Here is a 57,671-nt window from a genome sequence, read left to right as displayed (position 1 = left end):
TTCCACGCCTCAGTCCACACCCCTCATCACAGGAGAAAACGATGACCACTGAATCTGTTGACCAACGACCCTCCGCCCTGTTCGTGTGTGTACACAACGCCGGCCGCTCACAGATGGCCGCGGGCTTCCTGCGGGCGCTCTCCGGGGGTGCCGTTGAAGTTCGCTCAGCCGGATCGATGCCCGCGGACCAGATCAACCCCACTGCGGTCGAGGCGATGCTCGAGCTCGGCATCGACATCCGTGAGGAACAGCCCAAGGTCCTGACCCCCGAGGCCGTCCAGGCGTCCGATGCGGTCATCACCATGGGCTGCGGCGACGTCTGCCCGTACTTCCCGGGCAAGACCTACGAGGACTGGAAGCTCGACGACCCGGCCGGTCAGGGCATCGAGTCGGTCCGCCCCATTCGCGATGAGATTCGCGGCCGCGTGTTGACCCTCATCAGTCAGCTCGGAGTGGAGCCAGTCGAGCTGTAAGAACGTGACCGACCTCGCGCACTGAGGACTGGCGCGTCCGAGTTGACGCGCGGGGTCCGGGGGGCCACAATTTCCCCAACGGTGCGTGTCGGCTGGATAAGTCGGCGCGCACTGTCTTTTCTTGCGCGGCCCCGCACTCCTCCTCGCGGTCCCGCAACGTACGTTCGGCGCAGGCAAATAATGCTGGCGGTCCGCGAGTGTGTCCAAGAGCACAGCACTGGGTGCGGCGTGGTGCCGCGCGGGAGTTCGTTGCGCTCGTTACCGTAGGGGAGTGGTGGACTACATCGGCCGCGCCTTGGTGTCCGAGGCGCTTCAGGAATGGCGAGAGCAACTCGCGACATCGGCGACCGTCTCGCCGCTACGAGACCTAGTCTCGGCAGGCGCGGACGTGGTCGATCTGCGCGGTGCGCACCCCGCCGGCATCGCGCCGCTGTTTGCCGGCCGTCCCACGCTTGTCTCCGCGCTGATTCGCGATGAGGCGCCGCAGGCGGCAGCCCTTCACCGCATCGGCCTCATCTACCGCCAGGCCACGCAGGTCAAGGCGGCATCGGGCGTCTGGACCGCGGCGATGTCCGTCGGCACCGCCACGTGGACCCAGGACGGAGCGCGCCGCGAGGTTCCCGTGTTGCTGCGCCCCATGCTGGTGGAGGCCTTCAACGACCGCGACTTCTACCTCACGCTGCTGGACGGAGTGAGCCTCAACCCCATCGTCGCCACGGAGCTGCGCACGCGTGGGGATACCGCGTCGCTCGCCGACCTCGTGCCACCGCCGGGCGCCGGCAAGGCGTTCGACCCACGCCCCATCTGGAATGCGTTGCGCGAGCGCGGCGCGCTCTTTGGCGAGGACTTTGCCGTGGTCGAGAACCTGCTGGTGGGTGCGTATGACGACCCGGAGCAACGCCTGCTCGACGACCTGGACGACTGCGACGCTGTCATCGGCGCATCGGACATCCTTGCCGCCGTCGCCGGCGACCAGGACGCGGCGCAACTGCTCGCCAGTCCACTACCGGCCTTTCCCAAGGGCGACCGTGACCCGTTCGCTGAGCGTGGCATCGGCGACCTAGACGACAACCAGTTCGCGGCGCTCGACGTGATCGCGACGGGCCGCAGCGTGTTCCTGCAGGCACCCCCCGGCGCCGACGCCTTATCGATGGCCGCTGCGGTGGCCGCCGATGCCGCAGCATCGGGCAAGGTCGTTGCCGTGGTCTCGGGAAGCGACGGCGCGGTCGCAGGTGTGGGACGGCGCCTCGACGATCTGGGCGCGGGCGACCTGTACATCGACGGGCACTCGCGCGCCTGGAATGCGGAGGCGCGAGCGCGACTGCTGTCGGCCATTACGCTGGGCGCGGTCGAGGTGAACGACGCCCAGTTGCGCGAGGGTGGCGAGGCCATGCTCCGAGCTCGTCACGGACTCCAGCAGCGCTTCGACTCCCTGCACCGTCCTCACCGTCCGTGGGGCGTGAGCGCCTTCGAGGCAGTACAAGCAGTCGTGAGGCTGACGTCCAGCGACCCCGCCCCGGCGACGACGGTTCGTTTGGGAGCCGATGCAGGCGCGATCGTTGCCGACCACGGATTTGCCTCCGTGGCAGCCGAGTTGGTGACACACCTCGATGAGACCGCTGCAGCCGAAGACCGTTCCGTTCAAGAGGCCGAGGCCGCCGATGCTGCGGAGGCTTCCGCGCCGGCAGAGGACCTGGTGCCATGGTGGTCCGCGGCGACGGATAACGCCGAGGTGGGCGCCAAGTACGACGAGGCGCTCGCGACGATCTTGGTGCGCCAGATTCCCAAAATGCGCACCGAAGCCGCGTTGGCTGCGCACGAGACCGGAGTCGACCAGGCGCCCTCACTCGCCGTGTGGGCGGACCAGGTCACGATGTTCGACGATATCCGGGCCACGCTGGACGTGTTCTCACCCGCGGTCTTCCATCGCTCGTTGCACGACCTAGTTGCTGCGACGGCACCGTCGTCATCGCCTCGCTACCAGGATGTTCCCCGCCGCGATCGCCGCGGAATGGTGCGCCGCGCCGTCGAGCTGCTCCGCCCAGGGCGCGGCAAGGAGAACCTCCACGAGAACCTCGTCAAGGCCCACGAGCAAGCGCTCAAGTGGCGCGCCCACAGCCCCTCCGGCGGGTGGCCCGTGGTCCCCGACGACTTCGACATCTTTAGCGAGCGTCTGCACAACTCGGCCGAACTCTGGGGCTTGATTGTGGACGTCGTCGAGCAGGCATCGGGCGAGGAAAAGCTGGCCGAGCAGCCCTGGGATCACATGGTCTCGGTACTCAGCACGCTGGCGGAGGGCATCCCGGGATCGCTCGATGCCGTCGAGGCCGTGCCCATCGAGGCGGACATCGAGGCAGTGGGCTTCGCCGAACTTCTTGCGGACCTCAACGCGCGCGGGGCCGGGCCGGAACAGGTGCGGCGTGACCTCGAGTTCTCGTGGTGGGCCGCTGCGTTCGACTCCATCGTCGCGGCGGATGTGCGCCTGACCGAGACAGGGGCGCTTGGCAGGGCCGTCGACGCCTTCCTTGACCGCGACACCGCCTTCGGGGCGTCGCGGGTGGGTCCGTTGATGCGCGCGGTCGCGGAACGCCGGCGTACAGCGATTGCGCGTCACCCCGACCACGCTCGCGACCTCTTTGCCGCGCTGGTCGAGGGCGGCGACGGATCGCTCAAGGAACTCTGGCGCGACTACGCGCCGCTCGTCACCGCGCTGCGCCCCGTCGTTGTTGCTGGCGCCGAGCAGGTGGCGCGTATGGCTCCCGCCAGCCGCTGCATTGACCTCGCGGTCATCGTGGCGGGGGAGTCGCTCGCACTTGCGGAGCTCGTGTCGACGCTGGCCCGGGCGCGCCAGGTGGTGGTGCTGGGAGATGCGCAGACGGCGACCCGGTCCGGCGTGGCCGCGCTCGCGCGACTCCTCCCGCACATTGTCATGCATGCCGTTCCTCAGCCTCGCGACCCGCGGGTGACCTCGGTGCTCGCTAGTGCCGCCTATGGGCGATCGCTGTCCGCGCTCCCTGCTGCCGAGGAGCGTGGCGGGCTCGACGTGACGGTACTGGAGGCGGTCGGTGCCCCGGTGGCGGGCGCGGTTGAGGTGGAATCGACCCGGGCCGAGGTGACGGCGGTCGTCGACCACGTCGCCCGGGTGCGTGACTCGCTGCCGCGCCGCGCGCTAGCAGTGGTGGCCGGCAACGACCTTCATGGCTCGCGCATCGTCGATGCGTTGCGTGAACGCGATGCCAGGCTCGCCGATGCGGTGCATGTCATGACCCTTGGCGATTCCGCAGGCGTAGTGGCGGACGAAGTCGTGGTCACCCTGGGCTACGCGGCCGATGCGCGGGGCGTGGCCCCTGCGAAACTTGGCGCCCTCTCGGAGACGTGGGGAAAGCAGGCGCTGGTTCAGGCCTTGGTCGTGTCGATTGAGCGGGTGAGTGTGTTCACGGCACTCAACCCGACTCAGCTTTCGGGCGCGGCGAGCAGGGCGCACGAGGGTCATGGGATCGACGACTTCCGCGACCTGTTGTCCTCGGTCGATCTTCCTGCAGTGACTCCCGAGCGCCCGGATCCTGGCCCCAGCGACTGGTTGCTCGCGGACATCGCGGGTCGCCTGCGCCGGCATGGACTCGCAGTGCGGCTGCGTTATGGCGTGGGTTCCGACACCATCGCGATGGTCGTGGGCGGCCGCCACGACCGCAATTACCAGGTAGCCGTCGTGACTGACGAGGCGGCGGCGGTGGGCGCGGCCAGCCTGCGCGACCGCATGCGCTGGCAGTACTCGACCCTCGAGGCACTGGGGTGGACAGTCGTATCCCTGTGGACGCTCGATGTGTTTATGGATCCGGACTCCGCAATTGAGCAGGTGCTCGACGCACTCGGCGAATCCCGCCCCGAGGACGGCCCGGGTGGCACTGCCGCGATCGGTACCGCTGCGATTCCCACGGTGGGCACCGGAACTGTGCGTGAGGTCACTCAGCCCGCTCTCGACATCGAGGTCGAGCGAATCGAGCTGCCGTCCGAGGACGACGCGCTGGAGGCCGCGCGCGAGGACGGCAACGACTTTGCCATCGCTGACTTGCGCGTGGAGGACTCGGGTTCTGGCGCAAATGATGAGGCCGATGCTGGGCCTGGTGAGGGCGACGAGCCTCACCCCCAGACGCTTGGAATCTCCGCGCTGATCGACGAGCAGATTGGTGGCGAGCCTGCTGAATCCGAGCGGCACAATGACGGTCCAGAACTCATCGACAAGGCTGACACCGCCGAGGTCACCAGGGTTGTCGACGAGGGTGCGGACGCAGAACACGTGAGCCCCGCGGCAGCTGACGGTTCGGACGGGGAGATCGTGGTGCCGAAACTTGCGCCCGACTCCGGCCCCACGCCCGTTCCCAGTTTCAGCATGGGCTTTGGTGTGCCCAAGGTTGCCCCGCCAGTGGCGGCAAGTCAGGGAACTGACGACGACGGGGCGACTGAAGGCGAAGACGCGAACTTCGCTAACGTCGATGCTGATGCTGATGCTGATGCCAACGAGGACGCCTCAGATGAGGTTGGTGACGCGAAGAACGTAGCGTCCAAGCCAAAGGCTCCCGAGCCGGACGTCAAGGCCCGACACCGCGGCGCGGACCGGCCGCTGATTCCCACTCGTGCGTGGGAGGACGTTGACGAGGCCTGGGGTGGCTCGCACGGCGGGTCCTCACGGGACGACGAGATCAAGCGGGATAAGCCGCCGCATTGGTGAGGCCGGTCCGTAGCGGACCAATGGGGCGCAGCGAGCGCTCAGAGCGTGCGAAATCGGACCAATACCGGGCGGAGGTGGTGGGAGAGCCTGCAGGTGCGTTCGGAGGCGCGGGGGAGAGTCCGCGCCCCACAGGCTAAGTGGAGCTGCTGCTGGGTGCCGACTTCTTGGTTTCGCGCGAGTCGGTGCGGTAGAAACCCGAGCCCTTGAAGGTCACGCCCACGGTGCCGAAAACCTTGCGCAGTGCTCCACCACACTCGGGGCATGCAACGAGGGTGTCATCGTGAATTGACTGCACCTCATCGAAGCGGTGCTGGCATGCGGAACATGCGTAAGTGTACGTAGGCATGCACGTATCTTACGCCGGGAGCCGAGTCACTCCTTGCGGGGTGATGACGGCGTGCACGGTGATGTCGTGTTCCTCGTGAGGAAGCGCATGCGCCTCGTCGCGCAATTCGCCGGCAAACGTGAGCGCCACGATCGGCGCATCGGGCGCTGCGTCGCACAACGCACGGTCGTACCAACCGCCGCCCTGGCCCAGGCGGTTGCCAGTGGTGTCGACGGCAAGCGCAGGAACCACCACCACCTCGGCCTCGTGCAGGGCTTCCTGGCCAAGGAACTCCCCGGACGGCTCCGGAGGGCGGCCAGGTGCTCGCTCGACGAGGTCGTCGGCGCCCTGATAAATACCCCATCCACGCTTGAGGCCATCGCCCAGCATGGGGATCAGCACCTTGACACCGCGCTGGTGCAGCGCTTCGATGAGCGGCAGTGTGCCGGGCTCAAACCTTCGTGAGGCGTAGACAGAAACGCACTTCGCCTTGCCGACGGAGGGGAGGGCGAGGACGTGGTCGCGGAGAGCTTCTGCGTGCTCTTGGAGCCGTCGCTCGCTGCGGTCGGCGCGTCCCTTGCGGATGCTGGAGCGCAAGAGCGCCTTTGAGTCGGCCGGTTCGACTGCACGCTGGGAGGTCATCGACTGCTGTGTCATGGTTCCATTGTGCCAAATTTTGGTAAACAGAATGTTTCGCCAGGCCGATGTGACTAACCTCACGCGTTAGTCTCGTGCCATGACTTCTCGCGTTCGCAAGGCCGTCGTCCCCGCTGCGGGACTAGGAACTCGCTTTCTACCAGCATCGAAGGCGATTCCCAAAGAGATGATCCCGGTGGTCGACAAGCCGGCGATCCAATACGTGGTCGATGAGGCGCTCGCCGCCGGGCTCGATCACGTGTGCCTGATTACTAACCCGGGCAAGGAGGCGATGGAGCGTCACTTCGCCCCGGCGCCGGACTTGGAGGCCGCTCTCGAGCGCAAGGGCGATCAGGCACGGCTCGACGCGGTCCGTGAGACCTCGTCCAAAGGTGAGATTGCGTTTGTGAACCAGGGAGATCCCAAGGGTCTCGGTCATGCCGTGGGCCGCGCCGAGGAATGGGTTGACGGGGAGCCGTTTGCGGTTCTGCTCGGCGACGACTTCCTGGACGCTGACGACTACATCCTGGACGCGATGTGCCGCATCCAGGAGCGCACGGGCGGCTCGGTTATCCTGCTGCTCGAGGTTCCACCCCACATGATCCAGATGTACGGCTCGGTGGACCCCACGTCCGTCGCCGCCGTGGACCTGCCGGGGGAGGGGGAGGTCCCGGACGGACTCGAGATCCACCGCATCTCCCGACTGAACGAGAAGCCAGCACCAGGCGAGGAGTACTCGAACTTGGCCGTGATTGGCCGCTACGTCTTCAACCCGGCCGTGCTTGACGTCCTGAAGACCACACCGCCGGGACGCGGCGGTGAGATTCAGCTCACCGACGCGATCTCTACGCTGGCGTCAATGCCGGCTGAGGATGGTGGCGGCGTGTACGGCGTCGTCTTTCGCGGCCACCGTTACGACACCGGCGACAAGTTGGAATACCTCAAGGCCGTGGTCCAGCTCGCCGCCAAGCGCACGGACCTCGGTCCGGACTTTACGACCTGGTTGCAGGGCTTCGTGTCCACGCGCGACAATGCCTAGATGATTCTCAGCAGCGACGCGGAGCCGCGCACCCTCGTTCAGCACCGCGCTGAGGTGATCGCGGGGCTGCGGCCGCTGCCTCCGCTCGACGTGCTCGTCGCGGACGCCATCGGTGCGACGCTGGTGGGCGATGTTGTCGCTCAGCATGCGCTCCCGGCGACCGACGTTGCGATGTGTGACGGCTATGCGGTGCAGGCCGCGGACATCGCCGACGCGAGCGACGAGAATCCCGTCTCGCTCACGGTGTCCCACGACGTATCCTTTGACGCGCGGGCCCCGCGTCGTCACATTCGCGGCGCCGCGGCACGGATCAGCTCCGGCGCTCCCGTACCCATCGGCGCCGATGCCGTGGTCCCCGTAGCGATGACCGACGGCGGCGTGGCGCGCGTGAAGATTATGGCGCCCACCCACCCACAGGCGCATATCCGCTCCGCGGGTGATGAGGCGGCTTCCGGCAGCATGGCGATCCCCCAGGGATCGAGGCTGGACGCGCGGCGCATCGCTCTCGCGGCTGCGCTCGGCAATGCCCGACTCACCGTCAGCCCAGTGCCCCGGGTGGTCGTGATCTCCGTCGGCTCCGAGTTAGAGGAGCCTGGCGCAGGTAGACCCGGATCGCGGGTGCCCGAGTCCAACGCCTACATGTTGAGCGCCTTGGTGCGTGAGGCAGGTGCACATGCGTACCGGGTGGGAGTGGTGCCCGACGACCGGGGTAGCGTGCGGGCAACAATCGAGGACCAACTGGTGCGCGCCGACGTGGTGCTCATCACCGGTGGCCTGTCCGAGGCGCGCAATGACACCGTGGCCGCTGTATTGAAGGACCTCGGAGATGTGCGCGTAGGCGAGGTTGGGCTGTGGCCGGGCAAGCGGCACGGCTATGGTCTGGTGAGCGCCGATGGCGAGCACCCCATCCCGGTGCTCGCACTGCCCGGTAGTCCCACGGCCGCCTTGATCGCCTTCGAGGCCTACGTGCGCCCCGCACTGCGGTTCATGAGCGGACGCACCGAAGTGGACCGTCCCACCATTCACGCCCGCTCCATCGCTTCTTGGCGGTCCCTTGACGGACAGGTGCAGCCGGTTCCCGTCACGATCGAGACCACAGGCTCAGGTCAGCACTTCGCCACCCCCGTGGGAATCCCAGGGGAGATTTCGCTGACCAACGTGGTGGCGTCCGATGCTCTGGCATGGGTCGATTCCGACGTTGCCAACGTCACTCGCGGCGATTCGCTCCGTTGCACCCTGTGGGACTAGCGGGAAACCATGTCTCGTGAGGTCGTCCTGAGGCGAGGATCCCTGACGCTTCGGCCCTTACGGCGTAGTGACGAGGCGGAGTGGATGGCGGTGCGCAGTAAGAACTACGCGTGGCTGCGTCCGTGGGAGGCGAACATGCCTCCCGGTCGCCCGCAGGTGTCCGCTAGTTTCCCGGCCTATGTGCGACGTGAGCGGGGGAGATGGAAAGCCCGGACCGCGTTCTCGATGGTCATTGAGTGGGAGGGTGCCTTGGTGGGGCGAGTGTCCGTCCATGCAATCGAGTGGGGCGCGCAGTGCGGTGGCTCCATCGGCTACTGGATTGCGGAGGACCACGCTGGCCGCGGCATCGTCCCTCGGTCAGTCGCAATGATGAGCGAATACGCCTTTGGCGAGGGCCTTCACCGCCTGGAAATCGCATTGCGACCCGACAACTCAGCGAGCCATCGGGTGGTGCAAAAACTCGGCTTCCGAGCAGAGGGCCTGCGCGCGAAGTACCTCTACATTGACGGCGCTTGGCGCGACCACGCCGTCTTCGCGCTGACCGCGGAGGAGCCCCGCGAGGGTCCCTTCTGGGACCCATCATTCTGACACGCCGATAACGCTCCGGTACCTTGAGCCCGGTCGCCCGTACCGTCGTCTCATGACCACCCCAGCCGGATTGCTCGTAATCATCGCCGTAGGCATGGTTCTCGCATATGTGCTTCCGCAGCGCATCAAGGAACGATCCGACTACGCCCTCGTTCGCACCGAGGATCGCTATTCGGCGGAGATGCGTGTGGTGAAGTCCACCGCCCAGCGTGCCGAGCGGGCCGCGGCTCGCCCCTCGACCGACTCCGGTGAGGTGCCGCTGCTCGTCACCGGAGCAGCCCGGGCTTCAATTTCGGCGCTCGGTGATGAGCAGATGTCCCGTCCGTCGGGACCGCTTGACCGCGCCGCCACCGCTGCGCAGCGCGAACGACTGTCGCTTCGCTCGGACCGTGCCGCAGTATTGGCCGAACGTGCCCAGCGCGCCCGCCGCCGCAGTGTGGTGGCTGGAGTTGCCGCGGTGCTGGCAACCATCGGCTGGGTGCTTGTCGCCACCACCGGATTCCCGACTCTCATCGCAGCGCTCGCGACGGCAAGCGTCGGTGGTGTAGTGGTTGCAGGAGCGCGTACCGCTGCTTCCCAGCGCAAGGCGGACCGGAACGTGCGCCTGATCGCTCGCGAGGTGGAGGCCGCCGCTACTGCTACGCAGGCGCTGCGCCGCGTCGCTCGGGAACGCTCCGAGGGACGAGACTCCCAGCCGTCCGATGTGGAGACGCAGGCTATCCGTGTGGTCACCACCGAGGATCTCGCCCCGCTGGCGGCCCCCGCTCCGGTACCGGCACCCGAACTACCGAGCCACGTCATCGGCGATGTCGAGGAGCCCATCCGGACCAACGAGAGCTGGTCGCCCAGTGGCGTCCCGGCTCCCGCCTACACGTTGAAGGCGTCAGTGCGTCGTGCCGTCGCCCGCCCGATCACCGACGAAGACCTCGCAGCATCGGCGCGCAACGCCGAACGGGCCATCGACGCCCGTGCAGCCAAGCGCACCGCAGGCGACCCCGCGACGCGGGCCACCGCCAATGTGGTGGTACCCGCGGCATCGACCGCGAACAGCTCTCCTCTCGCTCCGCAGCGTGACGACGAGGCGTCGACCGTCGGCGCGCTCGACGCGATTCTCGCGAAGCGCCGTCAGGCCAGCGCGTAATAGCTGTCCTGCGCCACCCGTGAACCAATGGCGCCCGCGCACCCCATCTCGCTAGGCTGTCTGCACTAGCCATGTCCCCTGGAGGCAACCCATGTACGAGGCCAAGACGTCAAAGGTAGCGATTGTTGGTGCGGGCGCGGTGGGATCCACCCTCGCCTACGCCGGACTGATGCGCGGGTTCGCGCGCACGGTGGCGCTGTACGACATCAACACCGCCAAGGTTGAGGCCGAGGCTCTCGATCTCGCGCAGGGGATTCAGTTCATGCCCGAGGCGACCGTGCTCGGTTCCTCGGAGGTGGACGTCTGTGCGGATGCCGACGTCGTGGTCATCACCGCCGGCGCCAAGCAGCAGCCCGGACAGAGCCGTATGGACCTGGCCGGTGCCACCATCTCGCTAATGGACAAGGTGTTGCCGCCGCTGCTCGAGGTCGCTCCGAACGCCGTCTACCTGCTGGTGACCAACCCCGTCGACGTCGTGACCTATGCGGCCATCAAGAAATCCGGAGTCAGCCCCGCCAAGATGTTTGGCTCGGGCACGGTGCTGGATAGTTCGCGCCTGCGCCACCAGGTTGCCAAAGAGTGCCAGGTTGCGGTGAGTAACGTCCACGCTTACATTGCCGGCGAGCACGGTGACTCCGAGGTACCGCTGTGGTCCTCCGCCACCATCGGCGGCGTGCCGCTGGGTGACTGGCACGACGATGCTGGGCGCCCCGTCATGACGCGCGAAATTCGCGACCGTATCCACCACGACGTGGTGCAGTCCGCCTACCAGATCATCGAGGGCAAGGGCGCGACCAACTACGCGATCGGCATTGCGGGCGCCCGCATCGTCGAGGCCATCCTGGGCGACCAAAACCGGGTCCTGCCCGTCTCCACTCTCATCGACTTTCCGGGGGTCGGCGAGGTCTGCATGTCGCTACCCACCGTGGTGGGCCGCTCCGGCATTAAGCACTCCGTGCCGGTGCCGTTGGACCCACAGGAGACCGAGGCTCTTGCCCAGTCGGCGCGCTCCATCCGGGCGACCGCGGAGAAGTTCGGCGTCAACTAGCCAGCAGTGGGGCGGTGCCGGCTCGCGGCCTCCGCCCCGGCCACAGTGAGTCGCCCTCACCGAGGTCGCGGGACACGCGTGAGCCGAACGTGACTCCGTGCACATGCGCGCGCGTTAAGGTGGAACCACCACCAAACATTGCGCCCGCTCTACCCCCGCGCGCGCCAGCGAGAAGGACTCACATGGACCTGTACGAGTACCAGGCACGTGACATGTTCGAGAAGCACGGTGTCCCCGTGCTTGGCGGCATCGTTGCCACAACCCCCGCCGAGGCACGCGCCGCGGCAGAGAAGCTGGGCGGCGGCGTTGTCGTCGTCAAGGCTCAAGTCAAGGTTGGAGGCCGCGGCAAGGCCGGCGGCGTCAAGCTGGCCAAGTCTCCCGAGGAGGCCGAGCAGCACGCCGAGGCGATCCTGGGCATGGACATCAAGGGCCACACCGTTCACCGTGTGATGATCGCGCAGGGTGCGCAGATCGAGCAGGAGTTCTACTTCTCCGTGCTGTTGGACCGGTCCGAGCGCCGCTACCTCGCGATGTGCTCCGTCGAGGGTGGTGTGGAGATCGAGCAGCTCGCCGTCGAGCGTCCCGAGGCACTCGCCCGCGTGGCCGTTGACCCCATCGTTGGCATCGACGCGGCAAAGGCCGCAGAGATTGTGGCCGAGGCAAACTTCCCCGCAGACCTCGCGGGTCCCGTCGCGGATGCGATCGAGAAGCTCTGGACGGTTTACAAGGAGGAGGACGCGACGCTGGTCGAGGTCAACCCCCTCGTGAAGACCGCGGATGGCACGATCATCGCCCTGGACGGCAAGGTCACCATCGACGAGAACGCCGCGTTCCGCCAGGAGGGTCACGCTGCCCTTGAGGACAAGGACGCTGCGGACCCGCTGGAGGCCAAGGCCAAGGCGCTGAACCTCAACTACGTGAAGCTCGATGGTTCGGTTGGCATCATCGGTAATGGCGCCGGTCTGGTCATGTCGACCCTCGACGTTGTCGCCTACGCAGGCGAGAACCACGGCAATGTGAAGCCCGCAAACTTCCTGGACATCGGTGGTGGCGCATCGGCCACCGTGATGGCCAATGGCTTGGACGTCATCCTGAATGACCCGCAGGTCAAGAGCGTGTTCGTCAACGTGTTCGGCGGCATCACCAGCTGCATCGAGGTGGCCAACGGAATTGTGGGCGCACTCGAGACGCTGGGCGACAGCGCGACGAAGCCGCTTGTGGTCCGCCTCGACGGCAACTCGGTGGAGGAGGGGCGCGAGATTCTCGCTGCAGCCAACCACCCGCTCGTGACCATCATCGAGACCATGGACGGCGCAGCGGCCAAGGCCGCCGAGCTGGCCAACGCGTAAAGGACGTCTAGCAATGTCAATCTTCATTAATTCCGACTCCAAGGTCATCGTCCAGGGCATGACGGGCGCTGAGGGCCAGAAGCACACGGCTCGCATGCTCGCCTCGGGCACCAACATTGTGGGCGGCGTGAACCCCCGCAAGGCCGGCACCTCCGTTGACTTCGACGTCAACGGCGAGACGGTCTCGGTTCAGGTCTACGGCACGGTCGCCGATGCTATGGCCGCCACCGGTGCCAACGTCTCGGTTCTGTTCGTCCCCCCGGCCTTCACCAAGGCCGCAGTCGTCGAGGCTGTCGACGCGGGCATGCCACTCGCCGTGATCATCACGGAGGGCGTGCCGGTCAAGGACTCCGCCGAGTTCTTCACCTACGCCACCGAGAAGGGCACGCAGCTCATCGGACCCAACTGCCCCGGACTCATCACCCCCGGCCAGTCGAACGTGGGCATCACTCCCGCGAACATCACCGGCGCGGGCAAGATCGGACTCGTGTCCAAGTCCGGCACGCTGACGTACCAGATGATGTTCGAGCTTCGCGACATCGGCTTCACCACCGCGGTCGGAATCGGTGGCGACCCCGTCATTGGCACCACGCACATTGACTGCCTCAAGGCCTTCCAGGAGGACCCCGAGACCGAAGCGATCGTCATGATCGGCGAGATCGGTGGCGACGCCGAGGAGCGCGCAGCGGCGTACATCAAGGAGCACGTCACCAAGCCCGTCGTGGGCTACGTGGCCGGCTTCGAGGCGCCCGAGGGCAAGACCATGGGCCACGCTGGCGCCATCGTGTCGGGCTCAGCGGGCACCGCTCAGGCCAAGAAGGAGGCCCTCGAGGCCGCCGGCGTCAAGGTGGGCAAGACTCCTACCGAGACGGCCGACCTGATGCGCGCGATTCTGAACGGATAACGCAGCAACGTCAACACGAAACGGCTCGTGCCGCCGAGGACATCCTCGGTTGGCACGAGCCGTTTCGCGTGTGTGAGCATCCGGTGATGCGCGATCTACCGCGCGTCTAGGAGGCCGACGAGAAGGAACCTGGAGTTTACTTTTGGTCGTTGTGGCTGCCCACGGGTTCACGCTCCAGCTCGAAAAGAAGCGACTGCTGGGGGTCGAGTGCCGGTAGCGGAAGCCCGACTACGGTGAGGATGGTGCCGCTAACCACAAGCCCGTCCTCTGCTGCCTTGGTTACCCAAGCGGGCAGCGCATGGCCCTGCCAGCGGGGAGTGCCGACGTCTTCCCTGACCCGGATTCGATAGTGGGCGTTGGGGTTTAGTCCCGGGATTGGGGTGCGTCCGTATTGACCGATTGCCTCGGTGCCGAGTTGAGCCCATTCGAACAGTGCACTTGAGCCGTCCTGGGCTACGACCCCGTGCAACATGACGCCCACGCCCGGCATGTCGGCGGTGACGGCTGTTCCGGTGTGGATGAGGGACCGCTTCTCTTTGTACAGCGCGCCCCATCGTTGGAAGCTCTCCAATTCCGTGTCGGAGCACAACGTCAGGTCGCTCTCGATGCCGGAGTGGGCGAAGAGCGCGGTTGTCATGCGAAACGGTTGGTCGGCTTCCCGGTTCGTGGTGTGTGAACGGCGATCTCCCACATGGGAGCCCATCAGCTCAGGCGGAATGAGTAGCGTCGTCCATCGTTGGATCGACTGACGTTCGACCGGGTCAATGCAGTCTGAACCCCAGACCCTGTCGGTGCGCTCGAGCACGCCTAGGTCTATTCGTCCGCCGCCGCCTGCACACGACTCGATCTCAAGTTGGGGATGTCTACGACGCAACTCGTCCATCAGTGCGTAGGTCGCGTGTGTTTGCGCGCGTGAGCCGACGCGGTCGGCCTGACTGCCACGGCGGGCGGCCTCGAGCAGGTCTCGGTTGTGATCCCACTTGATGTAGTCGATCGCATGCGCTGTGACCAGCGCATCGATGCGGTCAAGCACGGACGCCCAAGCCTCGGGATTCGCGATGTTGAGGACGTGTTGATTCCGCGAGGGTAAACCTACGCCGGTGCTGGGAGCGAGCAGCCATTCGGGGTGTGCCCGCGCAGTGTCGGAGTCGAGGTTGATCATTTCTGGTTCGAACCACAGCCCGAACTCCATCCCGAGCCCGTGTACCTGGTTGGCCAACTCGGTGAGGCCATGTGGCCACGTCTGCTCATCGACCCACCAATCGCCAAGGCCGGCAGTGTCATCGTGGCGGGCGTGAAACCACCCGTCGTCCAGGACGAATCGTTCAACACCGATGCTGGACGCCCGTTCTACGAGCTTTGCGAGCTTCTGGTGGTTGTGGTCGAAGTAGACCGCCTCCCAGGAGTTCAGCGTGAGGGGCCTTGGCGACGACGGGTGGCTAGATCGCGCGCGCATGTAGCTATGGAAGCGATTCCGGACACCGTCGAGGCCGTCGGGTGACCAGACAAAGAACACGCGAGGAGACGTATAGCTTTCGCCGTTCTCGAGGCGAACTTCGCCGATGCGAAGAAGCTCGCCTCCACCCATTGAGGTCGTCATGGAGCCGGCACCTTCGGGGAGCCGTTCGACGTGCCACGAGGAGTCTCCGCTCCAGGCCACATGCATGGACCACACCTCGCCGGTGCGATGGGTAAAGCTTTCTGTCCCAACCGACATGACGTAGGGACTGTCAAGCCCGGTCTTTCCGCGGCGACCCTCACGCGAATGAACGCCGTCCACCACTGGGAACCGCTGCGGCGATCGCTCACGCGCCCACTTGCCACTGAAGTCGAGAATCTCCGCCGCGCGGTGTGGAAGCGGGAGCCTAAGATCCAAGTGCTCAACCGCGAGGGAGCCCTCGCCGGTGGAGGAGACGGTGGCATCGGCGGTCACTACGCCGTGTGAGTCCAGGGCATAGGAGAGAACTACGCGGACCCCATTGGCCTTGTCGGCAAGCACGAACGCGACTCTGTCGTGAGTCTCAGCTAGGTGCTGCGATTCCACAACGAATCGGCAGGCAAGTTGATGGCCATCGCGCGAGACGACTAGTCCAGGACGACCCACCCACCCGGTGTCCTCCCCAGCAAGAATCGGGAAAGTCCGAGGAACGTCAGGGGCGCCGTTGAGTTGCGATGGAATTGCGGTGTGTGCCAGCTCCAGGAGGTCATCGGAGCCAAGGGGGCCAAGATCTGCGCCCCAATGAATCACGCAGGGCAAGCGGCTGCTGGAGTCGAACACAAGGGTTGTTCCGCCCCCACGCAGCACGACGACTGGAGGCGCGGGGTTCTCCGTCATGCGACGGCAATCCGCGCGTAGCGGCTGGTCTCACGCACCATTTCTGCATTCATGAACTTCGCGAGAAGTTCGGCCCTCAACTCGCGGTGTTCGGGCTCGTTGAAGAGGTTGTGAACCTCGCCCGGGTCGGTCTGGAGATCAAACATCTCGCCGTAGTTTTCGTCGCGGTAGAGAGTGATCTTGTACCGATCGTCCACGTAGGTCCGGATGTGCACGCGAGTAGGTTGGTGCCGGTTCTCAATCAGGACGTGGTCGCGCGCGCGGGTCTCGGATCCCTCCCAGACCGGAAGCTGGTTGACGCCCTGCATGGCAAGGGGGATGGGAATTCCAGCCGCAGCGAGGAACGTCGGCGCGAGATCGATCAGGCTCTGCAAGGATTCCGTCTGTGATCCCGCGGGGATACGCCCGGGGAAGCGCGCCAGCATCGGCACGCGCAAAAGGTCCTCGTAGTGAAACGCGCCCTTTGCAATGAGTCCGTGCTGACCAAGGAAGTGTCCGTGATCGGTGGTGAACACCACCAGGGTGTTCTCCGTCATGCCCAGTTCGTCGAGTCGGTCGAGCAAGGTTCCTACAGCATCGTCGATGAAGGACATCATCCCGTAGTAGATCGCTATGTTCTTGCGCAACTCTTCGTCGTCGATGAGGTGGCTGCCGAAGCCGTGGTTCTCGTGCGGCGTCTCCTGCCACGGCGAGTAATCAGGGTTCTCCTCCTGCGTGAGTCGGTGCCACACGGGCATCCGGTCGAGTTCGCCGGGCGTAAGGGTGCCGGGATCAACGTCGGCAGGGTCGTACATCGACGCCCACGGTTCGGGTACGACGTACGGCGGGTGCGGGTCCTGAAAACTCGCCCACAAAAAGAATGGCTTCTGGTCGCCTGCAGCAACGTCGAGCGCGTGCGCGCTGCGCTCACGAACAAAGTTGGTGTAGTGAAACTCCTGAGGGAGATCCCAGCTGTGTCGGCGCGGGTTGGTCCCGTCCTCATTCTGGAAATAGTCCCGCCAGTTGGTGAGGCCCTTTTCTTCCATCCAGAGCGCATAGTGTTGTCCCGCCCAGCGCTCGTCTGCGTGGTTGCGCGCCAACTCGATGTGATCGAAGCCGTAGTAGGGGCCGGTGAACTCGCGCCAGAAGTCCAAGTCTCGCAACGTCGGCATCGCCTCGAGTGATGTCTGGTCGGGCTGCGACGCCAACGGTTGAAAGTGAGCCTTGCCAATGAGAGTTGTGGAGTAGCCGGAATCGCCGAGGATCTCGCCGAGGGTCTCGTGCTCCTCGTCGAGCTTTGTGCCGATTGTCCAACAGCCATGAATCGAGGGGTACTGACCTGTGATGATCGAGGATCGCGACGGGGAGCACAGTGGGTTCGGGCAATACGCGCGATCGAGCACAATGCCCTCGGAACCGAGGCGATCAAGATTGGGTGTCTTCAGCAGAGGAGTCCGGCTGCCGAGGGCGTCGAAGTGCTGCTGATCGGTGGTGATGAGCAGGATGTTGGGCTTGTCGGTCACCAGGATTCCTTTCGGTAGGTCGAGATTGCTATGGAGAGCAACATCAGTTGACTGGGTTCACGCATCCGCACGATGCGCGGGTTACCAGCCGCGTGGCGAACATGCGTGACTCCGCGGGCTCGCCACGTCGCCGCTTCACAATCGCTTCGATGGCACAGCTGGCGATCTCTTGGACTGGCTGCTGTACGGATGTCAGTGGCGGCCAGGTGTATTCAGACTCGGGGGAGGCGTCAAAGGAGACGATCGCCATGTCTTCCGGCATCCGTACTGCGGCCTCGTGCATCGCGCGAATCACCCCGGTCGCCTGAATATCGGACGCGACGAACACGGCCGATACTTGCTGGTCGCTTCTGAGAAGCTCGCGCCCAGCCTCGAGGCCGCCGGCGCGGGAATACGGAGCGCGGACAATGGGTCCACGATGCAGACCCGCATCGGCAAGCGCATCCAGCCAGCCGACTTCTCGTGAGTGGGCGACCTCCGCGGGCTCATCGCCAATGACGAGACCGATCGACGTGTGGCCGTGGCCGATCAGGTGCTCGACTCCCGATCGAGCGCCCTCGCGGTGATCGACCGCGAACGCAAGGGCATCTGAAACCCCGAGATTTCGACCAATGGTGACGAAGGGAGTGTTGGTGGCGCCGAGTGCTGCCGCGCTTCTGTCGGTGACGCCAGTAAAAAGAATCATGCCGTCGACCTGTCGCGAGGTGAAGCTCTGCAGTAGTTGAACCTCACGAGAGCGACTCCCGTGCGAATGGGCGACCAGCAAGTCAAAGCCGTGGTCCTCGGCTGCTAGTTCGATTGCTGCTGCAAGTTCGGCAAAGTACAGGTTGGTCGCGTCGGGGATGACCATTCCAAGGAGATGAGTGGCGCCCATCTTGAGGCTACGCGCGGCAGCATTTGGACTGTAACCCAGGGCTGCCGCCGCGTCGAGAACGCGCTGCCGGGTCGCTGGAGCCACCGACTGAGGGCCATTGCTTGTGACATAGGTGACGACGGCGGTGCTCACATTTGCGAGTTTTGCAACGTCGGCTCGCGTGGCTCGCCGTCGGGGAGCAGAAGAATTTGAGCTCTTCATCGTTCGCTTGTCCACCTTCTTCATCGAGCAGATCGAGTCGACGTCGTCGTCGCACGTCAAAAAGTATGCCCTCTGGAAGTTACTGCAGTCAAATCGTAACGTTTACGCACGGATCGGTTGAATTTCTTGGTGTTGCCAATCAGATAGTTATTCGTGTAACGTCTCGTCCCGTCAGTTTCCGAACATGAATGGAAAGGCAAGACAATGAAGTCAGGCAAGACAATGAGGTCTGTCAAGACAGCATCTGTTGTCGCACTCGTGGGTGCCCTCGCGCTCGCTGGATGCTCATCAGATGACGGCGACGCCGGCAGCGGCAGTGGCGAGAGTTCTGGCAGCGTCGATGCCACGATCGAGTTCCAAACTGGACTCGCGGTCGATGACACCGAGGCCCAGGCACTTAAGGAACTCGCGGCCCAGTACGAAGCGGACCACGAGGGCGTCACCATCGATCTGGTGCCCGCAGGCGAGGACTACGAGGCGAACATGAAGGTACGTCTCGCCGCGGACGACGCCCCGGATATCTGGAACACCCACGGGTGGTCAGTGCTGCGGTACGGCGAGTTCCTGCTTCCCCTGCAGGACCAGCCGTGGGCCGACGATGTCATCCCTTCGCTCGAGACCACCATGGTCACCGCCGATGGCGAGATCTTCGCGATGCCAACCAACATTGACATCTCAGGCATCATCTACAACGCAGATGTCCTGAAGGACGCTGGCGTTGATCCCGCAGGGATCGACTCATGGGACGATTTCGCGGCGGCTGCCGACAAGGTCAACTCGGATACCGTCTCACCCGTCTACATTGGCGGCAAGCCGCTTTCAGCCGCAGTCGCCGACCGCGTGGTGAGTGGCACCTTTAATGACAACCAGCTCACCGAGATGACGGACGGCACGTTCGTCTCCTCGGCTTACCAGGAGATGCTCGACATCATCCACAGCTGGGGTGAGGCGGGATACATCAACCCTGACTACTCGTCCGCCTCGCGGGACGACATGGCGAAGGCCCTCGCTCAAGGCCAGGCCGCCTTCGAATTTGGTCCGTCACTGCTGTTTGACAACGCGTTGAGCTTTAACCCCGATGTGAACCTGGGGTTCATCCCGATGCCTTCAAACACGGGTGGACCCAAGTACCTTGTGGGTGGAGAGCGCACCGCCTTCGGTGTGTCCAAGAGTTCAGAGAACACGGAAGTGGCGACGGACTTCGTGAACTTCCTCGCGGAGAACGTAACCGACCTCGCCGCTGCCTCAAGTTCACCTCCTGGTCTCACGACCGGCACGATGGACCTCGGTCCCATTCAGCCCAGCTTCGATGAGTGGGTCACGGAAGCGAATACGCCCGTGGTGCCGTACTTCGACCGTGTGTACCTCCCCAATGGCTCGTGGGATGCGATGCAGGTCACCACGGACAGCGTCATTACCGAGCAGGCCAGCACTGCGGACGCGACCGAACAGATGAAGACGACGTTCGACAACCTGTACGGACAGACCAAGTAGGTTCATCGTCGTCGTGGGGCGGGTAGTCCGCTGAGGTTGCCCGCCCCACACCCTTCTCGACAAAGGAGTCGAATCCATGGCTACCACACGTCTCAAGACCACCCAGAGAACCCGGGGCTACCGCGCGAAGACTCACCGCGGTAGTGGTCTCATCAATCTGCTCTACATTCCTGCGCTCATCCTTTTCGCGATTTTCATGGTGTACCCGCTGGTCAGCGGCATCGGACTAGCGTTTACCGACTGGAATGGCTACAGCGCCGCGCGTAGCTTTGTGGGCTTCGACAACTTCAGCCGCCTCTTTACTGACCCAGTCTTCGGTCAGTCGCTTGTCAACACCTTCATTTATGGGGTGGGCAGCATGATCCTCCAGCAGATATTTGGGCTGGGGCTAGCGCTCGCACTCGACAGGAAGTTCCGAGGCCGCACGACCGCCCGTGCAATTGTCTATCTGCCGGTCCTGGTCTCGCCCGTGATCATGGGCACGATGTATTACCTGCTCCTTCAGTACAACGACGGTGCCTTCAACGAGATTGTGGTCGCGCTCGGTGGCGACAGGGTCGCCTGGTTCGCGGACTCCGGGAACGCCGTCGCCATCATTGTGGCCATCAACAGCCTTCAGTTCATGGGCATTTCGATGATCATCTACTTGGCGGGTCTGCAGTCGATTCCCGAGATGTACTACGAGGCGGCAAGCCTCGACGGTGCGTCCACCTGGCACAAGTTTCGCTACGTCACGGTGCCGCTCCTGCAGCCCGCATTCGCGACGAGCATCGTGCTCAACCTCATCGGTGGGCTCAAACTCTTCGACATCATCAAGATTTTGACAAATGGCGGGCCCGGCTATTCGACCAACTCCGTCTCGACGCTCATCAGCATCACCTACTTCGACAACCAGAACGCTGGGTACGCATCCGCCATGGGCGTCGCACTCTTCGTCATCATCCTCGCGGTCACTCTCGTCATGAACAAGATGCTCGGTCGCAAGCAGCTGGAGGCCTAGAACAATGACCAGAATCTCCAAACCTCTCGTTGCCGTCGGACTCATCGTCGTTTGCTTTGTGCAACTGCTGCCCTTCTACGTCGCGTTCACCACCTCGCTCAAGCCCAAGACGGATCTCTCGTCGCAGTTGCTTCCACCTACCGAGTTCTATTTCGGAAACTTCGCGAGCGCGCTTGGAGATGGGAACATTCTCCGCGCGATCTTCAACAGCATCGTTGTCACCGGGGTCTCCACGCTGCTGGTTTGTGTCCTGGGCGCGCTTGCCGCCTACCCGCTCGCTCGCCGCAAGACCTGGGTCAACAAGGTCGTCATGGTCCTCATCCTCAGTATGATCATGGTTCCGCCGCTGAGCATCTTGGTGCCGTTGTACTCCATGATGAGTGACTTCGGCGCGATCAATACCTACTGGGGAATCATCCTGGTGATGGTGACGACGCACCTATCGCTCAGTGTGTTTCTCTACGCGGCGTTCCTTCGCACTATTCCCACCTCGCTAGAGGAGGCCGCCAGGCTTGACGGAGCGAACCTCTTCCAAGTGCTGTTTCATGTGGTCTTTCCCCTCCTCAAGCCAGTGACCGCTACGGTCATCATCCTCACTGGAATTGCGACGTGGAATGAGTATGCGTTGTCGAGCTACATCCTCACCAAGCCGGATGTACAGACAATCGCCCCCGCAATCGCGTCGTTCTTCTCGACGCAGTCGAGCAACCTTGGGGCGGCGGCGGCGGCGGCATTGCTGGCCTTGGCACCGGTGCTGATTGCCTATCTCTTCCTGCAGAAGTGGTTCATGAAGGGCATGGTGGCCGGAGCCGAGAAGTAGAACCCCTCCTTGGCGCGAGCCGTTCCGTCGTTTTTGGTGGGCCACGGGCGACCATAGACCCATGGCACGATCCCTCACCAGCGACCTCAGCAGTGCGCGCAAACGCGTACGCGAGTCGCTGACCGGGGTACCGGAATGGTTCGGCGGGATCCTGGTGGGTTCGCAGGCGGCGCTGCTGTCGCTGCTCATGGTGATCGCACCCGCCTTGACCATCGCCGCATCGGCTCCCACGGCGGACAGTTCCACCAACGTCGACTGGGCGGGCGCCACCAGCCTCGGGACACACTTCTGGCTCCTCGCACACGGCGTCGCCCTGGTGACCCCGCAGGCGACGTTCTCCATCGCGCCGCTGGGACTGACTCTCATCTCCATGGCGATGCTGGTCGCCATCGCGCGCCGGTTCGCAACCCGCTCCTGGGGCAGTTGGGCCATCGCCGTTGGTTCGTACGCCGGCACCGTCGCGATCGTCGCCTCCATCATGTACGCCCGCTCGGCCGATGCTGTCACGGCCGTCACCACGGCCACCGTCGTTGCGGTCCTCATGGCGGCACCGTCGGTTGCTTGGGGTATTTGGCGCGCCCACGGCGCCGAGTTCGGCTGGCTTGACCGCATCCCGTTGTGGGTGCGCACCGGGGTGCGCCTGGGGGCCGGGACGTTGATGCTGATGCTGTTCGCCGCCGCACTCGTGGGCGCGGCTTTCGCTTTCACGGGCCGCGAGGCCATTGCTGATTCGTCGTCCTCCCTGGGGCTCGACGCGGTGGGCGGCACGTTGCTCGCCGTGACCGAGACCCTCTACGTCCCCGTCATGGTGGTGTGGATGCTCGCGTGGCTCACCGGACAGGGCTTCATCGTGGGAGGAAACAGCCTCTACTCTCCGCAGACCCTGGAAGTCGGCGCCCTGCCCAACGTCCCCCTCCTGGGAGCCCTACCCTCTGCATCGGGCGGCGTTTTGGTGTGGGCGCCCGTCGTGCTGATCGTGGTCGCGGCCATCGCCCGCTTCGCCATGCGCCGCCGCCTGGACCTGCACTGGGCGGACGTGAAGGCCTCCGTGGTCGCCGTCGTCGTGGTGGGTGCGTCCGTCGCGGGACTCGGCATCATCGCCAGCGGCTCGTTGGGCCCCGGCCGTATGAGTGAGGCGGGGGTGTCGTGGCTGCCGGTCGCACTCGTGAGCTCAGGGCTGGTCGCGGCGGGGTTCGCCGTGGTGGGTGGGCTCGAGTTTCTGATTCGGCGCGTCCTCGTACCCCGCGTGGGACAAGGAAAAACGCCCACACCGGCCCCTGCTGCCAAGCCCGCCACTCCTGACAAGCCAGTGTCCGGCACGGTAAAAACTCACGGCACGGTCACGACCAAGAGTGCGGTAAAGACCAAGAGCCCGGCCGCACTCTCTACGGCTACGGAAGAGTGAGCCCGAACTTCTCGAGCTCGGCCTGGTAAGCCTCGTCGTATGCATCGTCGCACTGCTTTTGAGCGGTGTTCGTGAGCGCCCGCGCCATGCAGTCGCGCTGTGCGATGATCGCGTCCTGGAAGACCCACACGCCCAGCGCCAGCACCATCGACAGCCCGGCGAGCACGATTCCCATCGACAGCCCCAGCCGCAGCCCCGTGATCTTCTTCTGGGCTCGTGAGGCCACCAGTGAGAGGATCGCGAACACGATGGTCGCGGGCGCGGAGATCCACGCGAAGTAGATGAACGGGATCGACATGAAGTACAGCAGCAGCGTCACGACCAGCGAACCCATGAATAACCGGGTGTAGAGGCGGGCGCGCGGCGTCAACTCCGTGGCCGACGCCTCGGATGGTGCCGCGTTCTTTGGTCCCGCTGAGCCGCCCGAGGGTGGCTGCTTGTCGTCGGTCACGCGACTCCTTGTACTAGGTGTGGCCTCTAGCATGCCGATATGCTCGCCCTGTGACAAACCGGAACGCGCCGCCCAGCCCCTCCCGAGCATCGTCCCAGTCCCTCGTGGTGCTGATCTCAGGCACGGGATCCATCATGGAGGCCATCGAGCGGGCCAGTCGCGACGCGAGCTACGGGGCGCGCATCGTGGGTGTCATTGCCGACCGCGCCAGCGCCACCGGTCTGGAGATCGCGCGCTCCGCCGGCATCCCTACGGCCGTGGTGTCCCTCAAAGACTTTCCCGACCGCGCCACATGGGACGATGCGGTGGCCCGAACCATTGCATCGTTCTCCCCAGATTTAGTGGTGTGCGCGGGATTTATGAAGATCCTGGGCGGCGCGTCGCTGGCGCAGTTTGGCGGGCGCATCGTCAACACCCATCCCGCGCTGCTGCCCGCCTACCCGGGCGCGCACGGCGTGAGAGACGCCTTGGAGGGTGGCGCCAAGGTCACGGGCTGCACCGTCATCGTCGTCGACGCGGGCGTGGATACGGGCCCCATCGTCGCTCAGGCGGTACTCGATGTCTGGGACAATGACACCGAGGAATCCCTTCACGCGCGCATCAAGGACATCGAGCGCGACCTGGTCGTGACGACGGTGGGCCGGATGGCGCGCGAGGGATGGACAGTTCAGGGGCGCACCGTGAGGGTGGGCCACACCGAGGAAGGTAGCTAGATGTCGAACCGCCAACCCGTGCGCCGCGCACTGATCTCCGTCTATGACAAGACTGGACTGGAGGAGCTGGCCCGCGGGCTCGCCGATGCCGGGGTCGAGTTGGTCTCCACCGGTTCCACGGCCGCTCGGATCGCCGATGCTGGGGTTGCCGTCACCGGCGTCGAGGAGGTCACCGGGTTCCCGGAGTGCCTCGATGGTCGCGTCAAGACGCTGCACCCCCGCATTCACGCCGGCATCCTTGCTGACCGCCGCCTGCCCGACCACGTCGAGCAGCTCGAGGAGCTCGGCATTGAGGCCTTCGACCTCGTCGTGGTGAACCTGTACCCCTTCGCGGAGACCGTCGCCTCCGGCGCTAGCCAGGACGACACGGTTGAGCAGATCGACATTGGCGGGCCTTCGATGGTCCGTGCCGCAGCCAAGAACCACCCCTCGGTCGCCGTGGTCGTTGACCCCGCCTCCTACCGCGACGTGGTGGGAGCTGTGGCCGATGGCGGCTTCACGCTGCAGGAGCGGCAGCAGCTCGCGGCGGCGGCCTTCCGCCACACCGCGGACTATGACCTCAACGTGGCCTCGTGGATGAGCAATGTGGTTGCCCCCAGCCACGACGGTGATGGTTTCCCCGAGTGGATGGGTGCGTCGTTTGAGCGCAAGGCGTCGCTGCGTTACGGCGAGAACCCGCACCAGCCTGCGGCCGTCTACACGGACCCGGTGGTCTCCGGCGGCATTGCGAACGCGCGCCAGTTGCACGGCAAGGAGATGTCGTTCAACAACTACCTCGACGCCGATGCCGCGGTCAGGGCCGCGTACGACCAGAAGCGACCCGCCGTCGCGGTGATCAAGCACGCGAACCCGTGCGGCATCGCGGTGGGGGAGTCGATCGCGCAGGCGCACGCTCGCGCCCACTCCACGGACCCCATCTCCGCGTTCGGCGGGGTCATCGCGGCCAACCGTCACATCACCTCCGAGGCAGCCGCGCAGATTGCGGAGATCTTCACCGAGGTGGTCGTGGCCCCCGGCTTTGACGATGAGGCCGTTGAGGTGCTCAGCCGCAAGAAGAACCTGCGGATTCTGCAGATCGATCCCGCCCCCATGGCCACGGAGATGCGCCGTATCACCGGCGGCCTGCTGGTGCAGGTCGCGGACCGCATCGACGCACCGGGTGACGACACGTCGCATTGGCAGCTGGTCGCCGGCTCGCCTGCAGATGACGACCTGCTCGCGGATCTCAACTTCGCCTGGCGCGCATGCCGCTCGGTGAAGTCGAACGCCATTCTGCTGGCCAAGGACGGCGCCGCAGTGGGAATCGGCATGGGGCAGGTAAACCGCGTGGACTCGTGCGGGCTTGCGGTGCAGCGTGCGGGCGCCGAGCGCGCGACCGGTTCAGTTGCCGCGTCCGATGCGTTCTTCCCGTTCGCCGACGGCCTCCAGGTGCTGATCGACGCTGGCGTTCGGGCCGTGGTCTCACCCGGCGGATCGGTGCGGGACTCGGAGGTCATCCAGGCCGCTCAGGACGCCGGAATCACCCTGTACCACACCGGTACCAGGCACTTCTTTCACTAGGAACTGTCGAGACCTCCGTGACCCCCAAAGCAGCAGCACCCGAGCCGGCTTCGCCTGAAGCCGCTGACTCTGGCGACGCTACGCTCGGCGAGGAGACGTTGGGAGACGGGACTACGGGCGACGGCGTGCCCGGTGCCGCGACTCACAGCGGATCCGTGCCCAAACTCGTGATCCTGCCCAAGTTGCGGCTGGTGCCCTTGCCGCTCGCCGTGGGCGCGCTGGTGGCGTGCTTCACGATTGTCGCGCTGGCATGGCTGGTGAGCGTCCAGCTGGCGCTGGTGCTGTTCGCGGCGTTGGCGATCGGCGGAGCAATCGCACGCATCGTCATGCCAGCCAAGAGGGCCTTCGCCATTCGTCGCCGTGCCGTGGACGTCGCGACGCTGGCGATACTCGGTGGCGTGTTGCTGTTCTTGGCATTCGCTACCCCGCTGGAGTAGCAGCCAAAGCCAGCCGCAGCATCGGCCGGCAAGACGTTCCTCATACGACAAGCGGGGCCCGTCCACCGTGGACGGGCCCCGCTTATCGTTGAACTGAAGGACCTAGTCGGTGACGAAGTCGATGGTCTCTACTTCCTCGATCTCGTCCTCGCGGCCAAAGGCGCGATACAGCAGGCCGATGATTGCCGCTCCCACGATCGGCGCGACCCAGAACACCCAGAGCTGGCTCAGGGCATCGGTGCCGGCGAAGAGCGCGATGCCGGTAGACCGGGCCGGGTTGACCGAGCCGTTGGTGACGGGGATGGCGAGCACGAGGACGAACGCCAGCGTGAGGCCGATGATGAACGGAGCCAGCGAGCGCACGCCGCGGACGGAGGTGGCGGCGAGCACAGCGAGCACCAGGATGCCGGTGGCGATGACCTCGACGAGGATTGCGGCTCCAACACCCCAACCGCCGGCAGTGCCCTCACCGAACATGTTGGCGCCCGAGGCGAGGACGCTCTGCGCGCTCTCGGAGTCGACGATCTGCGGGTTGGCGAGCGTGATGATGTACAGGGCGCCACCTGCGAGCGAGGCGCCAACGAGCTGCGCCAAGATGTACGGCGCGACGTCGCGTCCCGGGAATCGGCCCGAGAGCCAGACGCCCACGGTGATGGCGGAGTTGAAGTGTGCACCCGAGATGTGACCGAACGCCGTGGCGCCGATGACGACCGCCGCGCCGAACGCGAGGCCAGCGGTCAGCGTTCCGTTGTTGCCGATGGAGAGGAACAGGGCGGTTCCCACACCCATCACCACCAGCATGAAGGTTCCCGCGATCTCGGCGCCAAGTCTGGCCATGAGGCCGGGACCGGAGTTGTCCTCAACCCAGATGTCCTCGCTGATCTCCTCTTCAATGAAAATTTCGTCAATCTCAACAGCATTGGGCTGCGTAGGCTCTTCGGCCATGGTGACCTCCATGTAGTGACTGGTGGGCATGTGCCCTTCATGAATACTGGCACGAGGCGAGCGTGAGTTCGCGTCGGCGCGTCGGGATGCCAGGCTGTTTTCGCGCCGACTCCGGCACCCATGAGCGTGGACTACCCTAGAGGGCAGGACAATTCCCTTTATTAGAGGAGCGCTTTCGCATGGAAAAGATCAAGGTCGTAGGCACAGTCGTAGAACTCGATGGTGACGAGATGACTCGCATCATCTGGCAGTTCATCAAGGACCGGCTCATTCACCCCTACCTGGACATCGACCTTGAGTACTACGACCTGGGCATCGAGTCGCGCGACGCGACGGACGACCAGATCACCATCGACGCCGCTCACGCCATCAAGAAGCACGGCGTGGGCGTCAAGTGCGCAACCATCACGCCCGACGAGGCGCGTGTGGAGGAATTCGGCCTGAAGAAGATGTGGGTCTCGCCCAACGGCACCATCCGCAACATCCTCGGTGGTGTGGTGTTCCGCGAGCCCATCATCATCTCCAACATCCCGCGCCTGGTGCCGGGCTGGAACAAGCCGATCATCATTGGCCGTCACGCGCACGGCGACCAGTACAAGGCCACCAACTTCAAGGTGCCCGGTGCCGGCACGCTGACCATGACGTACACCCCGGATGACGGCTCCGAGCCCATCCACCAGCAGGTTGTCGCGTACCCCGAGGGCGGCGGCGTCGCCATGGGTATGTACAACTTCAATGAGTCCATTAAGGACTTTGCCCGCGCGTCGTTCGCCTACGGTCTCAAGCGCAACTACCCGGTGTACCTGAGCACCAAGAACACGATCCTGAAGGCCTACGACGGCCAGTTCAAGGACCTGTTCCAGGAGGTCTTTGACGCCGAGTACGCGGAGCAGTTTGCCGCCGCCGGCCTGACCTACGAGCACCGTTTGATTGATGACATGGTCGCCGCTGCAATGAAGTGGGAGGGCGGCTACGTCTGGGCCTGCAAGAACTACGACGGCGACGTCCAGTCGGACACCGTGGCACAGGGCTTCGGCTCACTGGGTCTCATGACCTCCGTGCTGATGACGCCCGACGGCCAGACGGTCGAGGCTGAGGCAGCTCACGGCACCGTGACCCGTCACTACCGCCAGCACCAGGCCGGCAAGCCCACGTCCACCAACCCCATCGCGTCAATCTTCGCGTGGACCGGTGGCCTCAAGCACCGCGGCAAGCTGGATGGCACCCCCGCCGTCACCGAGTTCGCGGAGACACTCGAGGACGTCGTCATCAAGACCGTGGAGAGCGGCAAGATGACTAAGGACCTCGCGCTGCTCGTCGGCGCCGACCAGGCCTTCCTGACCACCGAAGACTTCCTCGCGGCGCTGGACGAGAACCTCGCCGCTCGCCTCGCCTAAGGAGTAGTTGATATGTCGAACGCAGTCAGCAACAATGCAGTCAATGTCACGGTGACCGGAGCGGCGGGCCAGATTGGCTACGCGCTGCTCTTCCGCATCGCCTCGGGCCACCTGTTGGGGCCTGACGTGCGCGTCAACCTCAACCTGCTGGAGATCCCGCAGGGTGTGAAGGCAGCCGAGGGCACCGCCATGGAGCTCCAGGACTGCGCGTTCCCGCTGCTGGGCGACATCAATATCTACGACAACCCCACTGAGGGCTTCGAGGGTGCGAACATCGGCCTGCTCGTGGGTGCGCGTCCGCGTGGACCGGGCATGGAGCGCGGCGACCTGCTTGCGGCTAACGGCAGCATCTTTGGCCCGCAGGGCAAGGCCATCAACGACGGTGCCGCGGACGACGTGCGCATCCTCGTGGTGGGCAACCCCGCGAACACCAACGCGCTGATCGCGTCATCCAACGCACCTGACGTTCCAGCTGAGCGTTTCAACGCGATGATGCGCCTGGACCACAACCGTGCCCTGGCTCAGCTCGCGGAAAAGTCCGGCGTTCCCGTCCGCGACGTCAAGAACGCGATCGTGTGGGGCAACCACTCCGCCAAGCAGTACCCGGACATCGCCCACGCGACCATTGATGGCAAGCCTGCCACCGAGGTCATCGGAGACGATGCTTGGGTCAAGGACACCTTCGTTCCCACCGTCGCCAAGCGCGGCGCGGCGATCATCGACGCCCGTGGAGCATCGTCTGCTGCCTCGGCCGCGAATGCGGCCATCGAGCACGTGAACAACTGGGTCAACGGCACGCCTGAGGGCGAATGGACGTCGGCCGCAGTTCCGTCCGATGGTTCCTATGGCATCCCCGAAGGCATCGTTTGCTCGTTCCCCGTGAAGTCCGTAAGCGGCAATTGGGAGATAGTTCAGGGGCTGTCGATTGACGATTACGCGCGCGAGAAGATTGACGCTTCTGTCGCTGAGTTGGTTGAAGAGCGCGATGCTGTGACCGAACTTGGTTTGTTGTAGTTGGAAATGCGTTCGCTTTCGTTGAGAAGGCGACCGAGCGAGACCTCAAAGTAGAATTTCAAACCACTGCGCGGTGAATACGGCACCGGTGTGAACTAGGAGAAACATGACTATCGATAAGGCGATCATCAACGGGAAGTCCATTCTCGTGACGGGTGGTTCGGGTTCGTTTGGCAAGCGCTTCATCCAGACGCTCCTCGAGCAATATGAGCCTAAGCGTGTCATTGTCTACAGCCGCGATGAACTCAAGCAGTTCGAGATGCAGAATATTGAGCCATTCAAGAGCCATATGTCCACCATGCGGTGGTTCCTAGGTGACGTGCGCGATGAGCAACGACTCACCAAGGCGATGGAAGACGTAGACATCGTCATTCACGCCGCGGCCCTCAAGCAGGTACCGATGGCTGAGTACAATCCGTTCGAGGCGGTGAAGACCAACATCCTCGGCGCCGAGAACGTCGTCAATGCCGCAATTGCTGCGGGAGTCTGGCGAGTGATTGCGCTTAGCACCGATAAGGCAGCGGCTCCGATTAACTTGTACGGCGCAACCAAGCTCGCATCGGACAAGATTTTCGTGGCGGCCAATAATCACAGTGGCAAGCGCGACATCAAGTTTGCTGTTGTGCGTTACGGAAACGTCCTTGGGTCGCGTGGCTCGATCGTGCCGTTCTTCAAAGAGAGGGCGATCGAAGGGGTAATTCCGATTACCGACGACCGAATGACACGATTTACGATCACATTGCAGGAAGGCGTCGACTTCGTTCTTGATTGTCTCGAGCGGATGTGGGGCGGCGAGTTGTTCATCCCCAAGATTCCGTCATACCGCGTTGTTGACGTTGCGTCCGCCATTGCGCCTGATGCGGAACAAAAAGTAGTGGGCATACGACCGGGGGAGAAGCTTCACGAGGAGATGATCACTGAGACGGACGCCATGTCGACAGTGGAGTTCGACAAGTACTACGTAATTCTCCCCTCGTTCCATGCGTGGAATGTGGCCAAATTCATGGAAACCAGTTCTGAGACTCCGGGCCGCATGTGCGAGTACGGCTTTCAGTACAACAGCGGCACCAATGAAGACTTCCTTGATGTGGAGGAGATCCGCGGTCTGATCGAGTCTTCGCTGTGACCTCCGAGCCGTTCATTCCGTATGGTCGTCAGATAATTGATGACGACGACCTTCAAGCCGTTGCAGACGTCCTACAAGGCGACTGGCTTACTACGGGACCCAAGGTTGGAGAGTTCGAGAAGGCTTTCGCAGAGTACGTGGAGGCACCTCACGCAGTGGCAGTGAATTCTGGCACAGCGGCGCTTCACCTCGCGATGTTGGCTGCCGGGGTGGGCGAGGGTGACGAAGTCATAGTCTCCTCGCTCACGTTCGTAGCGAGCGCCAACGCTGCCGTTTACGTGGGAGCAACGGTTGTCTTCGCGGATATCGACCCGCGGACTTGGACCATTGATCACACTCACGTTCGCTCACTAGTGACGGATCGCACCAAAGCTATCGTCGCGGTCGACTATGCGGGTGCGCCTTGTGACCTTGGACCATTGCGCGACATCGCGGACGAGTTTGCGCTGGTGTTGATCGAGGATGCGTGCCACGCTCCGGGTGCGGTTTACCAGGGTCGACGGATTGGTTCGATCGCGGATTTCACTGCATTCAGCTTCCATCCCGTCAAGCACATCACCACCGGCGAGGGTGGCATGGTCACCACACTTACCGGTGAGCACGACCGTGCCTTGCGCACTTTCCGGAGCCACGGAATCGCTACAGACTTCCGGTCGCGCGAGGCATCGGGAACTTGGGAGTACGATCAGGTCGCGCTGGGATACAACTACAGGATCCCGGACATCACGTGTGCGCTCGGCATCACCCAACTGGGTAAGCAAGGAGCCTGGCTCGATCGGCGCAGACAAATCGCGGTGGCGTATGGAGAGGCCTTCGCGGGGGTCCCGAACCTCGAGACCCAGCACGTCGAGGATGATCGTACGAGCGCCTGGCACCTCTATCCGGTTCGCATTATCGGCGAGAACGCGGCAAGCATGCGTGCAAGTGTGTTTTCCGAACTGCGAGACCAGGGCATCGGTGTCAACGTTCACTATCGACCCGTTTACGAGCACAGCTACTACCGCGACCGTGGTTACGAGTCAGGGCTATGCCCCAACGCAGAAGCCGTCTACAGCGGACTGCTTTCACTTCCGATGTGGCCCGGGCTAACAGACAGTGAACAAGACCGCGTGATTCATGCACTTATCCAGGCGCTAGTTAAGGCACGGAACGGACAGCCGTGACACAACGCGTCGCATTGGTACCTGCCCGCGGCGGAAGTGTTCGCATCCCGGGAAAGAACATCAAGAGTTTTCTTGGCGTACCAATACTTGAGCGTGTAGTGGCGACAGTGCTTGAAAGCGGAGTAGTCGACGAGTGTGTTGTCTCCACCGATAGCGAAGAGGTGGCTGAGGTGGCGCTAGCCTCAGGGGCCATAGTTCCGTTCATGCGGCCCGCTGAGTTGTCCGATTCATACACCGGTGCTCGACCTGTCATTAAGCACGCAGTGCAGAGCCTGGAACTTGATGCAGATGCCAACGTCGGAGTGATCTATCCCACTGCCGTCCTTACCACCGTGTCTGATCTACAGCGGTCCTCTGCGCTGCTTGACAGTGACGTGGTTGACTTTGTGATCTCAGTTGCGGAGTTTCCTGCACCAGTTCAACGCGCGCTGATAGCGAGCGACGACGGGCTACTGCGTCCGCTTTATGAAGACCATGTGTTGACCAGGTCTCAGGACCTAGAAGCGACCTACCACGATATAGGGCAGTTCTATTGGGGAACAGCGAGGGCTTGGATGACCTCCGTTCCTGTTGTTCAATCTCGCTGTAGGCCCTTTGTGGTGGAGCCATGGCGAGCAGTTGATATCGACACGCCCATTGACTGGGAGCGAGCCGAGCGAGTCTTCCGGATGCTCTATGACAAGCAGTAGCCCGCGAGTACTTGTCCGCGTCGATGCTGGAATGGGGATCGGGATTGGGCATCTTGCGCGCTGCCTGTCTATGGTGAGCGATCTTGTTGGCCGTGGAGTGCGCGTGACAATTGCGACCCGAGCGTCAGGTGAGCCGTTTGAGTCGCGAATACTCGCCTCGGGAGCCCAAATATGGAAACTTTCGGTGGCGCCGGACTCAGAACGCGCCGATGGTCCTGTGTGGTCCGACGAAGCTCAGTTGGCCGATGCGCGGGCAACCGTTCGAGCTCCCGGCGGCCCGTGGGACGCTGTAGTCGTCGACCACTATCACTTGGACCAATCTTGGGAGTGTGAAGTCGCTAAGGCAGCGTCGCGCATGGTCGTGATAGACGATCTCGCCAACCGCAAACACGTAGCTGATGTGCTCGTCGACCACAACTGGTACGGGCCGAAGACCTTGGACCGATATAGCACTCTGGTCCCGGAACATGCGTTGACGCTCATTGGACCGAGGTACGCAATGTTGCAGGCCGAGTACCGGGGGCTGACCTCGAGTCGGCGGACGGTCGCACATCCTCCGCGTCGCGTTCTGGTGAGCTTTGGTGGTACAGATGTCTCTGGGCAAACAGTGCGAGCTCTCGCGGCACTAGTGCGGTTTCCAGAATTTGCCGTCGACATAGTCATTGGTGCACGGCGGGCAGTTACACCTCAGTTGGTGGATCTGGTGGAGGCAAATGATCATTTCACCTTGCACGTTGAGAAGCCGAGTCTGGCGCCGATGCTCGCCAACTCGGATTTGGTAATCGGAGCAGGTGGCACAGCCACATGGGAGCGACTTTGCGTGGGCGTGCCGGCCATCGTCACGACGGTAAGTGAGAACCAGTCTGGAGTTACGCGGGCATTCCACGAGGCCGGTATCACCAACTGGTTGGGGACCTCCGAGGAGGTGAGCATCGAGGATTATGAAACTGCGATTAGAGAATTCGTGGAGCATCCGCCAGAACCTGTGCCCGCGATTGTTGATGGATTTGGCGCTGCACGCGTCGCGCTTGCGGTAATTCCTCGCCATGCCTTTGCGGCGACGTCTAGGCTGGCGACTGCCAGCGATACGGCTGCGTACGTCACGGCTGGGACAGCAGCGATGAGCGGTAGAGACGTGCCGGCGATATGGCGCGGGAGAGAGCAGGAGTTCTCGAGGGGCATCGAGAACGGTCCGGCTATTGAAATTGTTGAGGTGGGAGGAGTGCCGGTCGGCGTCGTTCAGTCCGGTGCTGTATCGATGGCAGTCCTCGACCCCTACGTTGTGTATTCGAATGAAGAGAGGCAGAACACGTGAAGAAGGCACTAATACTGGGCACACTTGCTGGACAAGTCGATGCGATCTTGACTTTGCAGGCGCGCGATGTGGAGGTACACGCCTGTGGCCACCGGCGCCAGGGTCCTGGGGTCGAAGTGGCTGACGAGTTTCACCTTGTGGACATCACTGATCCGGAGGCCGTACAGGCCTTAGCACAGCGGATCGGCGTGGATCTTGTGTACTCCGTGGGCTCTGATATCGCTATGCCCACCGTGGCGCAGGTAAGCGATCGGCTGGGGCTACCGCATTTTCACAGTCCCGAAGTGACGGAGCTCCTGCGTAACAAGGAAATGATGCGAGCTCGCCTCGATGAGGCTGGCGTCAGTCCAGTCGCCTACCTTTTTGTCGAGCCGACAGACCCGGTTCCACCATGGACAGTGTTTCCCGCCATAGTCAAGCCTGTGGACTCTCAAGGGCAGCGCGGAATCTCAATTGTTGAGTCTCCTGAGGATCTTCCCGCGGCGCTGAGACTTGCCAAATCCGAGGCCATTTCAGGCAATGCCATCCTGGAGGAATTACTGGTAGGTCCCGAAGTGTCGGCGCATGTGATTGTTGAAGACGGTGAGGTCCGACTAATCCTGCCCTCGGACCGGCACGTGTGGGCTGGCCCCATGGTGGGCATTCCTCACGCGCATTCCATCCCACTGAACTCTGGCACCATTGAATCAAGCGACGAGTTGGTGTTGCTCGTTGAACAATGCGTCTCCGCGATTGGCGTGGTTAATGGGCCGCTCTATTTCCAGACGATTGTGACAAGCAACGGGCCCCGGATAGTTGAGATCGCTTCCCGGCTTGATGGTTGCCACTTGTGGCGCATGATCAAGACCTCAACTGGCTTCGACCTGCTCGACGCTGTGCTGGCGCGACTACTCGGGGAACCCTGGCCAGATTTTTCTGCCGTGGACACGCCGCGACCTACCACTCTCGAGTTCTTCTTGGAGAACCCCAACGAGAGTGTCACAGAGCAGTACATGGAATCTGCGCCTCATGCGGACGCGGAGTTCGTCGAATTTCAACTCGAGGCGGGACAGATGCCGCGCCGCACCAACCCCACGGTGGCTCGCTTGGGGTACCAGATCTACTCCGGTTTCTAGAATGTCAATTGTCGTTACTGGGGCGAGTGGGTACTTGGGCAGGTACGTGACCGAGTTGCTGACCGACCAGGGAGTGCCACCTGTCGCCCTAGGCCGTTCTGACCGGCCAGGTTTCTTTACCTGTCGGCGGACGGGAATGACCGCACCACTGGCGTCCTTCATGACCGACGCTATAGGCGTAGTTCATTTGGCGGGGCAACTAGTGAGGGATCCGACGGCCGGCGTAGAAGCGTATTTTGACGCGAACGTGGCGCTGACTGATCAGGTTGCACTGGCGGCGGTGGAAGCGGGTGTCCCGATTGTCGTCCATGCCTCAAGCAGGCTTGTGTATCCGAGCACCCTCACCGAGGCCGCGCGCGAAGATCGAGACGCTCGTCCCGATACTCCGTATGGACTTTCAAAATCCTGGGCCGAGGATGTGCTGCGAGTGCGCACGATGGACACCCGAACTTCTGCCGTGAGTTTGCGCATCGGGCAGGTCACCGGTGGAGACCATGCGGGGATTGGAGTGATCCGCTCGTTTCTCCAGCAGGCCGAGCAAACCCGCACCGTGAGAATCAATGGGCGTGGCGCCGCCTTGCGTGACATCGTCCATGTACAAGATGTCGCGAGGGCCACGATGCAGGCTTTGGAATATCGAGGCGACTGGCTGGCCATTAATGTGGGTGGAGTGGCACCTGTATCGATCGCGCAGATCGCGCACGCCGTCGCTGAGTGTGCAGGTGTCCCGGGCGAAAACGTCGTGCACAAAGAAACGACGGCGGAAGACCTGAGTTGCTACGCGCTGGACTCCGAGCGCGCCAGGGCAGTTTTGGGCTGGCACGCGACCACGTCGCTTAACTCGATTGTCGCGGAGGTAATGGCGGCGCGCGATGGTTAAACTCTCGCGATGAGCATCAAACACTAAATGGTCGAGCGCCAATAGCCACTCAATCTCCGAATGCCAGGGCCCTCCCGGAGAGTTCTGTTGCGTTGATCGGTGGCAGACGCGACGACGGTTTGTACACGGCCCGTCCGTTCGGGATGGGGGCCGGAATTGGAGCTGCCGACCCTGTGATAACTTTGCCAACATGCCACACTCGACGGCCCCCGGGGTGCGCGGCCAGCAGCAGTCGTCCGCTCCCGCATCGACCTGGTATGCAAAGAGTTCATTCTTGCGAGGGCACGATTGGGCGCATCTTGCGATCGCGTTAGCGGCGCTGCTCTTTACTGTCTTATTCCTTGCTACTCTTGAGACTCCCGTGCTACCACTCTTGTGGTACTTCACGGTGTTTATCTTCACCACTACGGTGCCCGGAGCGTTGCTCTGGCGAGCGATAACGTGCGGCCGGAGTGACAAACTCACCGATCTCGCCATGGGCACGGGCTTCGGTATATTACTTCAACTTGTGCTGTGGTTTGTATTCGTATCCCTTGGCATCGGCGGCTGGCTCATCCTCGGACCATTACTCGTCTACGTGCCGTTCTTCGCGGTACCGAATCTGCGTAAATATTGGAAATCATCGCCAAGTGCGAAGTCACTGCCAGTATGGGTGACTGCCGCAGTCGCGGTCTTGTACAGCGTCATGTTAATTCGCTTCTCGGTTACTTTTACTGCTGCGTTGCCCCCATCTCCAAATAGCTGGAATTACGATCAGTACTGGCACCTTGGTAACGCCGCCGGCCTTCTCACCCGCAACCACCTTATCGACATGCGGGTAGTGGACGACTCGCTGAGCTATCACTGGCTATACGCAGCGCATTCGGCAAGTCAAGCCCTCACCACCGGCATCGAATTGCCCTTGTTGTACACACGCATGTGGGTCGTGCCCCTAATGGCAATAATTGTGGCTCTCGCGGTGGCGGTTGGCAAGTCCGTCACACGAACTTGGTGGCCCGGCGTGTTGTTCGCCGCCATGGTCATTCTCACCCCGAACCCGAACCCGACAGGTGTTTCGATTCCCTTTGGCGGTGCCTTCAACGTGGGGAGTCCTTCCCAGAGCTTCGCGTTGGTGATCATGCTAATGATCCTCTTCATCTTGACGAGGCTTTGGCGTTCGGGTCGCTTGACGCGAGGTGAATGGGCCTTGTTTGTCATCACGCTGTTGGCAGCTCCTGGCTCGAAATCGACGATTCTTCCATTACTAATATGCGGATTCGCTCTAGGTCTGGTTGTTAGCCTGCTAAGGCGACGAAGTTGGAAGCTCATGGGCATACCACTCGGTGCGAGCCTTGTTGTATTTCTCGTGCTCATGCCGTTCTTAGGGGATGACGGTACGGGGTCACGTCTCAAGTTTCTATCGATGCTTAGATTTGCTGATTTCTACACCGAGGCACTCGGTCTCGACTATAGGCAAGTGACTTTCGGCGGAGGCATACTTCCGATGTCGATGCTCACCAAAGTCGGACTTTTGGCCGTCGCAGTTGTCCTGCTTGCGTACTTCCTCACTTTTGCGTGGTTGTTCGTGGGCGTGCGCCCGTTGCGGCGTGCGGTCGGACACGAAGGCGGATGGATGTTGCTCGGCATGGGTATCGCTGGAATGTCCGCGACGATGATCATCGACGTGAGTGGCAGGTCCCAGGCATATTTCTTGGGAATGGGGGTAATCGGTTGGTACCTACTTGCAGCCTGGGGTCTCCACTTGCTCGCCGAGAGAGTTCGGCGTCGAGACGCTGTTGCGTTGGCAGGAGCAATCGCGGGCATCCTGGTGCTCTCGGTCATTCGTGCCTCAGTTCCCGCGGTGATAAGCGCAGATCACCCCTTGCGAGCGGTGGTGATCGTGGGCGCAATTTCAGTGTTCGCGATTCTCGCAGCACTGCTCGTCTGGGTGCTTGCGAAGACTGATACAAGTAGGCGAGAAATGCTGCTCGCTTTGTCTGTAGCACTTGTCGCGGGCGCGCTGTTTTTCCCCTTGGCCTCACTCAAAGCTTCCGTACCCGCGGAACCAACACCCTTCGAGGTCTCGACAGAGGAGCTCGTCGCGGCTGACTGGTTGCGCCAACATTCAAATCCTGACGATGTCATCGCAACCAACGCACATTGTTGGCCGGAGCAAGAGAGCGACCCATGCCCGAGCCGTTCGTTTTGGGTGAGTGGTTTCACGCAACGCCCGGTCTTCATCGAGGGATGGGCTTACACGAATGCTGCTCACGCGGCTCGTGGCGTCAATGATCTAAACAACAGCCTGCAGCCGTTCCACGACACTGATCGTTTGGAACTCAACGATGCGGCCTTCATTGACCCAAGCGCGGCGACAATGGGCGCGCTAAAGGCGCAAAATGTAACCTGGCTTTTCGCGGCGAAAACTCGCAGTGAAGTTGCCGGTGATATCGGCGACTATGCGACGGAGGTATTCTCCAACGATGACGTAGCCGTCTATCGCCTGGACTAGCGCAAAGTATGTTCCGTGAGCAGACCAAGCAGGTAGCGGCCGTACCCTGATTTCGACAGTTCTAGACCGCGTGTGCGCAGTTCCTCGTCATCCAAGAAGCCTGCCCGCCAGGCGGCCTCTTCCGGGCACCCTACTTGCAGGCCCTGACGCGCTTGAACGGTGCGTACGAAGTTCGTCGCCTCATTGAGTGAGTCGAACGTACCAGTGTCGAGCCAGGCAGTTCCGCGGGGCAAGACCTCGACCCTTAAAGCATCGCGGCGCAGGTACTCTCGGTTCACATCGGTAATCTCGTACTCGCCGCGCGACGACGGTTGAACGTTGCGCGCGATATCAACGACTTGTTCGTCGTAGAAGTAGATGCCGGGAACTGCGTAGTGGCTCTTTGGGTGTTCGGGCTTCTCCTCGAGGGAGGAAACTCGCCCATCACTGTCGAACTCGACGACGCCGTACGCCGCTGGATCCGCAACCCGATAGCCGAAGACCATTGCACCCTCGATGTCTGCGAGTTGCTTCAGCTGTGTGCCGAGTCCCTGTCCGTAGAAAATGTTGTCGCCAAGTATTAGACATACTTTGTGACCACTTGCGAAGTCCGCACCAATGGTGAATGCCTGGGCGAGGCCAGCAGGCTCAGGCTGCACCGCATACTCGATGGAGATCCCAAACTGAGATCCATCTCCCAACAACCGCTGAAATTGGGAAGCCTCGTGCGGAGTCGTGATCACAAGGACCTCACGAATACCCGCGAAGATCAGAGTCGAAAGCGGGTAATAGATCATCGGCTTGTCGTAAACCGGCAGCAACTGCTTGCTAGTCGCCTTGGTGATCGGATGAAGTCGGGTTCCGGAACCTCCGGCGAGGATTATGCCGCGCATGGCTCCAGTATCCCATCTCCAGCTGAGAGCTGAGCCGAGGACGAGGCGGTAGTGACATAGAATCATTGCCATGTCACGCATTCTTGTTACTGGTGGTGCAGGATTTATAGGCGCCAATTTCGTACGCCGTCTTCTCGAAACTACCGAGCATGACGTGACGGTGCTCGACGCGATGACCTACGCGGCCAACCTTGCGTCACTCGCGGATCTAGATGAGCGACGGTTCCGCCTTGTCAAGGGAGATATCTGCGACACCGCTGAGGTGGATCGGCTGGTGAGCACTCATGACACAGTTGTGAATTTCGCCGCCGAATCACACAACGACAATTCTCTTGCACAGCCGCGTCCTTTTGTGCAAACAAACCTGGTCGGTACATTCGAGCTTCTAGAAGCGGTACGCAAGTACGATGTGCGATTTCACCATATTTCGACAGACGAGGTCTACGGCGATCTCGAGCTCGATGATGACGCTAGATTCACCGAAACTACTCCTTACAACCCGTCGAGCCCATACTCGGCTTCTAAGGCGGGCTCTGATCTACTTGTGCGCGCATGGGTCCGCTCGTTCGGCATTCGCGCAACCATTAGCAACTGCTCAAACAACTACGGCCCCTACCAGCATGTCGAGAAGTTCATTCCACGCCAAATAACTAACTTGATCGATGGGGTTCGCCCAAAGCTCTATGGTTCTGGCGTGAATGTGCGGGACTGGATCCATGTTGACGATCACAACGACGCTGTGTTGCGGATCATCGACCGAGGAGAGATCGGCCGGACCTATCTAGTCGGTGCGGACGGTGAGACAAGCAACAAGAGGGTCGTGGAGCTCACGCTACAGCTCATGGGCCACGCGGCCGACGATTACGAATACGTCGCCGACCGCCCGGGCCATGATCTGCGATACGCCATCGACGCGTCAGTCCTGCGTGATGAGCTCGGCTGGATACCGCGCTACGTTGATTTTGAAAGCGGACTACGCACGACGATTGATTGGTACCGCAATAACGAGAACTGGTGGCGTCCCATCAAGGCCGCCACAGAAGCGAAATACGCGCTTAGCGGTCAATAGCCAACGATCCGCGTTGGCTTTGGGTCCAGAACGGCTTCGACATAGCGTGGACGGTGGACACGGTTGCGAATGGCTTGAAACCCGCCCTTGCCCAGGCGCGCTGCACGCGCACATTGTGCACTTGAGTAGAAATGATGACACGCGCGCACCCTAGCTTCTCCGCTTGGTCACCGATCGCGGCCAGCAACACCCGATACAGTCCTTTACCCTGTTGCGCAGTGACGATACCCGCCAGTTCGACCTCGAGATCTCTACCGTCGGAACATATAGTAGCGATGCCGATGGGCAGATCTGCCTTGTACATCAGCAGTACGTTGTCGGGTGAGTCTGATAGCGATCGTTTCGCCCATTCGATGTACCCGCGTAGCGCGAGTTCGTCGTCCAGACAGGGGTTCACTGCGTAGTGGTTGCCGTAGTTCTTGAAGGAATCGGAGATGATCGTCTCAAGGAGCGCAGATATCGCCGGAGTTGCGAGATTTGCGACCCGGACAGCGACGTGGGGTTCGCCAATTGGCTCAGTTAGTTGCAGTTCGCCCACAGGTATTTCCCAATAGGCGAGTGTGTCGGCCGGGAGTATTATCCGAGATGATCGCGCCGCGGCGGCGGCGAGCTCGATCCGTTCGCCCGGCCAACGGCAAATAATCAAGTCCTGATTGCTAGTTTCGAGTGCACTAGCCAAAGCCTCCGTGGCAGCATTTCCACGTTCGCTGTGTTGTCCAACCACTAAACGAGAGACAGTGGCTTCGAATCGCGCGCTCTCGAATGGGCTCTCCGCCAGTGAAGTGTCCGTGCCGTTCAGGCCAGCCCAACTCATGAGAGCGGAGCGTAGGACGTTACCGCTGAAAGCACCCTGTCAAGGTCGCCGTCGGTTAGCCCCCCATGTAAAGGCAAGCGAACAAGGCGAGCTGCCGCGTCAGCAGTCACACCGCACGGCTCAGGTGTATAACCCAACTCAAGCCCTGCTGGGGCGGAATCGAGGGGCTGGTAATGGAAGACGGCCACGATGTCCTGTTTCGCAAGATGCGTGATAAGACCCGCTTGGTCTTTCGGGGACGGCATCATCAGATAGAACATGTGCGCAGGATGACTGACGCCTGGGCGCACGCTCATGGTTCCCACACCGTGCTGGATCGCCCAGTCCTGAAGGTCTGAACTGTATCGATTCCAAACTCGATGCCGGAGGCTTTGAATCTCCTCGAAACGCTCAAGCTGTGCCATCAACACTGCTGCCAAAAGGTCGGAGGGAAGATACGACGACCCTTGGTCAACCCAGGTGTACTTGTCGATAGCGCCCCGCAGGAAATGTGCCCGGTTGGTGCCCTTCTCCCGTATCACTTCCGCGCGCTCCAGAAGCGAACTGTCGTTGATAAGTAGTGCTCCGCCTTCTCCGCATGCAATATTTTTGGTCGCGTGCCAGCTCTGTGTAGCGAGCGCGCCAAAGGTGCCGAGGTGTTTCCCGTCGAGTGAAGCACCGAGTGCGTGTGCGTTGTCTTCCACCACTTCTAGACCATGCCTCCGCGCAATGGACAAGAGCGCTGGCATGTCCGCTGCTATTCCGCCATAGTGCACCACAAATATCGCGCGAGTATTTGCGGTGATGGCTGCTTCAACGAGTGCCGGGTCCACGTTGAGAGTGACAGGATCTATGTCCACAAACACAGGCACGGCGCCCCGGATCGCAACCGCAGTCGCCGTCGAGGTGAAGGTGAACGATGGGACGATCACTTCATCCCCTGGCCCAAGCCGTAACAGCATTGCCGCAAGCTCAAGTGCGTGAGTGCAAGAAGTAGTTAACAACGCATGGGGGGCCCCTGTGTAGGTCTCGAGCCAAGATGTGGCTCGTGCAGTAAAACCACCGTCACCCTGCCATACGCCCGACGCCAGCGCCTCGCGGAAATACTCTGACTCAAGACCGGTTTGGTAAGGCTTGGTGAATGCAATTCGCGACATGCATTTAGTATCCCAGACTTCAAACCGACTATTGTAGGGCGGTGCGCAAGAAACTGAAGCAGGTCTGGGGGCGTCACCAGGTTCGATATCTGGTAGTTGCAGGTAGCACCTCGCTCGGCTACCTGACGCTCGTTTGGCTCGGCCTGCACCTTGGACTGCACTACATGCTCGCGATCCTCCTGGCCCAGGCCATCACCATTGGCATCGCATTCCCGCTCTACCGCTCACTGGTTTTTCAGTCGACGGGAGCAGTGATCCCGGACTTCGTACGTTTTCTGTCAGTCTGGGCATCGGGTGCCGTTGCTGGAGTGCTGGCAACGCCGTTCCTCGTCGAGGTGTTCTCCTGGGATCCCCTCATTGCGCAGATCCTCTCTATCCTCGTGATCGCGGTTGTGAGCTTCCTGAGCCACCAATTCTTTACTTTCCGCCGCAACCGCCTCTCATCGAACCACTAAGGTCACCCAAATGCAGATTTCAGTTGTTATTCCTTGCTACCGCTCGGAGAACTCACTGCGTGAGCTCGTGCGCCGGCTCCTTGAGCGACTGCCCGAGATCGCCGAAAACTATGAAATCATCCTGGTAGTAGACAACTCGCCTGACGCCACCTACGCCGTTGCGCACGATCTTGAAACGGAGCAGCCAGGTCTCGTCCGTGCGGTGCTACTGCGACGCAACTATGGGCAACACAACGCACTATTCGCTGGGCTGATGCGCTCCCGATACGGAGTCACTGTCACACTCGACGATGATTTGCAACATCGTCCTGAAGAGATTCACAAGCTCGTGGCTCCTCTCGACAACCCCCTTGTCGACCTTGTCTACGGTGTGCCCGAGAACGAGGAGCACGGGTTCTTCCGCTCGATGGCATCGCGCACAGTCAAGGCTGGGCTTGCCGCCGCGCAAGTGCCCAGTGCGAAGGACGTGAGTGCCTTTCGTGCGTTCCGTACCGACCTACGCGAAGGCTTTGCACACGTGGCCGATCAACTCGGCAACCTCGACGTTCTGTTGAGTTGGACCACAAGTTCTATCCGCAAGGTGGAAGTCGAGATGGATGAACGGCCCGAGGGGAGATCTGGCTACACGCTGCGTTCACTCGTGCGCCACGCCATGAACATGGTTACTGGGTACGGCACGATGCCGCTGAAGCTCGTTGCATGGTTAGGTGCGGTGGTCTCCCTGGTCGGATTCATCATGCTTTTCACAATTATGATTCGATACTTTTTCGGAGCGATCGAAGTCGCGGGGTTCACTACGCTCGCCTCAATGATTGCCCTGTTCAGTGGCGCGATGATGCTGTCACTCGGCATCCTCGGAGAGTATCTCGGGCGATTGCACTTTAGGTCGATGCAGAGACCAACGTTCCTCGTGCGCGCCGACGGAGGTGAGAACGGGCCCATAGCTGGTCTTCCTGGTTTCACACTTCCCGTCACGGGCTCTGGGCCCACTCCGGATGCGCTGGCTCAAGCACTTCGTGAGCAGCACCACAAGCCCTAGCAACCATAAACTCACGGCGCTCGGCCATTTTCGCGCGCGATCCCCGCCGATACGAATTGTGTCAGTGCCGCCAAACACTCACTTGTGTGGGTTGAACACGGAGAATGCAGGGAACGTTTTTCCTGCAAGCAAGTCTGAGATGAGCCTGCGCTCGGCATCAAGGTACATCGTGCCCATCATGCGGTCGTACTCAGGGCTCCAGGTGTGTGAATCGCCGGGTGCGGACGAGAATTCGCAGAGAACTAACCCGTCGTCGGTGTAGAGAAAGTCAATTCTCATGAACGGCACCGGGATGGATGCCGAGAAGTTGCGAACCATCTCCAGCTGTTGCTCCGATATTCCACCGTTATTTGTAAATGTGCGAGAGGTGTCTCGGAACCTAGGTTCTTGATCTCTCCCGCAGGCAGCGCTGGTGAAGTCCTCGTTGAAGTACGCATACTCTCGCTCGGGAAAGCGGGACGCCTCAAGAATTAACCCAATCTGTCCGTAAAAGATATAAAACTTGAAGTCTCGTGCAGGCTTGCCCGCGAAGGTTTCCATCTTTTGGACTTGCCATTCGACGCCATCTAGATTCTCGCCACCGAGTTGCTTTATCGCGCGAACTTCCAGTTCAGTCCAGTCCTCAAGTTCATCGGAGTCGGCAATTGAGACCAGCTGTCCTCCGTCAAGAACGTAAAAGGCGCCTTTGGAGTCTGAGCTGCCGATAGGTTTGACGACCACCATCCTGGCGTCGCGAGGAATGTCGGCAAAAGTTCCGCGAAAAACGGCTTTCGTTGTCTTCACTCCGACCAGTTCGGCGAACTTCTCGTCATTGTATTTGCTGATACCGAGGTTCTTTTCAGGAACTGGGCCGAGTTGCTTCATCCTCCGCCGCTTGACGATGGACGACCAAAGCGAGTCCACCTGAAGAACGGGCTTCCGTTGGTGGCGGGCTATCTCGATGAGGTCGGGGTGTGTGAGTTCATCGACGAAAAGCTCACGCACCGCTGCGCTAAAGAGCGCAACACGTGTCGTGTCCTCGGGAGGCAATAGGCGGGCCTCTTCTACGAGTTCACGGTAATTGTCAAGGGCCTCAGTTCGTAGGCTCCTAGCAACAGCGAGGCGCTCCTCCAGACTTTTCGGCTCCGGCTCCGGATTCGTCATTCTCGCCCCTCACAGCCTGACTAGAAGTTTACCGCTGTGTGCCAATGTAGTGAACTGGCAACGTCGCTTGCGACGTGTGTTGCCGGGCGCGGTCGCGCTTGGGTGAGAACTTACCGATTCCCAGGGGCGAGTCCACTCGAACGACGCGGTGGTCGGGAGGTGAGCGTCGAGTCCGGTGTGCTGGCCTCGGACGCTATTATTGTAGATATTTGCTGAAGTCAGGAGACTCAAAATGAAGATCGGTTCACGCTCGATTGGAAACGGCGAAATGCCGTACATCATCGCTGAAATGTCGGGCAACCACGATGGGTCGTTAGAAACAGCTCTCGCGATCGTGGATGCAGCGGCAGAGGCTGGAGCCGATGCAGTCAAGTTACAGACCTTCACTGCGGAGTCGATGACACTTGACATCGATCACCCCGATTTCATCATCAACAACCCTGAGTCGCTGTGGTTTGGTCGGAGGCTCTTCGAACTGTACGAAGAGGCGCACACCCCTTGGGAGTGGCACGCGCCCATCTTCAAACGGGCGCAAGAACGAGGTTTGCAGTGCTTCAGCTCTCCCTTCAGCGCGGAGGCAGTCGACTTTCTTGTCGAGTTGGGCGCGCCATGCCTCAAGATTGCTTCCCTCGAGAACACGGATCTTCCTCTCATTAAGTACGCGGCTCAGTCTGGCTTGCCGATGATTATCTCGACGGGTCTCGCGACCGAAGAAGAGATTGATGATGCGGTTCGTACAGCTCGAGAGGGCGGCTGCACCGAATTGGCCATTCTCAAGTGCACTGCTGCGTACCCCGCCGACCCTGATCAATCCAACGTCTTGACCATCCCTGACATGCGCGAACGATTCCAGGTAGAGGTCGGGCTCTCGGACCACACGATGGGGATAGGAGTCCCCCTTGCCGCGATCTCACACGGTGCAGTAATCGTCGAGAAGCACGTAACAATCTCGCGTGAGGCTGGTGGCGTAGATGCAGCCTTCTCGCTTGAACCCCACGAGTTGGCTTCGCTAGTGTCGGAGGCCAAGCGTGCTCACCGATCTTTAGGCACCGTAAGCTACGGCCCCCAGCCTGGAGAACAGGGAGCATTGACTCGCCGTCGCTCACTCTATTTTGTCCAGGACGTGCCCGCGGGCACAGAAATTACCATGGACCACGTGCGGACGATTCGGCCGGCGACTGGTTTGGCTCCGAAACATATTGATGCGGTGTTGGGCAGTCGCACCAAGGTTGATGTGGTGACAGGAACACCAGTTTCGTGGGAGTTGATCGGCTAGATTGCGTGCACAACGAGTTCTGGTAGGCGTGTAGTTCATGGGGGTAAGGAGTGCCGTCCTCGGGGACGCGAGGCGACGCAGTTTGTCCCGGCGGATTGTTTTCGCAATGCAACCCGGTGCGCGGAAATGGTATGAGCAACTAGATGAGGCCTTTCAAGGTGGGCGTTGGCAAGACGTCGTTGACCTAGTCGAGGCCACGATTCTTCGTCGCCGCCTCTACCTCACCCCCATTGCCTACACCAAACTCGCGCAGAGTTACACGCATCTTGGCCTACTAAGCCAGGCTCGCGCTTCGCTTGAGCGAGGTGCCCGAACATTTCCACGGAATGTGCCTTTGTCTCGAGCTCAGGGAGAACTCGAGATGGTGGTGGGAGATTGGCCGCGAGCGGTGCGAGCTTGGTCCGCATTTGACAAGAAGGACGACCCCGGGCAGTCACGCATAGATTCCTTTCCGAAGCGCGGAAGCGACTTCACGTGGTTCGATCAAAGCTGGACGGAACTGGCAAACCATTGGCCACAGTCTCCAAAGGGATCGGGGATCGAACCGGAATCCCACGCCCGTGTCATGGTCCGAGTCACGGAGACATTGCGCGCAGTAGGTGCGGATGACGCTGCGATGTTGATGGCAGAACGAGTACTGACGTCCCGTCCAAGAAATCCCGACCTGGTTGCGCATGCTTGCGGGACAATTCTTCGATTGGCGAAGGTGGGACCTCCGAGCGCTGTGATTGCGGACTTGGTCGACAAGTTCCCCTCGCCAGAGGTGTGTGCTTACGCACAACGAGTAAATGATGGCGAACAGTTACTGACCGACCTCACCGCGAGATTCCCTTTGGCTGAGTATGAAATGCGGATACTCAGCATCAGACGGGGGAGCGGACTTGCGGGGGCTATCTACGCCGGTCAACTGTGGAATGAGAGTGCGATTCATGACGAGGCGTTACGACTGTCGCGCCGTGACCATTGGCCTGAGGGTAGCGCCAGCAAGGACCTTGTCAGTTGGTCCGCATGGCACCAATCACGGCGCTTCTCGCGTGGACGTGGCCGACTGCTAGGCATAGACGATGATGACGTCGCACGCGCCGTATTTCACAACGTGAAACATGAGCTCGCGATAAAGATTCCTATCGATCGCATTGCTGACGAGATCGCTCGCACTCATAACGGTTTGCCAATAATGGTTGAGTTGCCCAGCCTCAGCGTGAAGTACCTCGCACCGTACCCCTCAAGCAGATTTGGGCCTCACTACCTTTACGATGCATTGCGGCGTAAAGGTTTGCCTGTGTATTTCGTGAGGTTTCCCAACGAAGTAGTCGTGGGGAAGACCGAATCAGGTTCGGTGCGACCGAAGGGTCCTACCGTGAGCGCAGGTTCGATGGGGTCTGGATTAAAGCCTGCAAACCGCACGTGGAGCAGCCTGCCAGAGAAGACTTCAGACCTGGTGGTAACCTCCGGAATTCGTTCAGTTGTTGGATTGACCGAACGTATTGACGGAGGGGTGGTCTTGAACTCCGGCGCACCGCTGAAGGCCTACGCATACGACCGGTCATTCCGCCAGGGGTGGCAATATGAGGTTCACAGTTCGGTGCATCCGCGTGGCGGATTTACTAAACTCGTTATACCCACCGAGACGAGTGACGCTTGGATCGACTCGGGCGCGGGGATTGTGAGGCAGAAGCCAATACCTGGTGAGATGGTTGACGCGGCGTTGTCGGTTGGCAGGTGGCCTTTGGAGTCTTGGCACGATCTCTTGGCTCAAGCAGTGATGCCCTACTTCACTGAGGTGGTAGACAGGGCCCGAGTTCAAATGGAGAGATGGGGGACAACTGACGTTCACATCGGGGACTACCTTTATGTTGAACCAGCTCTGGTTTCCGCAGTGGCGGTGCAGCGCGGAGCCAAAATCCATGTCTGGCCACACTCCTCAAACCCCGTACACGTGCCATGGCACGCCAAGCACCGCATCTCTACTGTTCGCGCAGTGACACGCGCGGGTGTGCGGCAGTGGGAGTCTCAAATGCCCAATGTGCGCGTCATTCATGACCCCTCGTTGCTCGTCACCCCGAACGAAGTTCAGGTGCCGTGGATAGCGGACGCTCCTGTCTCCTTGGTGCTAGTGGGCGGGCGTCCCATCATGCGTAACCTGCCCATCCTCGACCTCGAAACACACGAGCAGCTCTATCGGGACTTCTTTGCCTCTCTGGAGCCGCTCGTGAGCGCTGGTCGGCTGCAGGTGTATTTCAAGCCGAGAGGAATGTCCGGAGAAAATGAGGCATGGCTGGAAAGCGTGGTCGGTAGGACCGCCGACTGGAAACCTGTCCTCGAGCATCCGATGAGAATGAACTTGCCCAATCCTGTTCTTGGGTCAGTCTCGGTCGGATCAACTGCGCTCATTGAGGGAGTGTCACGGGGGATTCCGGGGCTGATCATTCGTGAAAGCCAAGTGCGTGACTACCTGGCACTTGAGGCCGGAAGTCTTCCGGTATTCACCAGTCTGGAAGCCGTGGACTGGCTCGAGAGCCATGTGAGTCAGGGAGCGTGGGAGGCTTGGCGCGAGCAGCAGGTCTCGTGGCTCGAGACGGAGTTGGCCCCTTAGAATAGGGGCACCATGTCGACGATGATGACTAGAGTGTCGTCTCTTCCTTGAAACCGATGGCGACTCACCTGTCGAGCCGCCATCTGATATGAACCCGAGAGTAGGGTCTCTTGCCCGAGCCAGAATTCTCCATTGTCATTCCCGCGTACAACGTCCAAGGCTATCTTCGGCAAGCAGTCATGTCTGTAGCGGCGGTCGATTCTGTGGAAGTGATTGTCGTTGATGACCGTTCCACTGACGGAACATCGGCACTGGCGGATCAGCTCGCGGAGCAGTACGCCTCTGTGCGCGTGACCAGGCCGGAAAGCAATGTTGGGCTCGGGCGCGCTCGAAATCTGGGCATGCGGGAGGCAAGAGGTGCGTACATCCTCTTTCTCGATGGCGATGACTACCTCGTCGAGGGAGCACTTGAACGAATTCGGTCGACGATCAATCAAAATGCAGCCGATGTCGTGGTTTTTGGCTACGAGCGACTTTACCCGAACGGATCCGCAGTCCAAGGTGTGCAACGCGCGCCCCTGCAGGTAGAAGGGGTCTTTGTCGCCGCCGACCAGTTGTCGATCCTGGATGTCCTCAATGTGGCATGGAACAAGGCCTACCGCCGAGAGTTCCTGGAGGAGCTAGCAGTTGAGTTTCCGGTGGGCTACTACGAAGACATTCCATGGTCCTATCCGATTCTTGCTACAGCGAAATCGATTGTGACTATTGACGAGCCTCTCTATCGCTACCGCCAGCGTTGGTCGGGCTCTATCTTGCGCAGTACTGACGCTCGCCATATTCAAATTGTCGACCAGTTCGAACGGTTGATGGGGATGATGGATGGGCTTGGCGTGACCGAGGCGATGCGCGTAGAAGTGTTCACGCGCGCCTTGAGAAACATCATCACACTCGTCACCGCGAAACGTAGCCGGATTCCGTCGAACTTGCGCCGGGAGTTTTATACCAGCGCGCGTCGTAGCGTGCATCGCCTGGCACCCGAGAGTTTCAGGCTGCCCACCGATGGCGACAAGTGGAAGCTAATTAGACGATTCTGGACGCTACCGTACCGCCCTTTTGCATTGCGAATGCGAGCATCCGAAGTGGTTAGAGCCGGCAAAAAGGTTCTTCGCAAGGGAGCCCACTCCACACTTCGGCTCCTGCGAGAGATCTACCACAGTCGACGCTTCTACTACATGTACCGACGTTTTTCTCGTGTTGACCAGCGCTTGGTCGTCATCGAAAACCTGTGGGGACGCTCGCCCCGGCTTAACTGTTTGGCAATCGATCGCGAGATTCGTCGCGCACGTCCGGATATGCGCATCGTTTGGAGTGTGGGGCCCACTGACTCCAAGGATGTCCCAGTCGGTTGGGAGTACGTTGTCAAGGGAAGCCACAAGTACTACCGTGTGCTCGCGACAGCAAGATTCTTCTTTCTCGATGTGAATCTCCCGTCCTTCTGGAGAAAACGTACTGGGCAGGTGTTTACCCAACTCCATCACGGTACGCCCCTCAAACGCATGGGTGTCGAGGAACTTGGGCAAGACCGGCGCTGGGTGGATGAGCTCCTTCAGCGATGTCAAAACTGGGACTATTCGTTAGTCGCGAATTCCTATAGTGCGGAGGTCTGGCAACATAGCTATCCGGTTAAGTGCAAGACTCTCGAGTACGGGTATCCCCGCAATGACTCACTCGTCAATGTGGATGCAGCAGCAGTGAGTTTGGCGAGACAGCGCATAGGCGTAGCGGACGATGCGCGGGTGATTCTTTACGTTCCAACGTTCCGTGAACGTGGCCGTGATCTGATACCAGCGGCAGAGTTCGACCTCATCGCTGATGCGCTCGACGACGGCGACATTCTGCTGATACGTGGTCACTACCTGGCTGGACACGAGCGTGGCACAGAATTACACAAGTCCCTGCTTGATGTCACGAACTATCCGTCCGTCGAGGACCTTTACCTCGCGTCTGACGTGCTAGTGACGGACTACTCGAGCGCCATGTTCGACTATGCCAATTTGGGTAGACCCATCATAGTGTTTGCATATGACTGGGAGCGGTACAGAATTCAACGAGGTACATATTTCGACATCACGATCGATGCGCCGGGGCTGGTGGCTCTCACGGCCAGTAGTCTGGCCGCGGCATTGAACTCACGAGAGTATGCGAGTCTCGGCAATGCGGCCCGACTCCAGCGGTTCCGAGAAATTTTCTGCGAGTTCGAAACCGGGCACGCGGCACGTGACATTGTTGCTCACGTGATTGACGGGGCTCCTCCTCGAGAAATCGAGCGAAATAACGTTCCCGCACTAGCGACGTGGCAAATGGACAGAGTCGCCTGACCTGCTATTGATCAGCATCCAGTCCACGCGCTCGCTAACGTCCAGGTAGTAATCTGCCAAGTCGGTCGGCAAGCTTTACCACCTTGCGGTTCTTGATCCTCTCCACGGTCGCGCGAGACAACTCGAGCTTCTCCTGTGAGACCTCAAGAGCGGAAGAAAGTTCCTCATTTGCCTCGCGCGCATTCTCTAGCGACGCTGCGAGCTCAGCGCTGCGATCTACTGACCTTGCGTAGTCATCGAATACTGGCGTGATGATCTCGTTCTCCGCCGACCACGCGCCGGTAGGCACATAGGTCTCGGACTCAAGCGTCGCGGAGAACTCGACAGGAGCGCCGGCACTCATCGCGGAGGCGAGGGCATCCCACCAATCGTTTTGAAACGCGCGCGCCCGCTCGCGCGCAGACTCCAAGAAGTGCGTGAGATCCACATCCTTCGCTATCGCCTCCCGAGCGGCGTCGCGCAATAGGTGCATTGAACTAGTGGGCAGTACGAAACGCTCGAGGCCAACGTTGCGCATCGATCCTCGCATCCGTACGGACGAGTAGTACGACGGCGCAATTCCAACAGTAGGAGTGGCGGCAGACGGCCCAAAGATAGTGGGGTGATAGCGGGTCGATAGCGACAGCACGGCTGCCTCGATCAAGGCGACATCCTCGCGTGCCGTGATCATGCGGGTTGCTCGAACTCGCGACGAATCGGCAAGCTCGGCAATGATCTCGTTGCTCTCCTGGTCCCGTGACGTTTGGGCGGAATCCAGTGAGCCCGCGTGAGGCGCGAGGAGTACGTCGACATCGTTGTCAGCGGATATGGCAGCACAGGCGGCAGCGATATCTGAGTAGTACGTATCGCGGTTCTCCCAAATCGAACCGTGGTGGTTGGTAAAGGAGGCCACCACGAATTGTTCATCACCCGCAAGTTCCTTGACAACCTTTCGCGCCTTGTCGTCCGAGGTCAGCACGGAGGCGTCGTCAAGAGTGTGATGAACTCGCTCGGGTCGCGCCACGTAGCGACGCATGAGCGCCGTGGTGGTTTCCTCTCTGCACCCGAAGGCTTGCGCGTAGTCAGCAATTTCCACGACGAGCTCGCGGTCCTCGGGAAGGAGCATCGGGCCGACTGTCTGACTGGAGACATAGAGCGGCTTCCCAAAGTGTTCAGCGATTCGTTTGGCCGCGACGCGTTCGTAAAGCAGGTGATAGTCGCGGGAATTCATGTTTCCGCCACCCGCGATGAGTACCGCATCCGCATCACGAATGGCGGGGTAGATGGGCATGTCGTCCCAGTCCTCTTCAGCGAGCACCCGGCCGACGTCTTTAAGCCGCCAGTCGTTGCGGGCTCGGGTCCATGCTGCTTTGAATCTCACTCGCGGCACTGCAGGTAGCCCGTAGAATCTCTCGGCAATGTGAGGTTCACCCGCCACAAGTGTGATCGCGTCAACGCCGCGCTCACGCAACATGTCGATGGCCGCCTCGGTCATGGCTTCATCGCCTAAGTGATAGAGAAACTGCCAACCAATGTCACCAACTACAACGACGTTCATATTTACCCTTCAGAGGGTCTGGGAGAGGGCGCGATTGCGCACCCAAGGCTATCGCGTGCGCTCATGGGTTACCAAGAAACGTCCCCTCTTGCTCGTGAGCAAGGGTGGCATCGACGTTGGCGCCCACTGAAGGGAGTCGAGGCAGCGGCGTGTTACAGCCCGGTAACGGTTTTGAAGATTTCGGTTTTGGGCTTGCATTTTGTTTGTTAGTGACCTTTACTAACAAACATGACAACCGAGGAAGCGCAGCGACGCACTTCCGGTGTGAGCGCCACAACGGCGACCAGCACCGGTGAGTTTGGCATCGCGAATCCCGCACGCAGCACGGCGTGGGCCGGCGCTGTGCAGGCTGGTGCGCGCGTCCTTCCTGAGCACGCTCGCAGCCACAACCGCGCCTTGGTGCTCCAGGCTCTCTTTCGTGCCGAGGGCCTCAGCCGAGCCGACCTCGCCAGGGAAGTCGGCCTCACTCGGGTCACCATTTCAGACCTGATCTCCGACCTCATCAACGAGAACCTCGTCATCGAGCTCGGTGTGCGCACCGATTCACGTCCGGGTAAGCCTGCCACGATGCTTGATATCAACCGCAACGGATTTGTGGTGGTGGGTCTGGACCTCTCCTTCAACTCCCGTTTCCGTGGCGCCGTCACCAACCTCGACGGCACCGTGTTGCACCGCGAGGAGCTCGACGTCACCGGTGTGACCGGCACGGAGGCTGTCGAGGCGACGGCACTCATCCTCGAGCGCCTCGTCGCTGCGGCCACCGCTCCGATTCTCGGCGTGGGCGTCGGTAGCCCCGGCATCGTCGACGCCACCGGCACCGTCCTCAGCGCCCCCAACCTCGGCTGGAAGGACCTGCCTCTCCAGCAGATCCTGTCGATGCGTGCTCAGCTTCCCGTGCAGGTAGCGAACGATGCGAACATCGCCGCGCTTGCCGAGCGCACCTTTGGCGGCGGTGGCGCCGACATGATGCTGGTCCGTGCTGGACGCGGTGTGGGTTCCGGCCTCATCGTGGGCGGCCAGCAGGTCTACGGGTCCGGCTCAGCAGCCGGCGAGATCGGCCACGTCATGGTCGGCACCGACGGCGGCGACACCTGCGTGTGCGGCAAGTCCGGCTGCCTTGAGACCTGGCTCGCAATCCCGCGCATCGAGGCCCGCCTCGCGAACGCGACCACCGAGGCCGAGCGCGAAGCAATTCTGCGTGAAGCCGGCGAACGCCTCGGCATCGCCACCGCGCCCATCGTGGGCGCCCTGAATTTGGGGGAAGTCGTGCTCAGCGGCCCCTCCGAACTGATCGACGGCCCGCTCATTGCAGCAGCCGCCGATACCCTCCGAGACCGCACGATGGCCGAGTTTGTCGGCGATCTTTCGGTCCGAATGACAACCCTCGGACGCGACATCATCGTGCTCGGAGCAGTAGTCATGGTCCTCACCGGCCAACTCGGGGTCTACTAAACCCCGAAAAACACCACAACGACGTGGCCATGGCGGTCACGGCAGCAAAGAGAAAAGGACACCGCTATGAAGAAGACGATGATCGGAGCAGCCGCAGCAACGGCCGCTACCGCACTCGTGCTCGCTGGCTGCTCAACCTCCAGTGAAGAAGAGACCACCGCGCCCACCACCGAGGCATCGACCGGTGCCACGGACGAGGCAATGACCGCCGAGTCGGCGGACATCACCCTGTGGCTCATGGGTGGCGACACCAACGACGACCTGCGTCAGTACCTCAAGGACACCTACGCAGAAGAGAACGGTGGCACGCTGACCATCGAGGAGCAGGGATGGGGCGACGCACTCGCGAAGCTGACCACCGCGCTTCCCGACTCGGCCAACACCCCCGACGTCACGGAGATCGGTAACACCTGGTCGCCCACCTTCACCGCGGTTGGCGCATTCAGCGACCTCACCGACATGTACGACGAACTGGGTGGCGACAGCCTGCTCCAGTCCTTCGTCGAGGTCGGCAAAAAGGATGACAAGAACTACGCCATGCCGTACTACTTCGGCTCGCGTTCCATCATCTTCCGCAAGGACATCTACGACGCAGCAGGCGTGGCACAGCCCACCACGCTGCAGGAGTTCAACGACAACGCCGCCAAGCTGAAGACGGACGACATGTCCGGCTTCTACCTCGGTGGATCCGACTGGCGCAACGGCATCTCGTGGATCTTCGCGAACGGTGGCGACCTTGCCAAGCAGGAGGACGGCCAGTGGGTCTCCACTCTCTCGGACCCGAACACCCAGAAGGGCCTGAAGATGCTTCAGGACCTCTACACCTCCGCCTCGAACGCTCCCGTTGGTGAGTTTGACTCGACTCCTTGGGTCAACATCAACAACAACGAGTCGACGGGCAAGCCCGAGGCTGCAACGATCATGGCCCCGAACTGGGCACACTGGTCGGTTGGCCTCACATCGGAAGACGAGAACGGCGACGTCGTTGTCGGCGACGACGGCACCACCCCCGTCCTGACCTGGGACGACGACACCTTCGGTACGTTCGCACTCCCCGGCGTTGACGGTGGCGTTGCCCCCGTATTCGCTGGTGGCTCGAACATCGGTGTCTCCGCTTCTTCCGAGAACCAGGATGCGGCCAAGCAGCTCATGACCATCATCTTCTCGGACGAGTACCAGACGATGCTTGCTGGTGCGGGTCTCGGCCCGGCCAACCTGGACTTCACCTCGGCACTTGGTGACGACCAGTTCGCAAAGGTCAACATCGAGGCAGCCTCCGGCTCCAAGCTCACCCCGGCGGCGCCGGGCTGGGCAGCAGTTGAGGGCAGCAGCCTCCTCGAGGAGTTCTTCGGCAAGGTCAACGCGGGCGGCGACATCGCAGCCCTCGCGACCGAGTACGACGCACAGATCACCCCGATGCTCAACGGCTAATCAGCCACACACCGGGGCCCCGTTCTTGACGGGCCGGGGCCCCACCCGTGTGTGAATCGTCCGCGATTCACCACCCGCGCGAGGTGCGCCTCGCGCCCGGGTCGGGCTCCCGCTCCCACAGCGGTGGCCCGACCCCACCCCAAACTTTGACTCCCCATACGCTGTATTAAACGACCCCAAAGAGAGGAGGAGAACGCCATGAGTTCACCCGTGACCTCCCCCAAGCGCCAGGCCCAGTCGGAAGAGTCCATCAAGGCCGCCGCCCATGCGAGTAAGGCCAAGCGCCGAGCCCGCCGCGCCCCGTACTGGTTGATCGCAGCTTCGATCGGCATCCTCCTCGTCGGAACCGGCTATCCGACCGCGTGGCAACTCGTCACGTCAACCCAGTCATATGGCCTCGCCCAGCAGTTCGGCGCGGCCGCCGAGTTTATCGGTCTCCAGAACTACATCGAGCTTCTATCCGACACTGAGTTCTGGCAGGTAGTGGGGCGTTCGCTCGTCTTCTGCTTCGTGGTGGCGGGTCTGACGCTCGCCCTTGGCCTCGCCTTCGCACTACTCATGAACGCGGTCAACAAGGCCGTCCGCTTGATCCTGCAGATCTCGATGCTGCTCGCGTGGGCAATGCCCATCGTCGCCTCGATGACCGTGTGGACCTGGCTCTTCGACACCCGCCGCGGTGTGGTGAACTACCTGCTGGACAAGATCCCCGGCGTCGACATGTACAGGTTCGACTGGTTCGCCAGCCCTTGGACCTTCTTCCTGATGGCGGGCATCATCGTCACCTGGATGTCCGTGCCGTTCGTCGCATTCTCGATTTTCGCGGGCCTCACGCAGGTCTCCGACGAAGTTCTCGAGGCATCCGCCCTTGATGGAGCATCCAACGGCCAGCGCCTGCGTCTCATCATCCTGCCCATGATCAAGCCGGTCATCGCCATCGTGATGCTTCTCCAGGTGATCTGGGACTTGCGTGTATTCGCGCAGATCAAGATCCTGCAGGACGCCGGCGCCAGCGGCTCCAAGTTCGACCTGCTGGGTACCTACATCTACAAGGTCGGTACCGGCTCGAACGACTTCGCCTCCGCCGCTGCCGCATCCGTCATCGTGCTCATTCTGACGATCTCCATCTCTTGGTGGTACGTCCGCAAGCTTATGAAGGAGGAAGACTGATGAAGCGCAAGTCCCGCGTTGGACTATCCGTGCTCGCGATAGTCATCTCGCTCGTCTGGATCTTCCCCGTCTACTGGATGCTGAATTCGGCATTCCTGCCCACCACCGTCCTAGAACGCTTCACCCCGACTTTCCTGCCTTTCGGCGGCTCATGGCGCAACTTCACGTCCGCGATGGACGACGGCACCTTCTTCAGGGCGCTCGGCATGTCTGTCGCCATCACGCTCATCGTGGTGTTCTTCTGCATCCTGTTCGCGTTCCTCGCGGCGCTGGCCATCTCACGATTCAAGTTCCGCGGACGCAAGACGTTCATCATCGCGGTGCTGCTGATCCAGATGCTTCCTGCAGAAGCGCTCTTCCTCGCTCAGTACAAGATGATGAGCTCACTCGGGCTACTCAACAGCGTCGTCGGTGTCTCCATCATCTATGTCGCGGCCGTCGTGCCCTTCACCATCTGGATGCTGCGTGGCTTCGTTGCCGGCGTTCCGGCCGACCTCGAAGAGGCCGCCATGGTGGACGGGCTCAGCCGCTTCCAGGCCTTCATGAAGATCACGTTCCCGCTCCTGGCCCCGGGCCTTGTCGCATCGGGCGTGTACGCCTTCCTGCAGGCATGGAACGAGTTCACGGTCGCCCTGATTCTGCTTCCCGCCGAAGATGCCCAGACGCTACCGCTATGGTTGCGTGGATTCGTTCAGGCCTCGGCCACCCGCGCCACCGACTGGGGTGAGGTCATGGCCGCATCCACGCTGGTTGCCGTGCCGGTGATCGTCTTCTTCCTCATCGTGCAGGGACGCATGACCTCCGGCCTCGTCAGCGGGGCGGTCAAGGGATGAGCGCGCTGCGCACCCTCATGCCCGGCTTTGTGGGACTCGACCTTCCCGATTGGGTTGCCCGCCGGTTGCGTGAGGGGATGGGAGGGGTGTGCCTGTTCGTCGACAACGTCGACAATCCAGAGCAAC

At 61.7% G+C, this 57,671-nt stretch carries 49 protein-coding genes (2 of these 49 running past the window's edge); 37 read left to right on the top strand and 12 right to left on the bottom strand.

The features are described from left to right. The 3 genes from AOP73_RS01595 to AOP73_RS01585 form a co-directional block, all read left to right on the top strand. On the top strand, positions 1–52 hold the 3' portion of the coding sequence (locus tag AOP73_RS01595) for an ArsR/SmtB family transcription factor (protein ID WP_084626477.1). Its footprint begins 389 nt before the window's first position; only the last 52 of its 441 coding nucleotides appear in the window; the start codon falls outside the window, past its left edge; its stop codon occupies positions 50–52. Then, positions 42–473, top strand: coding sequence for an arsenate reductase ArsC (locus AOP73_RS01590; RefSeq protein WP_061962902.1), 432 nt, complete (start codon positions 42–44; stop codon positions 471–473). Before AOP73_RS01595 ends, AOP73_RS01590 begins: the two co-directional genes overlap by 11 nt. Before the next feature lie 271 nt (positions 474–744). After that, positions 745–5,202 (top strand): PDDEXK-like endonuclease domain-containing protein, encoded by a 4,458-nt coding sequence (locus AOP73_RS01585; RefSeq protein WP_152650503.1) that lies wholly within the window; start codon positions 745–747, stop codon positions 5,200–5,202. Positions 5,203–5,335: 133 nt separating this feature from the next. Here AOP73_RS01585 and AOP73_RS01580 read toward each other — a convergent pair whose 3' ends face one another. Both AOP73_RS01580 and AOP73_RS01575 read right to left on the bottom strand, forming a co-directional pair. After that, complete coding sequence (locus tag AOP73_RS01580; protein WP_061962900.1) at positions 5,336–5,548, bottom strand: FmdB family zinc ribbon protein; 213 nt, start codon at positions 5,546–5,548, stop codon at positions 5,336–5,338. A 9-nt stretch (positions 5,549–5,557) separates the two neighbouring features. Further along, positions 5,558–6,184, bottom strand: coding sequence for a 5-formyltetrahydrofolate cyclo-ligase (locus tag AOP73_RS01575; RefSeq protein ID WP_061962899.1), 627 nt, complete (start codon positions 6,182–6,184; stop codon positions 5,558–5,560). Positions 6,185–6,263: 79 nt separating this feature from the next. Here AOP73_RS01575 and AOP73_RS01570 point away from each other — a divergent pair, with 79 nt between their 5' ends. The 7 genes from AOP73_RS01570 to sucD all read left to right on the top strand — a co-directional run bounded on the left by AOP73_RS01570 (position 6,264) and on the right by sucD (position 13,480). Beyond that, entirely contained in the window at positions 6,264–7,202 is a 939-nt protein-coding gene (locus AOP73_RS01570; RefSeq protein WP_061962898.1) for a UTP--glucose-1-phosphate uridylyltransferase, read from the top strand. Then, positions 7,203–8,450, top strand: a complete 1,248-nt coding sequence (locus AOP73_RS01565) for a molybdopterin molybdotransferase MoeA (RefSeq protein WP_061962897.1) — start codon at positions 7,203–7,205, stop codon at positions 8,448–8,450. Between the two features lie 9 nt (positions 8,451–8,459). Then, entirely contained in the window at positions 8,460–9,038 is a 579-nt protein-coding gene (locus tag AOP73_RS01560; protein ID WP_084626476.1) for a GNAT family N-acetyltransferase, read from the top strand. Positions 9,039–9,090: 52 nt separating this feature from the next. Then, positions 9,091–10,179, top strand: a complete 1,089-nt coding sequence (locus AOP73_RS01555; RefSeq protein WP_061962895.1) for a hypothetical protein — start codon at positions 9,091–9,093, stop codon at positions 10,177–10,179. Between the two features lie 91 nt (positions 10,180–10,270). After that, complete coding sequence (locus tag AOP73_RS01550; RefSeq protein ID WP_061962894.1) at positions 10,271–11,227, top strand: L-lactate dehydrogenase; 957 nt, start codon at positions 10,271–10,273, stop codon at positions 11,225–11,227. 182 nt (positions 11,228–11,409) lie between these two features. Next, positions 11,410–12,576 (top strand): ADP-forming succinate--CoA ligase subunit beta, encoded by a 1,167-nt coding sequence (gene sucC, locus AOP73_RS01545; RefSeq protein ID WP_061962893.1) that lies wholly within the window; start codon positions 11,410–11,412, stop codon positions 12,574–12,576. A gap of 13 nt (positions 12,577–12,589) precedes the next feature. Continuing rightward, positions 12,590–13,480: a succinate--CoA ligase subunit alpha gene (gene sucD, locus AOP73_RS01540; RefSeq protein WP_061962892.1), complete on the top strand. Its 891-nt coding sequence runs from the start codon at positions 12,590–12,592 to the stop codon at positions 13,478–13,480. A 136-nt stretch (positions 13,481–13,616) separates the two neighbouring features. Here the strand turns inward: sucD and AOP73_RS01535 are convergent, their stop codons facing one another. Genes AOP73_RS01535 through AOP73_RS01525 form a run of 3 tightly spaced genes read right to left on the bottom strand, consistent with a single transcriptional unit; the run spans position 13,617 to position 18,392 of the window. Then, on the bottom strand, positions 13,617–15,815 hold the full coding sequence (locus AOP73_RS01535) for an alpha-galactosidase (RefSeq protein ID WP_061962891.1): 2,199 nt from the start codon (positions 15,813–15,815) through the stop codon (positions 13,617–13,619). Beyond that, a complete protein-coding gene (locus AOP73_RS01530) occupies positions 15,812–17,317 on the bottom strand; it encodes a sulfatase family protein (RefSeq protein ID WP_061962890.1) in 1,506 nt (501 codons plus the stop codon). The genes AOP73_RS01535 and AOP73_RS01530 overlap by 4 nt, the downstream gene beginning before the upstream one ends. A gap of 43 nt (positions 17,318–17,360) precedes the next feature. Beyond that, positions 17,361–18,392: a LacI family DNA-binding transcriptional regulator gene (locus AOP73_RS01525; RefSeq protein WP_269078499.1), complete on the bottom strand. Its 1,032-nt coding sequence runs from the start codon at positions 18,390–18,392 to the stop codon at positions 17,361–17,363. A gap of 222 nt (positions 18,393–18,614) precedes the next feature. Between AOP73_RS01525 and AOP73_RS01515 the strand changes: the two genes are divergently transcribed. The 4 genes from AOP73_RS01515 to AOP73_RS01500 all read left to right on the top strand — a co-directional run bounded on the left by AOP73_RS01515 (position 18,615) and on the right by AOP73_RS01500 (position 23,111). Next, positions 18,615–19,886, top strand: a complete 1,272-nt coding sequence (locus AOP73_RS01515; protein WP_160295413.1) for an ABC transporter substrate-binding protein — start codon at positions 18,615–18,617, stop codon at positions 19,884–19,886. 76 nt (positions 19,887–19,962) lie between these two features. After that, positions 19,963–20,886 (top strand): carbohydrate ABC transporter permease, encoded by a 924-nt coding sequence (locus AOP73_RS01510; protein WP_084626474.1) that lies wholly within the window; start codon positions 19,963–19,965, stop codon positions 20,884–20,886. 4 nt (positions 20,887–20,890) lie between these two features. Next, positions 20,891–21,706 carry a carbohydrate ABC transporter permease gene (locus AOP73_RS01505; protein ID WP_061962886.1) on the top strand — a complete coding sequence of 272 codons (816 nt, stop codon included), beginning with the start codon at positions 20,891–20,893 and terminating at the stop codon, positions 21,704–21,706. Positions 21,707–21,767: 61 nt separating this feature from the next. Next, positions 21,768–23,111, top strand: a complete 1,344-nt coding sequence (locus AOP73_RS01500; protein ID WP_061962885.1) for a cell division protein PerM — start codon at positions 21,768–21,770, stop codon at positions 23,109–23,111. On the opposite strand, the gene AOP73_RS01495 is transcribed toward AOP73_RS01500, so the two are convergent. Further along, on the bottom strand, positions 23,098–23,562 hold the full coding sequence (locus tag AOP73_RS01495) for a hypothetical protein (RefSeq protein ID WP_061962884.1): 465 nt from the start codon (positions 23,560–23,562) through the stop codon (positions 23,098–23,100). The genes AOP73_RS01500 and AOP73_RS01495 overlap by 14 nt on opposite strands. A gap of 50 nt (positions 23,563–23,612) precedes the next feature. On the opposite strand from AOP73_RS01495, the gene purN reads away from it, so the two are divergent. The 3 genes from purN to AOP73_RS01480 are packed head-to-tail and all read left to right on the top strand — an operon-like array spanning position 23,613 to position 26,272. Continuing rightward, positions 23,613–24,275, top strand: coding sequence for a phosphoribosylglycinamide formyltransferase (gene purN / locus AOP73_RS01490; protein ID WP_236683479.1), 663 nt, complete (start codon positions 23,613–23,615; stop codon positions 24,273–24,275). Next, entirely contained in the window at positions 24,276–25,835 is a 1,560-nt protein-coding gene (gene purH / locus AOP73_RS01485; RefSeq protein ID WP_061962883.1) for a bifunctional phosphoribosylaminoimidazolecarboxamide formyltransferase/IMP cyclohydrolase, read from the top strand. Positions 25,836–25,852: 17 nt separating this feature from the next. Continuing rightward, the gene (locus AOP73_RS01480; protein ID WP_061962882.1) at positions 25,853–26,272 is read left to right on the top strand and encodes a hypothetical protein; all 420 of its coding nucleotides are present in this window, start codon (positions 25,853–25,855) and stop codon (positions 26,270–26,272) included. Positions 26,273–26,374: 102 nt separating this feature from the next. Here the strand turns inward: AOP73_RS01480 and AOP73_RS01475 are convergent, their stop codons facing one another. After that, complete coding sequence (locus tag AOP73_RS01475; protein ID WP_061962881.1) at positions 26,375–27,247, bottom strand: aquaporin; 873 nt, start codon at positions 27,245–27,247, stop codon at positions 26,375–26,377. A 149-nt stretch (positions 27,248–27,396) separates the two neighbouring features. Between AOP73_RS01475 and AOP73_RS01470 the strand changes: the two genes are divergently transcribed. The 9 genes from AOP73_RS01470 (at position 27,397) to AOP73_RS01425 (ending at position 38,407) form a co-directional block, all read left to right on the top strand. Beyond that, the gene (locus tag AOP73_RS01470; RefSeq protein ID WP_061962880.1) at positions 27,397–28,614 is read left to right on the top strand and encodes an NADP-dependent isocitrate dehydrogenase; all 1,218 of its coding nucleotides are present in this window, start codon (positions 27,397–27,399) and stop codon (positions 28,612–28,614) included. A 12-nt stretch (positions 28,615–28,626) separates the two neighbouring features. After that, a complete protein-coding gene (locus AOP73_RS01465; RefSeq protein WP_061962879.1) occupies positions 28,627–29,628 on the top strand; it encodes a malate dehydrogenase in 1,002 nt (333 codons plus the stop codon). Positions 29,629–29,734: 106 nt separating this feature from the next. Next, entirely contained in the window at positions 29,735–30,754 is a 1,020-nt protein-coding gene (gene pseB, locus AOP73_RS01460; RefSeq protein ID WP_201774481.1) for a UDP-N-acetylglucosamine 4,6-dehydratase (inverting), read from the top strand. Then, a complete protein-coding gene (gene pseC / locus AOP73_RS01455) occupies positions 30,751–31,917 on the top strand; it encodes a UDP-4-amino-4,6-dideoxy-N-acetyl-beta-L-altrosamine transaminase (RefSeq protein ID WP_061962878.1) in 1,167 nt (388 codons plus the stop codon). Before pseB ends, pseC begins: the two co-directional genes overlap by 4 nt. Beyond that, the gene (gene pseF / locus AOP73_RS01450; RefSeq protein ID WP_084626472.1) at positions 31,914–32,606 is read left to right on the top strand and encodes a pseudaminic acid cytidylyltransferase; all 693 of its coding nucleotides are present in this window, start codon (positions 31,914–31,916) and stop codon (positions 32,604–32,606) included. Before pseC ends, pseF begins: the two co-directional genes overlap by 4 nt. Beyond that, the gene (pseG, locus tag AOP73_RS11680; RefSeq protein ID WP_084626471.1) at positions 32,593–33,921 is read left to right on the top strand and encodes a UDP-2,4-diacetamido-2,4,6-trideoxy-beta-L-altropyranose hydrolase; all 1,329 of its coding nucleotides are present in this window, start codon (positions 32,593–32,595) and stop codon (positions 33,919–33,921) included. Before pseF ends, pseG begins: the two co-directional genes overlap by 14 nt. Beyond that, a complete protein-coding gene (locus tag AOP73_RS01435) occupies positions 33,918–35,036 on the top strand; it encodes an ATP-grasp domain-containing protein (RefSeq protein ID WP_061962874.1) in 1,119 nt (372 codons plus the stop codon). Before pseG ends, AOP73_RS01435 begins: the two co-directional genes overlap by 4 nt. Next, complete coding sequence (locus AOP73_RS01430) at positions 34,930–35,916, top strand: NAD-dependent epimerase/dehydratase family protein (protein WP_084626470.1); 987 nt, start codon at positions 34,930–34,932, stop codon at positions 35,914–35,916. Before AOP73_RS01435 ends, AOP73_RS01430 begins: the two co-directional genes overlap by 107 nt. Before the next feature lie 190 nt (positions 35,917–36,106). Further along, complete coding sequence (locus AOP73_RS01425) at positions 36,107–38,407, top strand: hypothetical protein (protein ID WP_061962872.1); 2,301 nt, start codon at positions 36,107–36,109, stop codon at positions 38,405–38,407. Here AOP73_RS01425 and rfbA read toward each other — a convergent pair. Further along, the gene (gene rfbA, locus AOP73_RS01420; protein WP_061962871.1) at positions 38,404–39,279 is read right to left on the bottom strand and encodes a glucose-1-phosphate thymidylyltransferase RfbA; all 876 of its coding nucleotides are present in this window, start codon (positions 39,277–39,279) and stop codon (positions 38,404–38,406) included. The genes AOP73_RS01425 and rfbA overlap by 4 nt on opposite strands. 70 nt (positions 39,280–39,349) lie before the next feature. Between rfbA and rfbB the strand changes: the two genes are divergently transcribed. Beyond that, positions 39,350–40,348, top strand: a complete 999-nt coding sequence (gene rfbB / locus AOP73_RS01415) for a dTDP-glucose 4,6-dehydratase (protein WP_061962870.1) — start codon at positions 39,350–39,352, stop codon at positions 40,346–40,348. Here rfbB and AOP73_RS01410 read toward each other — a convergent pair. Further along, entirely contained in the window at positions 40,335–41,162 is an 828-nt protein-coding gene (locus AOP73_RS01410; RefSeq protein ID WP_152650501.1) for a GNAT family N-acetyltransferase, read from the bottom strand. The genes rfbB and AOP73_RS01410 overlap by 14 nt on opposite strands. Continuing rightward, positions 41,159–42,298, bottom strand: a complete 1,140-nt coding sequence (rffA, locus tag AOP73_RS01405; protein ID WP_061962868.1) for a dTDP-4-amino-4,6-dideoxygalactose transaminase — start codon at positions 42,296–42,298, stop codon at positions 41,159–41,161. The genes AOP73_RS01410 and rffA overlap by 4 nt, the downstream gene beginning before the upstream one ends. A gap of 41 nt (positions 42,299–42,339) precedes the next feature. On the opposite strand from rffA, the gene AOP73_RS01400 reads away from it, so the two are divergent. Both AOP73_RS01400 and AOP73_RS01395 read left to right on the top strand, forming a co-directional pair. Beyond that, positions 42,340–42,753 (top strand): GtrA family protein, encoded by a 414-nt coding sequence (locus tag AOP73_RS01400; protein WP_061962867.1) that lies wholly within the window; start codon positions 42,340–42,342, stop codon positions 42,751–42,753. Between the two features lie 10 nt (positions 42,754–42,763). Beyond that, positions 42,764–43,792: a glycosyltransferase gene (locus AOP73_RS01395; protein WP_061962866.1), complete on the top strand. Its 1,029-nt coding sequence runs from the start codon at positions 42,764–42,766 to the stop codon at positions 43,790–43,792. A 78-nt stretch (positions 43,793–43,870) separates the two neighbouring features. Here the strand turns inward: AOP73_RS01395 and AOP73_RS01390 are convergent, their stop codons facing one another. Beyond that, a complete protein-coding gene (locus tag AOP73_RS01390; RefSeq protein WP_061962865.1) occupies positions 43,871–44,935 on the bottom strand; it encodes an ATP-grasp fold amidoligase family protein in 1,065 nt (354 codons plus the stop codon). A 232-nt stretch (positions 44,936–45,167) separates the two neighbouring features. Between AOP73_RS01390 and pseI the strand changes: the two genes are divergently transcribed. The 3 genes from pseI (at position 45,168) to AOP73_RS01375 (ending at position 51,125) form a co-directional block, all read left to right on the top strand. Beyond that, positions 45,168–46,211 (top strand): pseudaminic acid synthase, encoded by a 1,044-nt coding sequence (gene pseI / locus AOP73_RS01385; protein WP_061962864.1) that lies wholly within the window; start codon positions 45,168–45,170, stop codon positions 46,209–46,211. Between the two features lie 1,360 nt (positions 46,212–47,571). Then, complete coding sequence (locus tag AOP73_RS01380) at positions 47,572–48,807, top strand: hypothetical protein (protein WP_152650500.1); 1,236 nt, start codon at positions 47,572–47,574, stop codon at positions 48,805–48,807. 110 nt (positions 48,808–48,917) lie between these two features. Further along, entirely contained in the window at positions 48,918–51,125 is a 2,208-nt protein-coding gene (locus AOP73_RS01375; protein WP_084626469.1) for a bifunctional glycosyltransferase/CDP-glycerol:glycerophosphate glycerophosphotransferase, read from the top strand. 34 nt (positions 51,126–51,159) lie between these two features. Here the strand turns inward: AOP73_RS01375 and AOP73_RS01370 are convergent, their stop codons facing one another. After that, positions 51,160–52,662: a polysaccharide pyruvyl transferase family protein gene (locus AOP73_RS01370; protein WP_061962861.1), complete on the bottom strand. Its 1,503-nt coding sequence runs from the start codon at positions 52,660–52,662 to the stop codon at positions 51,160–51,162. Between the two features lie 228 nt (positions 52,663–52,890). On the opposite strand from AOP73_RS01370, the gene AOP73_RS01365 reads away from it, so the two are divergent. From AOP73_RS01365 to AOP73_RS01345, 5 genes are all read left to right on the top strand, one after another. Next, on the top strand, positions 52,891–54,114 hold the full coding sequence (locus AOP73_RS01365) for an ROK family transcriptional regulator (protein WP_084626468.1): 1,224 nt from the start codon (positions 52,891–52,893) through the stop codon (positions 54,112–54,114). A gap of 66 nt (positions 54,115–54,180) precedes the next feature. Beyond that, the gene (locus AOP73_RS01360; RefSeq protein ID WP_061962860.1) at positions 54,181–55,545 is read left to right on the top strand and encodes an extracellular solute-binding protein; all 1,365 of its coding nucleotides are present in this window, start codon (positions 54,181–54,183) and stop codon (positions 55,543–55,545) included. Between the two features lie 198 nt (positions 55,546–55,743). Continuing rightward, on the top strand, positions 55,744–56,712 hold the full coding sequence (locus AOP73_RS01355; protein WP_061962859.1) for a carbohydrate ABC transporter permease: 969 nt from the start codon (positions 55,744–55,746) through the stop codon (positions 56,710–56,712). Continuing rightward, on the top strand, positions 56,712–57,545 hold the full coding sequence (locus tag AOP73_RS01350; RefSeq protein WP_061962858.1) for a carbohydrate ABC transporter permease: 834 nt from the start codon (positions 56,712–56,714) through the stop codon (positions 57,543–57,545). The genes AOP73_RS01355 and AOP73_RS01350 overlap by 1 nt, the downstream gene beginning before the upstream one ends. Further along, positions 57,542–57,671: the 5' end (the start) of a glycoside hydrolase family 3 protein gene (locus tag AOP73_RS01345; protein WP_061962857.1), read on the top strand. The gene runs 1,313 nt beyond the window's last position; only the first 130 of its 1,443 coding nucleotides appear in the window; it begins with the start codon at positions 57,542–57,544; its stop codon lies off the right edge, out of view. Before AOP73_RS01350 ends, AOP73_RS01345 begins: the two co-directional genes overlap by 4 nt.

Source organism: Demequina aurantiaca, assembly GCF_000975135.1.
Taxonomy (GTDB): Bacteria; Actinomycetota; Actinomycetes; order Actinomycetales; family Demequinaceae; genus Demequina; species Demequina aurantiaca.
The sequence above is the reverse complement of the archived record's forward strand: the minus strand, read 5'-3'. Positions and strand labels throughout refer to the sequence as shown.

Excerpts from the sequence above, each read along its gene's own strand:
- AOP73_RS01590 (WP_061962902.1), top strand. The coding sequence starts at position 42 with ATGACCACTGAATCTGTTGACCAACGACCCTCCGCCCTGTTCGTGTGT.
- AOP73_RS01580 (WP_061962900.1), bottom strand. The coding sequence starts at position 5,548 with ATGCCTACGTACACTTACGCATGTTCCGCATGCCAGCACCGCTTCGAT.
- AOP73_RS01575 (WP_061962899.1), bottom strand. The coding sequence starts at position 6,184 with ATGACACAGCAGTCGATGACCTCCCAGCGTGCAGTCGAACCGGCCGAC.
- AOP73_RS01570 (WP_061962898.1), top strand. The coding sequence starts at position 6,264 with ATGACTTCTCGCGTTCGCAAGGCCGTCGTCCCCGCTGCGGGACTAGGA.
- AOP73_RS01565 (WP_061962897.1), top strand. The coding sequence starts at position 7,203 with ATGATTCTCAGCAGCGACGCGGAGCCGCGCACCCTCGTTCAGCACCGC.
- AOP73_RS01560 (WP_084626476.1), top strand. The coding sequence starts at position 8,460 with ATGTCTCGTGAGGTCGTCCTGAGGCGAGGATCCCTGACGCTTCGGCCC.
- AOP73_RS01555 (WP_061962895.1), top strand. The coding sequence starts at position 9,091 with ATGACCACCCCAGCCGGATTGCTCGTAATCATCGCCGTAGGCATGGTT.
- AOP73_RS01550 (WP_061962894.1), top strand. The coding sequence starts at position 10,271 with ATGTACGAGGCCAAGACGTCAAAGGTAGCGATTGTTGGTGCGGGCGCG.
- sucC (WP_061962893.1), top strand. The coding sequence starts at position 11,410 with ATGGACCTGTACGAGTACCAGGCACGTGACATGTTCGAGAAGCACGGT.
- sucD (WP_061962892.1), top strand. The coding sequence starts at position 12,590 with ATGTCAATCTTCATTAATTCCGACTCCAAGGTCATCGTCCAGGGCATG.
- AOP73_RS01535 (WP_061962891.1), bottom strand. The coding sequence starts at position 15,815 with ATGACGGAGAACCCCGCGCCTCCAGTCGTCGTGCTGCGTGGGGGCGGA.
- AOP73_RS01525 (WP_269078499.1), bottom strand. The coding sequence starts at position 18,392 with ATGAAGAGCTCAAATTCTTCTGCTCCCCGACGGCGAGCCACGCGAGCC.
- AOP73_RS01515 (WP_160295413.1), top strand. The coding sequence starts at position 18,615 with ATGAGGTCTGTCAAGACAGCATCTGTTGTCGCACTCGTGGGTGCCCTC.
- AOP73_RS01510 (WP_084626474.1), top strand. The coding sequence starts at position 19,963 with ATGGCTACCACACGTCTCAAGACCACCCAGAGAACCCGGGGCTACCGC.
- AOP73_RS01505 (WP_061962886.1), top strand. The coding sequence starts at position 20,891 with ATGACCAGAATCTCCAAACCTCTCGTTGCCGTCGGACTCATCGTCGTT.
- AOP73_RS01500 (WP_061962885.1), top strand. The coding sequence starts at position 21,768 with ATGGCACGATCCCTCACCAGCGACCTCAGCAGTGCGCGCAAACGCGTA.
- purH (WP_061962883.1), top strand. The coding sequence starts at position 24,276 with ATGTCGAACCGCCAACCCGTGCGCCGCGCACTGATCTCCGTCTATGAC.
- AOP73_RS01475 (WP_061962881.1), bottom strand. The coding sequence starts at position 27,247 with ATGCCCACCAGTCACTACATGGAGGTCACCATGGCCGAAGAGCCTACG.
- AOP73_RS01470 (WP_061962880.1), top strand. The coding sequence starts at position 27,397 with ATGGAAAAGATCAAGGTCGTAGGCACAGTCGTAGAACTCGATGGTGAC.
- AOP73_RS01465 (WP_061962879.1), top strand. The coding sequence starts at position 28,627 with ATGTCGAACGCAGTCAGCAACAATGCAGTCAATGTCACGGTGACCGGA.
- pseB (WP_201774481.1), top strand. The coding sequence starts at position 29,735 with ATGACTATCGATAAGGCGATCATCAACGGGAAGTCCATTCTCGTGACG.
- pseG (WP_084626471.1), top strand. The coding sequence starts at position 32,593 with ATGACAAGCAGTAGCCCGCGAGTACTTGTCCGCGTCGATGCTGGAATG.
- AOP73_RS01430 (WP_084626470.1), top strand. The coding sequence starts at position 34,930 with ATGCGGACGCGGAGTTCGTCGAATTTCAACTCGAGGCGGGACAGATGC.
- AOP73_RS01425 (WP_061962872.1), top strand. The coding sequence starts at position 36,107 with ATGCCACACTCGACGGCCCCCGGGGTGCGCGGCCAGCAGCAGTCGTCC.
- rfbA (WP_061962871.1), bottom strand. The coding sequence starts at position 39,279 with ATGCGCGGCATAATCCTCGCCGGAGGTTCCGGAACCCGACTTCATCCG.
- rfbB (WP_061962870.1), top strand. The coding sequence starts at position 39,350 with ATGTCACGCATTCTTGTTACTGGTGGTGCAGGATTTATAGGCGCCAAT.
- AOP73_RS01410 (WP_152650501.1), bottom strand. The coding sequence starts at position 41,162 with ATGAGTTGGGCTGGCCTGAACGGCACGGACACTTCACTGGCGGAGAGC.
- rffA (WP_061962868.1), bottom strand. The coding sequence starts at position 42,298 with ATGTCGCGAATTGCATTCACCAAGCCTTACCAAACCGGTCTTGAGTCA.
- AOP73_RS01395 (WP_061962866.1), top strand. The coding sequence starts at position 42,764 with ATGCAGATTTCAGTTGTTATTCCTTGCTACCGCTCGGAGAACTCACTG.
- AOP73_RS01390 (WP_061962865.1), bottom strand. The coding sequence starts at position 44,935 with ATGACGAATCCGGAGCCGGAGCCGAAAAGTCTGGAGGAGCGCCTCGCT.
- pseI (WP_061962864.1), top strand. The coding sequence starts at position 45,168 with ATGAAGATCGGTTCACGCTCGATTGGAAACGGCGAAATGCCGTACATC.
- AOP73_RS01370 (WP_061962861.1), bottom strand. The coding sequence starts at position 52,662 with ATGAACGTCGTTGTAGTTGGTGACATTGGTTGGCAGTTTCTCTATCAC.
- AOP73_RS01365 (WP_084626468.1), top strand. The coding sequence starts at position 52,891 with ATGACAACCGAGGAAGCGCAGCGACGCACTTCCGGTGTGAGCGCCACA.
- AOP73_RS01360 (WP_061962860.1), top strand. The coding sequence starts at position 54,181 with ATGAAGAAGACGATGATCGGAGCAGCCGCAGCAACGGCCGCTACCGCA.
- AOP73_RS01355 (WP_061962859.1), top strand. The coding sequence starts at position 55,744 with ATGAGTTCACCCGTGACCTCCCCCAAGCGCCAGGCCCAGTCGGAAGAG.
- AOP73_RS01350 (WP_061962858.1), top strand. The coding sequence starts at position 56,712 with ATGAAGCGCAAGTCCCGCGTTGGACTATCCGTGCTCGCGATAGTCATC.